Consider the following 55,289-nt stretch of genomic DNA (forward strand, 5'->3'; position numbering starts at 1 on the left):
ATCCTATTCCTCCCCATCGAGAGATGGGGAGGGGGACCGGCCGAAGGCTGGTGGAGGGGAATGGGGCACGACCTCCGAATCTTCCCCTCCACCATCGGCTGCGCCGACGGTCCCCCTCCCCACGCTTCGCGTAGGGAGGAATTGATGTCCGCTATTGGCCATTTCCCGACATTCCGGATTTGTCCACGCGGCCTGGGGAGAAATGGATGCTGAAACAAGTTCGGCATGACGGATGAAGAAGGCGGCGGAAATCCGTTCATATGCTTGACGCCGCCGGGATGAGCGGCGACATCGGGCATCTCTGCACCCTAAGGGATTTCGTCGCCGCCCCATGTCCATCGCCTATCTGAACGGCCGCTTCGTGCCGCTGGAACAAGCTCAGGTCTCCGTGCTGGATCGGGGTTTCCTGTTCGCGGACGGCATCTATGAGGTCGCGGCGGTGATCGACGGCAAGCTGGTCGACAGCGCGTCCCATCTGGCCCGGCTGGAGCGGTCGACCGGGGCCATCGGCATCGCCCTGCCCCTCTCCCTCGCGGAGATTGAGGCGGCGCAGAAGGAATTGGTGGCGCGCAATGGGCTGACCGAGGGGCTGGTCTATCTCCAGATTACGCGGGGGGCCGACGCGACGCGCGATTTCCTGCCCTCTCCCGATATCCAGCCGACCTTGGTGATGTTCGTGCAGGCCAAGCCTTTCCTCGACGTGCCTGCGGTGCGCAACGGCATCGCGGTCGCTACGATGCCCGACCTGCGCTGGGCGCGGCGCGACATCAAGAGCGTCGGACTGCTCGCCCAGGCCATGGCCAAGCGCGCCGCCGCCGATGCGGGCGCGCAGGAGGCGTGGATGGTGGAGGACGGCTTCGTCACCGAGGGGGCGTCGTCCACCGCCTTCATCGTGACGGAAGAGGGCATCGTCACCCGGCCCTACAGCCAGGCGGTGCTGGCGGGCTGCACCGGCGCGGCGCTGAACGCGCTGGCGGAGGAAAGCGGGATTGCGATCATCCGCCGTCCCTTCACCGTCGCGGAAGCGATGTCCGCGAAGGAAGCCTTTATCGCCAGCGCCTCCACCCTCTGCCAGTCGGTGGTGCGGATCGACGGGCAGACCATTGGCGACGGCAAGCCCGGACCGGTCGCGATGCGGCTGCGCGCCCTTTATATCGACTTTGCCCGCCGCACGGCGGTTTGAGCAAAAGAGCGCGCAAAACTTGATCCGTTTCGGACGGATCGAGGGAAGCCGTCATTCGCGCCATTTCGGCGGGGATCGAAGGCTCCATTTTGGCGGTCCGGTACGGCGAGGCCGGAAAAGGGCCGTTTACAGGACGGCCGATGGGGGCGATGGGCGCCCATATATCCATAATGGAGAATGGTCTGGCTGCGTAACGACGGCGTTGCGATTAGCTGGAACAAACAGGACGGGAGATTTCGGCGTGGGTTTGGATCATGATGAGATCGGTTTGGACGCATCCCTGGACCAACCCTTCGGCGCGCGGGACGACCGGCCGGGCCTGCTGATCCTGGCGGACGACGTCTTTCTGGACGACGCCGCGATGCTGAGCCGGGCGGCGGGGCTTCGCCTGTTGGGCACGGTGCCGCTGGACCAGGCGTCGACCCGGCTGGACGTGCAGATCGGCTGCGACATCATCCTGTGCTTCTGCCCGACCCCCGATGCGATGATCGAGCGGTTGCTGGTGCAGATCGAGACGATGGCGTTGCAGAACGACATGCCGGTCATATTGGTCGCCGATCTGGAGACGGTCGACCTTGCCTATGCTTGCCTGCGCAGCGAGCGGACGCAATTGCTTTGCAGGCCGGGGCATACCGATTTGGCCGCCGCCCTTCTGGCCGCCGCGCGCCAGACGACGTCCGGCGCTTTCCATGAGGCCAATCGGGACAATGAGGGGCTGAGGCTCCAGCAACTGAGCGACGAGGTGAGCCGCCTCGCCCGCACGCTGGAGGCGCTGACGCTGCGCCCCCGTCATGCGACGCCGTCCTTCGATCTAGGGCCGCGCATATCGGACGAGCCGAACGACTATATCGGCATGCCCTCGCTGGAGCCGATCGGCAGCGCGGACAAGGCCGCCGACGCCGCAGCCGTGGATGCGGCGCAGGTGCGCGACCTGCTGCGGGCGCGGCGGCTGCGCGACGATTTCCTGCCCGCCGACTTGTTCGCGGACCCGGCATGGGACATGCTGCTGGACTTGCTGGCCGCCCGGCTGGAGCATGAGCGCGTGTCGGTGTCGAGCCTGTGCATCGCGTCGGCGGTGCCGCCGACGACGGCGCTGCGCTGGATACGGACCTTGACGGAAAAGGGCTTTGTCGACCGTCAGGCCGATCCGCATGACGGGCGGCGGGTCTTCATCGCGCTGGCCGATCACACGACGGAGGCGCTGAGCCGCTGGTTCACCGCCAGCCGCCGTTTCCTGTGCGCGTGACGAATATCCCGCCGTCCCGGCTTGACCGGCGGCCGGATTGCCGTAGATAGGCGCGCAACCGGACGCCTGCGGTCATCGCGGGCATCGGGCGATTAGCTCAGTTGGTAGAGCGTCTCGTTTACACCGAGAATGTCGGCGGTTCGAGCCCGTCATCGCCCACCACCCCCTTTCAGAAATCTGTTCCCGCATGCGGCGAAGTGGGTTAGGATCGCCGCGACCCAAAGCTTTGGCGAGGCGCATGGCATCATGTCTCTCACGCTTCTCTTTTCCGGTGCGATCGCGCCCTTCCTGCTGATGCTGTCGCCCATTTCGCTGGCGACGGCCCGCGATTGCCTGGATTGGGACGTACCGGCCAAGGCGGTCGACGTGGCGGTGGAGAAGCCCTGCCCCAAGAAGAAACCGCCGCTGCTGCTGATGTAGGCGCCTGTCGCCACGGATATTGCGGCGCGCCGCCAGCGCTGCTAATCGGTGCCGCCATGATCCAGCCGCCTGAAATCATCCGAGTCACCAAGTCCCGCGTCTCCTGCGACGGTTCGGGGGAGATTCCCGCCGCGCTCGGCCATCCGCGCGTCTTCCTGGAGATTGACGAGCATGGCTATGTCGATTGCGGCTATTGCGACCGCCGCTTCGTGCTGGCCGGGGGCGTCGCCGATACGCCGGAAATCGCCGGGCTGCCGGATATTTCTTCGGGCGCCAGCCTTTAATTCTTGAAGTGATGGGCCTCCTGCTAAGGTAGGAGCCGAGTCCATAGGTCAGAACTGGGTTCCTGCCTTCGCAGGAACATGTGGCGCGAGCGCCAACAAATCGGTTGGGCTTGCGGCCTGCCGATCCTATATCGGACGGCATGACCGATGCTGCTCCCCAGTTCACCGATGCCCGCGGCCTGCTCTATCGGCCCGGCCTGCTCGATCCCGACGGCGCGCGCCGTCTGACCGCCGAGGCGCTGAAAAGCTGCGACGATGGCGAGCTTTATTTGCAATATCGGGCGAGCGAGAGTTTCGGCTTCGACGACGGGCGGCTGAAGACCGCCGATTATTCGACCGATGCGGGCTTCGGCCTGCGTGGCGTGTCGGGCGAGATGACCGGTTTCGCCCATGCCAACGACATTAGCGAAGCCGCGATCCGCCGCGCTGCCGAGACGCTGACCTTGCTCGATCCGGCGAAGGGACAGCCTGCGCCGCCGCCGCAGCATACCAACCGGCATCTCTATACCGACGTCAATCCGCTGGAGATCGTGCCCTTTGCCGAGAAGGTGACGCTCTGCGCCGCCATCGACGCCGCCGCCCGCGCTCGCGATCCGCGTGTGGCGCAGGTGTCGGTGAGCCTGGCGGGAAGCTGGTCGGTGGTGGAGATCGTGCGCGCCGACGGCTTTACCGCGACCGACATCCGGCCGCTGGTGCGGCTCAACGTTTCCGTCATCCTGGAGGAGAATGGCCGCCGCGAGACGGGCGTGTTCGGGATTGGCGGGCGCTATCTCTATGATGAGGTGATGGACCCGGCGATCTGGAACCGGGCCATTGACGAGGCGCTGGCGCAGGCGCGGGTCAATCTGCGCTCGGTGGCCGCGCCTGCGGGCGAGATGACTGTGCTGCTGGGGCCGGGCTGGCCGGGCGTGCTGGTGCATGAAGCCATTGGGCACGGACTGGAGGGCGACTTCAACCGCAAGGGGACCAGCGCTTTTTCCGGGCGCGTGGGGCAGCGGGTGGCTGCTCCGGGCGTGACCGTGGTCGATGACGGGTCGATCATGAGCCGACGCGGTTCGCTCTCCATCGATGATGAGGGCACGCCGACAAAGGAGAATGTGCTGATCGAGGACGGTATCCTCAAGGGCTATATGCAGGACCGGCTGAACGCCCGGCTGATGGGCGTGGAGCCGACCGGCAACGGCCGCCGCGAAAGCTATGCCCATGCGCCGATGCCACGCATGACCAACACTTTCATCAAGGGCGGAAATGACGATCCGGAGGAACTGCTGAGCCGGATGAAGTCGGGCATTTTCGCCAAGAGCTTTGGCGGCGGGCAGGTCGACATCGTGTCGGGCAAGTTCGTCTTTACCTGCACGGAGGCCTATAAGGTCGAGAATGGCAAGCTGGGCGACCCGATCAAGGGCGCGACGTTGATCGGCGACGGGCCGACGGCGCTGACCAAGGTGATCGGCATCGGCAACGACTGGGCGCTGGACGAAGGCATCGGCATGTGCGGCAAGGGCGGACAGAGCGTGCCTGCGGGCGTGGGCCAGCCTACGCTGCTGATGAAGGGCCTTACGGTCGGCGGAACGGCGACCTGAGGCATGGACGCCATGGGCGGAGGAACCGGTGGCAGGGTTCGTCTTTATTCCTTTCATGAACAAGCTGACGGACAGCCATGATGCTGTGACCGCCGACTGGGCGGCTGCTTTGCTGGACTTCTGGTTCAACCAGGTGGGCGAGCGGGGATGGTGGAGTCACGATGCGGCGCTGGACCGGACCTGTCAGGCGCGATTTCGTGGTCTGTGGGAAGAAAAGCGCTCGTTGCCAGCCGAAGATTTTCTGGATCGGGCGGACGACGCGCTGGCGGCGGTGCTGTTGTTCGATCAATTGCCGCGCAACATGTTCCGGGGTTCGGCGGCTGCTTTCTCTACCGATGCCCTGGCCCGCGACGTGGCACGGGGCGCGGTGGCCCATGGATATGACATCCAGATTGGCGGCGCCGGGCGGTTATTCTTCTATATGCCCTTCCAGCATAGCGAAGCGCTGGACGACCAGAAATTGTCGGTCAGCCTGTTCGAAGGTGCGGGTGACGAGAAATCGCTCCGGTTCGCGCGGGAGCATTATGCCGTCATAGAGCGGTTCGGTCGCTTTCCTCATCGCAATACAGTGCTGGGCCGCGTAAACGCGCTAGGCGAGGAAGAGGCGGCGAAGGAAGGTGGGGGTTGGTGAGGCCCGCCTGAACGTTCCTAGGTCATGCTGGGATGGCTTCGTTACTCCTCGGATAGTCTCGGTTGCGGCTGGCGGATGAAGGCAGCATTTCCGTAGCGGCATTGCCTAATTTTTGAGCATCGCCCCGACGCTGCCCATTTTTTCAGCGGCTCGCTTCGGCGCGCCATGGGAAAAGCCCGCATTAACCCGCCTTTTACGAATTGGCACGGCTTTTGCTGAGTATATCCCCGCACACCAGTAACAGGGGGCGACATGAAACTTGTCATGGCTATCATCAAGCCGTTCAAGCTTGACGATGTCCGCGAGGCACTTTCCTCGCTTGGCATCGCCGGGATGACGGTGAGCGAAGTGAAGGGCTTCGGCCGCCAGAAGGGGCAGACCGAAATCTATCGCGGCGCCGAATATTCGACCAACATGGTTCCGAAGATCAAGATCGAAGTGGTCTGCGACGACGACCTCGCGCCGCGCGTCGTGGAAGCCACCCAGGCTGCCGCCAATTCGGGCGCCATCGGTGATGGCAAGATCTTCGTCCTCGATGTCGAGCAGGCGGTGCGCATCCGTACCGGCGAGACCGGCGAAACCGCTCTGTAAGGGGGGAATTAATGACCTTTTCCAAGAAGCTTTGCGGCGTCGCGGGGGCCATGGGCCTGTCGCTGTTCGCCGCGATGCCCGCCTGGGCACAGGATGCCGCGCCAGCGGCCACCGTCGACAAGGGCGATACCGCCTGGATGATGACCTCCACCGTGCTGGTGCTGGCGATGATCCTGCCGGGCCTCGCCCTGTTCTACGGCGGCCTGGTCCGCACCAAGAACATGCTGTCCGTCATGACGCAGATCGGCGCGGTGGCATGCCTCGCCATGCTGATCTGGGTGATGTACGGCTATTCCATGGCTTTCGGCCCGGATTACACCAGCGGCCTCAGCAACTTCATCTCGACCTTCGACAAGGCCTTCCTGAAGGGCATCACGCCCGCATCGCAGGCGGCGACCTTCACGGCTGGCGTCGAAATTCCTGAATATGTGTTCGTCAGCTTCCAGATGACCTTTGCCGCGATCACCGTGGCGCTGGTGCTGGGTTCGGTGGTCGAGCGCATCAAATTCTCGGCTGTGATGGTGTTCGCAGCCGTCTGGCTGACGATCGTCTACTTCCCGATCGCGCACATGGTCTGGGCAGCGAGCGGCCTGTTCTTCAAGGCGGGCGCTCTCGACTTCGCGGGCGGCACCGTGGTCCACATCAACGCGGGCGTTTCCGCGCTGGTCGCCTGCCTCATCCTGGGCAAGCGCATCGGCTTCCCCAAGGAACCGATGCCGCCGCACAGCCTGACGCTGACGGGCGTGGGCACCGGCCTGCTGTGGGTCGGCTGGTTCGGCTTCAACGCCGGTTCGGCGCTGGAAGCCAATGGTTCGGCTGCTCTCGCGATGATCAACACCTTCGTCGCCACCGCTTCGGCCGGCCTGTTCTGGATGCTCGCCGAGCGTATCAACGGGCATAAGGGTTCGGCTCTGGGCTTCTGCTCCGGCATCATCGCCGGTCTGGTCGCGGTCACCCCGGCTGCGGGCAATTCCGGCCCGTTCGGTGCGATCGTCCTGGGCGCCGTCGCTTCGATCATCTGCTTCTACGCCGTCACCGTCCTCAAGCCGAAGCTCGGCTATGACGACTCGCTGGACGCCTTCGGCATCCACGGCATCGGCGGCATGATCGGCGCCATCGGCACCGCCATCGTCTACTCGCCCTCGCTGGGCGGCCCCGGTGCGGAAGATTATGAGATCGGCGCCAAGCTGATCGTCCAGATCGAAGCGGTCCTGACGACCATCGTCTGGGCGTCGATCGGCACCGTCATCGCCATCTTCATCGCCAAGGCTGTCACTGGCCTGCGGGTCAGCAAGGAGGTCGAACTGGAAGGCCTCGACCTCGGCGAACATGGCGAGCGCGCCTACAACGCATAAGCAATTGGCAGGGCGGGCCGACACGCAAAGGCCCGCCCGCCTCACCTTGTTCCTCCTGCGAACATGCCTCGGGACCGGTACGCAAGTATCGGTCCCTTTTTTGTCAGCTTCGGGGGCGGGTCCAGAGCGCGGCCGGGCGCGGCGTTCCGGCGGGCCAGCGGCGAGCGCGGCCGGGGATTTGCAGGCCTGCGCGGAGAATCCAGCCCAGCTTGTCGCCCTTCGGCGTGACGACGCGATGGTCCCAGGCATGGTCGCCCCGGCGGGCGACTTCGCGGGCGATGCCGCCATAGATGCCCGCCGCCGCCAGGACCGCCCATGCGGAGCGTGGCGGCAGGGCGCCGGTGCCGTGGCGGGCGCTTTCCTCATAAGCGGCGGCCATGTCGGCCAGGCGGCGGGCGAGGATGGCAAGGCGCGGGCGGACCCAGGGTTTCATATGCTCGCCGGGGGGCATGTCCATTTCGACCAGCCATTCTTCGGGCAGGTAGCAGCGGTCGGCGGCTTCATCCTCGCTGATGTCGCGGGCGATATTGGCGAGCTGGAACGCAAGGCCGAGGTCGCAGGCGCGGTCGAGCGTGGCTTCGTCATCGGGGTCGACACCCATCAGGATCGCCATCATGCAGCCGACCGTGCCCGCGACATGGTAGCAATAGCGCAGCATGTCGGCTTCGCTGCGGGGGCGCCATTCGCGGGCGTCCAGGGCGAAGCCTTCGATCAGGTCGTGGGCGTAGCGTTCCGGAATCGCGCATTCCCGCATGACGAGGCCGAAGCCATCGAAGGCCGGGTCGCCGGTGGGTTCGCTGCGGAGGGCCGCGCCGGTCAGAGTGCGGATGGTGGAGAGGTGGGCCTGACCGTCAGCCACGCCGCGCATCGTGCCGCCATGGTCCTGCCCGTCCGCTATGTCGTCGCATTTGCGGCACCAGGCGTAGAGCAGCCAGGCCCGTTCACGGGTATGGCGATCGAAGAGTTTGGAAGCGAGGGCGAAAGATTTGGAGCCGCGCGCGATGCTCTCGCGGGCCTGGGCGATGAGGGTTGCGCGGTGAGGAAATTCTGAGGACATGGTCAGGACATGCCGTGTGTGGTGGCGAAAGTCACCTGGCGTGCGTTTGTTTCGGGGGAAGTCGAGGAATGGCGGGTTCGCCGGTCTGAGTGATTTGGGTGGAGAGCGGACCTACCTTATTCCTCCCCATCGAGAGATGGGGAGGGTCGAAGAGAAGGCACGTGACTCTCTTCGACGGCCGAAGGCTGGTGGAGGGGAATAGGGCGCGACCTCCGAATTTCCCCTCCACCACTCGCTTCGCGAGCGGTCCCCCTCCCCACGCTGCGCGTAGGGAGGAATTTAACGTCCGCGCGAATATCCACGCGGCCTAGCCATTGCTCCACTTCGCTCGAAACGAACAGGTCTTGATCAGAGACGATCCGCCTTCATCGCGAAGATGGTTTCGTGGGGTTGATAGGCCGCCATCCTGTCGAGCAGGGCTTCGATGGCGTTGGCGTGGATCAGGATATTGGCGTGCTGGGCGCGGATGAAGCCCGCCTCCACCATATACTGGTTGAAGGCGATGAGTTGGTCGTAAAAGCCCGCGACATTGAGCAGGCCCACCGGCTTGCGGTGATAGCCGAGTTGCGCCCAACTGATTGCTTCCCACAATTCGTCCATCGTGCCGACGCCGCCCGGCAGGGTGACGAAACCGTCGGACAGGTCGGTGAAAAGCTGCTTGCGCTGGTGCATGGTCTGGACGACTTGCAGTTCCGTGCAGCCGCGATGGGCGACTTCGGCGCCGACCAGCGCTTCGGGGATGACGCCGGTCACTTCGCCGCCCGCTTCCAGAGCCGCATCCGCTACCGCGCCCATCAGGCCCAGGCGACCGCCGCCATAAACGACGCCGATGCCACGCTGCGCCAGCACGCGGCCGACATGGCGGGCGGCCTCCACATAGGCGGGGTCGGCTGGGGTGGCCGATCCGCAATAGACTGCCAGTCTCTTCATCCTACACCAGATCTTCCAGCATCAGCGCGGCGGTCGCCTTCGCGCTGCCGACCACGCCGGGGATGCCCGCGCCGGGATGGGTGCCCGCCCCGACCAGATAGAGGTTGGGAATGACATCGTCGCGATTATGGGCACGGAACCACGCGCTTTGGGTGAGCAAAGGTTCCAGGCTGAAGGCGCTGCCCAGATGCGCCGACAGGTCTCGCCCGAAATCGGGCGGCGCATAATGGAACTGCGTGACGATGCGGGAGCGGATGTCGGGGATCAGGCGATGTTGGATTTCGTCCAATATGCGTTCGGCATAGGCGGGCGCGAACCGGTCCCAATCGATGGGCAGCTTGCCCATATGCGGCACCGGGGCGAGCGCATAGAAGGTCGAATGGCCGTCCGGCGCCATCGACGGATCGGTGACGGTCGGATGGTGCAGGTAGAGCGAGAAATCCTGCGGCAGCACGCCATGGTCGTAAATGTCGGTCAGCAGCCCCTGATAGCGCGGACCGAACAGGATCATGTGGTGCGGGATGCCCGGCCAGCTTCCCTTGATGCCGAAATGCAGCACGAACAGGCTGGGCGACCAGCGTTTGCGGGCGAGCTTTTCCGCTTGTTTCTGCCCACGTGGATGATGGCCGATCAGGTCGCGATAGCTGTGCATCAGGTCGGCGTTGGAGGCGACGGCGTCCGCCTCCCCCCGCCAGCCCGAAGCGGTGCGCACGGCGACGGCGCGGTCGCCATAGGTTTCGATTCTGGTCACCGGATCGGCCAGCCGCAACGTGCCGCCCAACCGCTCGAAATGGGTCGCCATCCCCTGGACGAGGCGGTTGGTGCCGCCCTTCGCGAACCAGACGCCGCCGTCCTTCTCCAGCTTGTGGATCAGGGCGTAGATGGAACTGGTCTGCATCGGATTGCCGCCGACCAGCAGCGTGTGGAAGGAGAGCGCCTGCCGCAGCTTCTCATTCTTCACATGGGAGGAGACGACCGAATAGACCGACCGCCACGCCTGATGCTTCATCAGCGCGGGCGCGGCGCGGACCATGGAGGCGAAGTCGAGGAAGGCGACCGAGCCGAGCTTGCGATACCCCTCCTGATAGACGCCGTCGGCATAGTCGAGGAAGCTCTCATAGCCCGCGACATCTTCGGGATTGAGTTTGGCGATCTGGGCGCGGAGGGCGGTTTCGTCGTTGGAATAGTCGAAATTGGTGCCGTCGCGCCAGTTGAGCCGGTAGAAGGGGGAGACGGGGACGAGGCTGACATCCTCCGCCATGTCGTGGCCGGACAGGCGCCATAATTCGCCCAGGCAGTCGGGATCAGTGATGACGGTCGGCCCGGCGTCGAAGACGAAGCCGTCCTTTTCCCACATATAGGCGCGCCCGCCCGGCCGGTCGCGGGCCTCCACCAGCGTGGTTTCCACCCCGGCGGATTGCAGGCGGATGGCGAGCGCAAGGCCGCCAAAGCCCGCGCCGATGACGATCGCTTTCCGGTTCATCGGGGTCGCTTCATCAGGCGGGAGGGCTCATCAATGCGCACATGGCGTCCCTTATGGGCACGGGGGGCCGCCCGCACAAGATGCGGATGCGATCCCGAAGCGTCGAGCGGCCCGCATAGAAGCGGCCGATCAGGGCGGGGCTGAGCCGATAGAAACGTTCGAAGATGCGCCAGCGCTGTGCCGGGCGGGCCGCGCCGAACAACATGCGGCCGAGCAGCCGGTAATAGCGCCCCTGCCGCCAGTGGAGGGCGGCCCATTCCCGCGTCGCATGCGCCAGCAGGCGGCCCTCCATCGGCCACTCATCCGCTAGCCATTGCGCGAAGCGCACGGCGTCGGGCAGGGAATAGCCGGTCATGGGCTGGAACATGGCCGCCCTGACCCCCAACCGCGCCACCGAGTCATGCTGCGGCCAGAAGCGGTCGAAATCGCCGCCATGAACGACCGGCAGAACGCCGCTTTCGCTGTGGACGACCGCCTCGACCCGCCAGCCCTGCGCCTTGGCATAGGCGGCGATGCGGGCTTCCAGTGCGGGGATGTCGAGGTCTGGAGTGTCGCTGTAATAAGTGTCTTCGACGAAGATGGTCCGGTCGTCGCGGGGCAGCAGGTAGACGAAGCGATAGCCGTCGCATTGCTCGACCGTAGCGTCCATGATGACCGGGCTGGTCAGGCCGTGGGGAGCGGTCAGGTTCAGGGTCTGGCCGACGAATTTCTGCCAGCCGCAGCGCAGGGCGGAAAGATCGCCCCCTCCCCTGGCGTCCAGCACCGCACTGGCGCGGATGGTGCGGCCGTCGGACAGGGTGACGGTGGTGGCCGTCAGTTCGGTGGCCGGCGCGCCGGTCAGGACGGCATCGCCAAGCACTTCCCGGACATGAGCGTCGAGGCGCGTCGAGGTGATGCTGTTATAGGGCGCGGCAAGTCGGCGATTGTGGCCGGGGAAGCGGACCTCATAGCCGTCGGGCCAGCGATGGGCGATCAGCGGTTCGACAAGCCAGCGGTCGCCCGCATCCACGTCGCTGTCGAAGAAGGACCAGATATGGTTGCCGCCGAGCGTATCGCCGCTTTCCAGCAGCCGGATGGAGACATGGGGATGGCGCATGGCGAAGGCGAGCGCGGTCAGGCTGCCCGCCAGGCCGCCGCCCACTATCGCCAGGTCGCAATCCGTCATGGGCACCCTTGTTAGGAGCTTTGCGGGGAAATGCACGGATTGATTTCCGGTCCCATATAGTATAGGGGGGTATCCTATGCATATCGTGGCGGATCGGGACAAGCTGTTGGCGCGGGTGCGGCGCATCGCCGGGCAGATCGGCGCGGTCGAGCGGCAATTGGCGGGCGATGCGGGCTGTTCGGAGACGCTGCAACTGGTTGCCTCCGTCCGGGGAGCCGTAGGCAGCCTGATGGAAGAGTTGATCGATCAGCATATGCGCGAACATGTCGCCCGGCCGGGCATCAGCGACGAAGCGCGACAGGCCGCGGCGGAGGAGATGCTGGCGCTGATCCGGCGCTACGGGAAATGAGCATGCACGACGATCACGATCATGGCGGCCATCATACGCATGACCATACCCATGACATGCCTGCGTCCCGCGCGGACGAGGGCGAGGAAAGCCATTATTTCGACCATATCTACCTGAACCGGGGGCATGACGAGAATGCCCGCAAGACGATGTGGGTGGTGTGGCTGACAGCGGCGACCATGGTGGTGGAGATCGTCTTCGGCTGGCTGAGCGGGTCGATGGCGCTGCTGGCCGACGGTTTCCACATGGCGACCCATGCGGGCGCGCTGGCGGTGGCGGCGGCGGCCTATGGCTATGCGCGGCGGCATGCGCGCAATCCGCGCTATACTTTCGGGACCGGCAAGGTGGGGGATTTGTCCGGCTTCACCTCCGCGCTGATCCTGGTCTTCACGGCGCTGTTCATCGCCTTCGAATCGGTGATGCGCCTGTTCGATCCGGTGAAGGTGGCCTTTGGTGAGGCGACGCTGGTCGCGGTGGTGGGACTGGTCATCAACCTGATCAGCGCCCTGCTGCTGGGGCATGACCATAGCCATGATCATGGGCATGATCATGACCATAAGCAGGGCCATGCCGACAATAATCTGCGCGCCGCCTATGTGCATGTGCTGACCGACGCGCTGACGTCGGTGCTGGCGATCGCGGCGTTGCTGGCGGGGCGCTATATGGGCTGGTGGTGGCTGGACCCGGCGGTCGGCCTGCTGGGCGCGGTGGTGATCGCGCGCTGGGCCTGGGGGCTGATGAAGGATACCGCCGCGATCCTGCTCGACACCGCCGAACCGGCGCTGACGGCGCGGATCAAGGCACTGGTGGAGGCGGAGGGGGCGACCATCCGCGACCTGCATGTCTGGCGCATCGGGCCGCATGCCCATGCCGCCATCGTCAGCCTGGCCCCCGGCGCGGACGCCGCCGCCGTGCGCCGCCAGGTCCGCGCCCTGCCGCGCATGGAGCATGTGACGGTGGAGTGCGGATAGAATCGGGCAAGGGCTGGCGCAGCCTGATCTGGATCACTTGACTCGACTCGGCGGGTCATCCAGTTTCCCCCACGGAAATCTAAAAGATACCGTCGGAGAGGAGGCCTTATGCCTGCAGCAAAGCCTTTTGCGGAGAAGATTTTCCACGCCCTTTTGATGGAATGCTTTGCCCAGCAGCGACAGCCCACGGACGATGAGGTGGACTCGGTCGCTTCCCAGATCTGGCAGGACAGCCACGGTTCGATGACGGGGCAGAGTTGGCGAGATGTCGCCAAGGGAAGTGACGCGCACCGGCAGATGATCAATGCGGCGTTGATGGCGTTCGGTTCGGCGCCTTCGGAAATGCATATGGAGCCGTCTTAAGGTCGATATTTAGGCCGACGCCGGATATATTCTCATTCGTCATGCTGAACTTGTTTCAGCATCCATTTCTCCCCACGCGCCGTGGTCTGTGAAGGCATGATGGATGCTGAAACAAGTTCAGCATGACGAAGTTCGGACTCCTGCGTGAACGATGCAGCCTATGGCTAGGCACGTGCGAGAAAATTCTCAGTAGCATCTTGAAACGGAAATCAGCCTTCCTATCTCCGTCTTGTCCCGGCTCTCCCCCCCTCCCGCCGGGACACCCATCATTGTAGCCCCGGCCTTCCCTTGCGCCGGGGCTGCTTTTTTTGGGGGGTCAAAGAAACTGGGCCGCTACCCAGCCGCTCGCCCAGGCCCATTGGAAATTATAGCCGCCCAGCCAGCCGGTGACATCGACCGCTTCGCCTATCGCGTAGAGGCCGGACAGATGGCGCGCTTCCATCGTCTGCGAGGATAGTCCGGCGGTCGAGATGCCGCCGATGGTGACTTCGGCCTTGGCGAAGCCTTCGGTGCCGTTGGGGGTGAAGGACCAGGCCGAAAGGCGGCGTTCGGCATCCTGCAACTTGCGGTCCGGGATATTGCCGAGATCGCCGGGCAATGCGAGCCGCTCCGCCAAGGCGTCGGCCAGGCGGTCGGGCAGATGGCCGCGCAGGCTCTGCGTCAGCGTGGCGCGGGGTTTGCCGCGCTTCGCCTCCGTCAGCCAGCCCGGTGCCTGATCGGGCAGGAAATCGAGTGCGATGGCATCGCCATGCCGCCAATAGGAGGAAATCTGCAAGATCGCCGGGCCGGACAGGCCGCGATGGGTGAGCAATGCGGCTTCGCGGAAAGCGGTCTTGCCATGGCGGGCGACGACTTCGGTCGAGACGCCGGAGAGGGAGCGGAACAGCAGGTCTTCGCCGCCAAGCGTCAGGGGCACCAGCGCAGGGCGGGGTTCGACGACCTTCAGCCCGAACTGGCGGGCGAGCTCGTAGGCGAAGGCGGTCGCGCCGATCTTCGGGATGGACGGGCCGCCGGTGGCGATGACCAGCGCGGGGGCGGTGGCGGTTCTGCCGCCATGGGTGACGCTGTAGCGGCCATCGGCATGGGTGACGGCGGAGATGGCGTGGCCGAGGCGGATCGCGACGCCGCCCGCTTCGCATTCGGCCAGCAGCATGCCGACGATCTGGCGAGCGCTCTGGTCGCAGAAGAGCTGGCCCAGCGTCTTTTCATGCCAGGCTATGCCGTGGCGCTCGACAAGGGCGAGGAAATCCTGCGGCGTGTAGCGGCCCAGCGCCGATTTGGCGAAATGGGGGTTGGCCGACAGATAGCGGTCGGGCGCGGTGTGGATATTGGTGAAATTGCAGCGGCCGCCGCCGGAGATCAGGATTTTCTTCCCGGCCTGATCGGCATGGTCGATGACGAGGACGCGCCTGCCCCGCTGGCCCGCCATGGCCGCGCACATAAGGCCGGCGCCGCCAGCGCCCAGGACGATGGCGTCATAGGTTTCCGGTGCTGCGGACATCAACCGGCGGCGAGCGCGTCCATGATCTGGCGGACGGGCGCGACGTCATAACCGGCCGAGGCGGCCTGTTCGCTCAGCGCGGCCGGGTGGTCGCCTGCACGGGCGCGGGTAAGCGCCCAGAGCAATGTGCTGCGCGTGCCGGAGCGGCAATAGGCGAGGATCTTGCCCTCGCCCGCCTGTTCCAGCGCGGCGGCCATGCCGTCCAGTTGCCAGGGGGAGAAGCCGCCATGGGCGACCGGGACTGCGGCATAGGCGATGCCAGCGGCCTTGGCGGCGGCCTCGATCTCCGCGCCGTTGGTCTGGCCCGGTTCCTCGTCATCGGGGCGGTTGTTGATGATGACGGTGACGCCCAGCGCCTTGGCCTCCGCCACCTGATCGGCGCTGATCTGCGGGGAGACATAGAGGCTTTTGGTAAGCTGGCGGAACATGGGCGGGACTCCTTTGCGGGTCTCCCTTGCGCTTGTGGGCGGCCGGATTCAAGGGGGTTGGCCAAAGAGCAACGTGCTCCTGCGAAGGCAGGAGCCTAGTGCTGGCGTCTGAACTAGGCTCCTGCCTTCGCAGGAGCACGGTGTTTATCGACTAAACATAAGGCCGGATCGCCGCCAGGAAGGCGTCGCCATAGGCATCCAGCTTGCGCTGCCCTACCCCGCTGATGTTGCCGAGTTCGGTGAGGCTGGTCGGGCGTTGCTCCGCCATTTCGCGCAGGGTCGAATCGTGGAAGATGACATAGGGCGGCACGCCCGCCTCCTGCGCCAGTTCGCGGCGGCAGGCGCGCAGCGCGTCGAACAGCGGATCGCCCACCGGATTTTCGGCGCCGCCGTTGCGGGCGCTCTTGCGGCGGCGTTCCTTGCGGGGCGGCAGGACCAGGCTGACCTCTTCCTCCCCGCGCAGGATCGGGCGGGCATTGGGGCCGAATTCCAGTCCGCCATGCTCGTTGGTCTGGAGCGCGTCGCGCACCAGCAAGGCGCGGGATACGGGGCGGAGCAGCGCCGTCTCCTCGCCGTCGACGATGCCATAGACCGATATCTTGTCATGGCCGCGCTCGCGGATCTTGTCGGTGATCGCGCCGGTCAGCACCTGCTCGATATGGCCGACGCCGAAGCTCTGGCCGGTGCGATAGACGGCGGACAGGAATTTGCGGGCGGTCTGGGTCACGTCGACGCTGGGCGGCGGGTTCAGGCAATTGTCGCAATTGCCGCAGCCGGGCGGGGGATTTTCCCCGAAATGGCGCAGCAATATGGCGCGGCGGCAGGTGCCGGTCTCCACCAGTCCGCCCAGCGCGGTGATGCGGGCGCGCTCGCCCTGTTGGCGCAGGGGGTCGAGTTCGCCGATGCGCTGGCGGGCGCGGGCGAAATCGTCCGCGCCCCAGAAGAGATGCGCCTCCGCCGGTTCGCCGTCGCGGCCTGCGCGGCCGGATTCCTGATAATAGCCCTCGATAGACTTGGGCAGCGCCGCATGGGCGACGAAGCGGACATCCGGCTTGTCGATGCCCATGCCGAAGGCGATGGTGGCGACCATCACCATATCCTCGCTGGCGATGAAGGCGGCCTGGTTGGCGGCGCGGATGCGCGGGTCCAGCCCGGCATGATAGGCGCGGGTCGAGCGGCCGGTTTTGCTCAGGGTTTCGGCCAGCTTCTCGGTCGCGGCGCGGGTGGGGGCGTAGACGATGCCGGGGCCGGTCTGGCTGGCGATCAGGTCGGAAAGCTGGCGCGGTAGGCCGTCGCGGGGGTGCACGGCGTAGCGGATGTTCGGGCGGTCGAAGCCCGCGATGATCAGGCCGTCGCGAGGAATGCCGAGCTGGACGAGGATGTCGTCGCGGGTGTGATGATCGGCGGTGGCGGTCAGCGCCAGGCGGGGAACGTCGGGAAATTCGTCCAGCAGCGGGCGCAGCAGGCGATAGTCGGGGCGGAAATCATGGCCCCATTCGGAGACGCAATGCGCCTCGTCTATCGCGAAGAGGGCGATTTTCGTGGCGCGCAGGAGGTTGCGGAACCCCTCTCCACTGGCGCGTTCGGGGGCGACATAGAGCAGGTCGAGGTCGCCGTTGCGCAGCCGGTCCTGCGTCTCGCGCCAGTCGGCATCGACGCTGGTGAGGCTGGCGGCGCGGATGCCGACGGCCTGCGCGGCGCGGAGCTGGTCGTGCATCAGCGCGATCAGCGGGGAGACGACCACGCAGCAGCCGTCCAGCGCCACGGCGGGAAGTTGGTAGCAGAGCGATTTGCCCGCGCCGGTCGGCATGATCGCCAGCGTCGGCTGGCCCGCCATGATGCGGCCGACCACCTGTTCCTGCACGCCGCGAAAGGCGGGAAAGCCGAAAATATCGTGGAGGAGGGTCGGGATGTCGGGACGCATGGGAGGGGCTGTAGCGATTTGAGGGCGGTGGGGCCAGCTTGGGGTGCGGTGCGTTTCCGGTAATCGTCATCCCAGCGAAGGCTGGGATCTCGTGCGGCTAGGCAGTGCCCCATCGCCTGAGATCCCAGCCTTCGCTGGGATGACGGAGGGGAGTCACGGTTCCAGCAGGCAGCCCCAGCCCTTGCGGTAGCGCGCCGTGCGGGAGGCGAGCAGGGGGACCGCCGCATTGACGGATTGGGATTCGGGCATGTCCTTCAGCGACACCGCCCACATGCCGGGTTCCTTGTCGCCCTGGCAGCTTTGCATCGACCGCCCTTCCACATAGCGGCAGGAGCAGGTGACGCGCGCGCCGAAGCCCGCGCCGACCTGCGCATGGGCGCGCAGGGCGCTCCAGCTCCACGCCAGCAGCGCGAGCGGCAACAGGGCCGCTGCCAGCGCTCCATAAATCCATTTCCGGCGGACGGACATGCTCCCCTTTCCCGCGCTCCGTGTTAAGGCGCAGCTTATGAGGGTTGAGCGGAACAGCGTAAAGCGCCTTGGCGCGATGGGCGGCATTTTGGCGGTGCTGGCGGTGGCGGGGCTGTGGACCGTGCGCGCCGCCGGGCCGGAGCCGGTCGTCCATATCGCCGGGGATTCGGATGTGGACGCGGCGGCGCTGAGGGCGGCGATCGATCCTTTGTTCGACGGCGAGGCGGGCGAGACGCGGGCGTTGGTCGTCATGCATGACGGGGAGATCGTGGCGGAGCGCTATGCGCCGGGCTATGGTCCGCAGAGCAGGCTGCCGTCCTGGTCGACGGCCAAGAGCGTCACGGCGGTGCTGATCGGACTGATGGTGTCGGACGGGCGGCTGGCGCTGGATTCGCCGGTGCCGGTCGCGGCCTGGGGCCAGCCGGGCGATCCGCGTGGGCGCATCACGCTGCGGCAGTTGCTGGCCATGACGTCCGGCCTGGACCATATCGAGGATGGGGAGCCGGTGGCCGACGCCGATACGGTGCGAATGCTGTTCACCGACGGGGCGCAGGACATGGGCGCCTTTGCCGAGGCCAAGCCGCTGGCCCATGCGCCGGGGTCGGTCTTTTCCTATTCGACCGGCAGCACGATCATCCTGAGCGACCTGATGGCGCGGATGCTGACGAACAGCGCCGACCCCGACGCGCGGCGGCGGGCGATGCAGATGTTCATCGACGGGCGGTTGAAGGTTCCGGCGCGGCTCGACAGCCTGACGGTGGAATATGATGCGGCGGGCACGATGATCGGGGGCAGCTTCATGCATATGACGGCGCGCGATTATGCGCGCTTCGGGGAGCTGCTGCGCAATCACGGGCGTGGGGTGGCGGGGCACCAGATCGTGCCGGAAAAGTGGATCGACCATATGCGCGCGCCTTCGCCGCGCAATGCGGCCTATGGGGCGCATCTGTGGCTCAACCGGGACAGCGAGGAAAGCGCGCTGATGCCGGGGCGCGCGCCGCGAAGCCTTTTCGGCTGCGTCGGGCATGGCGGGCAATATATATTGGTGTCGCCCTCGCAACGGCTGACCGTGGTGCGGCTGGGCATGTCGCCCGACAAGGAACAGCGGGAGGTTGTGAAGGCGGGGCTGGCGAAGCTGGTGGGGCTTTATGCGCGGTGAGGGTTAGCGGAACGTTTCTAATCCTCCCCATCGGGAGATGGGGAGGTGGCAGCGCGAAGCGCTGAGGGAGGGGAAGGTGGCACGACCTCCGAATTTCCCCTCCACCCCCGCCTCCGGCGGCGGTCCCCCTCCCCACGCTTTGCGTAGGGAGGATTGGGTTATTAAAGCAGGAAATTGCCTTCTATCACCGTGCGGCAGGCGCCGATCAGGATCACGCGGTTGCCGGAAAGGCGGCATAGCAGGCGTCCTCCTCGCGACGATGCCTGATAGGCGGTGAGTTTGGTCTTATCGAGCCGCCCGGCCCAATAGGGGGTCAGCAGGCAATGGGCGGAGCCGGTGACGGGGTCTTCGTCTATCCCCGCGCCGGGGACGAAGACGCGGCTGACGATGTCGCTGTCCTCTCCGGGCGCGGTCGCCATGAGGAGGATGCTGCCGGCCTTTTTCAGCGTCGCGAAATCCGGTTGCAGGGCGCGGATCGCGGCGGCGTCGGGATAGACGAAGATCGCATAGCCGCCCTCGCGCCAACGGGTTTCGAGGACGTCGCCGCCCATGGCTGCGGCCAGGTCCGGCAGTGGCCTTAGTTCGGTCGTCCAGGCGGGGAGCGAGAGGGCATAGCCGTCGCGGTCCCGCGACACGGTGAGTATGCCCGCATGGGCGGTGCGGAAGCGGACGGCAGTGCGGCCGCCCATCAGCACATGGCCGCTCGCCAGCGTGGCGTGGCCGCACAGCTTGACCTCCACGGCGGGGGTGAACCAACGCAACGCATAGTCAGCATCCGGATCGTCAGGCGTGGGCACGGTAAAGGCGGTTTCGGAGAGATTATTCTCCGCCGCGATTGCCTGAAGCGTGGCGTCGTCCAGCCATCGGCCAAGCGGCATGACGGCGGCCGGATTGCCGGTGAAGGGGGCGTCGGCGAAGGCGTCGACCTGGATGAAGGGCAGGCTGGTCATAAGCGATCCTCTTTTCCGTCATGATGACGCCGCGACCGGCGCGGGGACAGGGCCGGTCGGGCGGAACTGGTCATGACGGCGTTCGCTTTCCGGCGGGCGGAAAACGAAATGGGCCAGCCATGCAAGCATGACTGGCCCGTGTTCGCGGCTGAAGGGGACGTTTTGACCGTCAATCCATGGAAACCATGGTGACGCTCCCCAGGCTTACGCACTGCCGCTCGCCCTCCCGCGGGCGATCTATGACAGCGATGGTATCGCAGAACGGGTGAGTCGTCTCGCCAAAATCACGTCTTTGCCGGAATTATGGCTCGATTCGGCGCGTTCAGCCCTCGCCGCATTGGGCGCGGTGGAGCAATTTCTGGTCCGCCAGCACCAGCGCCATCATCGCCTCCACCACCGGCACGCCGCGAATGCCGACGCAGGGGTCGTGGCGGCCCTTGGTGACGATGTCCGACGCCGTGCCTTCGCGGGTGACGGTTTCGACCGGGATCAGGATGGAACTGGTCGGCTTGAAGGCGATGCGGACCTTGACCGGCTGGCCGGTGGAGATGCCGCCCGCGATGCCGCCCGCATGGTTGGCGAGGAAGACGGGGTTGCCGTCATTTCCGGGACGCATCGGATCGGCATTTTGTTCGCCGCGCAGGCGGGCGGCGGCGAAACCGTCGCCAATCTCCACGCCCTTGACCGCGTTGATGCTCATCATCGCGGCGGCCAGTTCGCTGTCCAGCTTGGCATAGAGTGGCGCGCCCCAGCCCGCCGGAACGCCGCTGGCGATGCATTCCACCACCGCGCCGAGCGACGAGCCGTCCTTGCGGGCGTCGTCCACCAGTTTTTCCCAGCGTTTCGCCGCTTCGGGGTCGGGGCAGAAGAAGGGGTTGTTGTCGATCTCGCTCGCGTCGAAACGGGCTGGGTCGATGGCGTCGCCGCCGATCTCGCTGACATAGGCGAAGATGTCGACATCGGGGATGACGAGACGAGCGACCGCGCCCGCCGCCACGCGGCTGGCGGTTTCGCGGGCCGAGGAACGGCCGCCGCCGCGATAGTCGCGGAAGCCATATTTGGCGTCATAGGCATAGTCGGCATGGCCGGGGCGATAGGCTTTGGCGACTTCGCTATAATCCTTCGACCGCTGGTCAGTATTCTCGATCATCAGGCTGATTGGGGTGCCGGTGGTGCGGCCCTCGAACACGCCGGACAGGATGCGGACCTCATCGGCTTCGCGGCGCTGGGTGGTGAATTTCGAGGTGCCGGGTTTGCGCTTGTCCAGGAAAGGCTGGATGTCGGCTTCGGTCAGGGGCAGGCCCGGAGGGCAGCCGTCGACCATCGCGCCGATGGCGGGACCATGGGACTCGCCCCAGGTCGAGAAGCGGAAGACGCGGCCGAAGGTGTTGAAGCTCATATCTGCCTTTCGTGGGTGAGGTGGTTCGCCCTCACCCTCCCACCGCTTTGCGGTGGGCCCCTCCCTCTCCCGGTGGGAGAGGGGTTTTGTTACTTGTCTAGCGCAATGTCCGGCGCGTCTTCGGCCTTCATGCCGATGACGTTGTAGCCCGCATCGACATGATGGATTTCGCCGGTCACGCCCGACGCGAGATCGGACAGGAGGTAGAGGGCAGCACCGCCGACATCCTCGATCGTCACATTGCGGCGGAGCGGGCTGTTCAGCTCGTTCCACTTCATGATGTAGCGGAAATCGCCGATGCCGCTGGCCGCCAGCGTCTTGATCGGACCGGCGGAGATGGCGTTGACGCGGATATTTTCCGGACCCAGATCCATCGCCAGATATTTGACGCTGGTTTCCAGCGCCGCCTTGGCCACGCCCATGACGTTATAATGGGGGATCACCTTTTCCGCGCCATAATAGCTGAGCGTCAGCAGGCTGCCGCCGTCCGGCATCAGGGCGCGGGCGCGCTTGGCGACGGCGACGAAGCTGTAGGCGGAGATGTTCATCGTCAGCAGGAAATTTTCCAGGCTGGTGTCGACATACAGGCCGCGCAGCTCATTCTTGTCGGAAAAGCCGATGGCGTGGACCACGAAGTCCAGTCCGCCCCACTTCGCCTTGATCTCGTCAAAGGCGGCGTCGAGCTTTTCCATGTCCGACACGTCGCAGTCGATCAGGAAATCGGAACCCAGTTCCTCCGCCAGCGGCTTCACCCGCTTGGCCAGCGCCTCGCCCTGATAGGCGAAGGCCAGTTCCGCGCCATGCGCATGCAGCGCCTTCGATATGCCCCAGGCCAGCGACTTGTCGTTCGCCAGCCCCATGATCAGACCGCGTTTTCCCGCCATCAAGCCTGTCATACCGTCGTCCCATTCCCTTTATCGTCCTGCGCGGCGGCGGCTTCCTCTTCCGGGAACTCCGCCAATGCCGCATTCAATTCCGCGCCAATTACCACGCCAAGCCCGACAAGGAAGAAGAAAATGAGCGTGATCATCACGCCCGCCAAGCTGCCATAGGTCAGGTCATAGCCGCCCAGCAGCGAAAGCGTGACCGGCAGCAGCAGGGTGACGCCGTACCACCACAGCGCCGTGGCGATGGCGCCGGGCCATTTGGGAAAGCGCGGATCCTTGTACAGGCTAGGGGTCAGGGAGACGTAGAGATAATGGAGGGCGACGCACAATATCGCCATCGGCGCCAGCTTGGTGAGCGCCACGATCTGGATCGCTTCGTCCGCGAAGGGCAATATCTGGTGCAGGAACTGGTCGATGCCGGTGATGATGACCTGCATGGAAAAGGCGAACATCACCGCGAAAACGCTGACCAGCGTGATGCCGATGGCGGTCAGGCGATAATGCCAGAAGGGGCGCGTACTCTTCGTGCCATAGGCGCGGCGCAGGATATCGCGGATCGTCTCGATCAGGCTGCCGACGGTCCACAGCCCGACCAGCCCGCCCAGCCAGAGCAGCGGCCCGGTGCGGGCGTTCAGCACGTCGATGATCGGTTGCCGCACGACATCGGCCACGCCGGGGGGCACGGTTTCCAGAAAGGCCCTGACCGCCGCCAGCCCGTCCTGCGAATGGCCGAAGATGCTGGCCACCGCCGCCGCCACGATGAAGAAGGGGAACAGCGTCATCAGCGAGAGATAGGCAAGGTTCCCCGCATGGATGAATCCGTCGCTATAGGTGCCGACGGCCACGCGCTTCGCGATTTCAAAGGCATGGCTGCCCGGCCGCACCCGGTCCATATGGCGGTTGAAATGGGCGCGGGCTTCTTGCGCGATGTGCCTGCGGCGGGATTCGGGAGATAAGGGGGACGGTTGCGGCATTCTCCCCCTAACCCCTCAGACGCCCAGATGGGTCCGGACGGCGCGGCTGTCCTGCCAGCTTTCGACCAGCGCCTTGATCGCCGGATCGTCGGCGGGCACGTCGATCATCAGCGTGACGAGCTGGTCGCCCCGCTGGCCGTCCTTGCCGGTGAAACCCTTGCCCCGCAGGCGCAGCGTCTTGCCGGAGGATGTGCCCGCGGGCACGCCCAGCATGACGGGACCGTCGACGGTGGGCACCTTGACCTTCGCCCCTTTCACCGCCTCGTCCAGGGTGATCGGCAGTTCCAGCAGCACATTGTCGCCGTCGCGGGTGAAGAAGGCGTGCGGCCTGACCTCTATCGTGACGATGGCGTCGCCCGCGCCGCCCGGCCCCTGCTGTCCCTTGCCGGAAAGCCGCATCTGCGTGCCGGTTTCCACTCCTGCGGGAAGTTTAAGGTCGATGGTCTTGCCGTCCTGGAGCGTGATCCGCTGCGGCGCCAGGGTGGCGGCGTCGATGAACTGGACGGCCAGGCGATAGGTGACGTTCGCGCCCTTTTGCGGCGGCGCGCCGCGGCCGAAGCCGCCGCCGCCCCGGCGCCCCGCTCCGCCGAACAGCCCTTCGAAAATGTCGCCGAAGTCCCCGCCGCCGCCGTTAAATTCGAAACCGCCGCCCTGGCCGCCGGGATGGCCGCGAAAGCCGCCGCCACCACCGCCGCCGAAGCCGAAGGGAGAGGTCGGATTGCCCTCTGCGTCGATTTCGCCCCGGTCGAAGCGGGCGCGCTTGTCCTTGTCGGACAGCAGGTCATAGGCGCCGGTGACGGCGGAGAATTTCTCCGCCGCCTTCGGATTGTCCCGGTTCCGGTCGGGATGCAGTTCCTTGGCCAGCTTGCGATAGGCCGATTTGATCTCTGCCTCGCTCGCGCCGCGCGCGACGCCCAGGGTGGAGTAGGGATCAGCCATTGCCGCTAACATATCCTTTCGCAGAAAAATCCGGTCGCGCCCTATGTGGCGAAAGGCGCGGGATCGTTCAAGCGTGGTAAAGCCCTTATCGACATGGCTTTATGAGGGGGGTACATCACCGCGCATGACCGATCCCTTCGTCCTGTTCGATGCCTGGTATGTCGAGGCCCGTGAAACCGAGATCAACGACAGCAACGCCATGGCGCTCGCCACCGCCGACGCGCGCGGGCGGCCATCGCTGCGGATGGTGCTGCTGAAGGGGCATGGGCCGGACGGCTTTATCTTCTACACCAATTTCGAGGGTCGCAAGGCGGAGGAACTGCACGCCAATCCGCATGCCGCGCTGCTGTTCCACTGGAAGTCGCTGCGGCGGCAGATCCGGATCGAGGGGCCGGTGGGGCCGGTGGACGACGCCACCGCCGACGCCTATTTCGCGACGCGCAGCCGTGACAGCCAGTTGGGCGCCTGGGCGTCCGACCAGTCCCGCCCGCTGGAATCGCGCGACCTGTTCATGGCCCGCTACGACGAAGCCAGCCTGCGGTTCGAGGGCGGACCGGTGCCGCGCCCGCCGCACTGGTCGGGATTCCGCCTCACCCCCGAACGCATCGAATTCTGGCAGGATCGCGAACATCGCCTGCATGAACGCCGCCTGTTCGAACGCAGCGGCGACGGCTGGCGCGAGGGGTTGCTGTATCCATGATGCGGCGCGTTCCCGCACCGTGAAATAAACGCTCGCGGAATATGCCGCTTCGTTCGTTCAGCGAGATAAGGGGTCCGACCCATTCCGTTGCGAGGGCGCCGGGCGCCTGTTAGGTGTCCGGTTGGGCACGATTAGAGGAACTGCATGCGAAATCGACTGACGGCGTTCATCCTGACGGGCATGATATTAGGGGTGATCGCGGGCTTCGCCACCAATATCTGGGCGGGCGGCGACAAGGCCCTGGCGAAGGATGTGGCGGGTTATTACCACCTGCTGGCCGACATCTTCCTCCACCTCATCAAGATGATCATCGCGCCGCTGGTCTTTTCCACGCTGGTCGCGGGCATCGCGCATATGGGCGACAGCGCGGCGCTGGGGCGGATCGGCGGGCGCGCGATCGCCTGGTTCATCATCGCCAGCCTGATCTCGCTGACGCTGGGCCTCGTCTTCGTCAATTTCTTCGCGCCCGGCGAGGGGCTGAACCTGGTCCGCTCCGGCGCGGACGCGGGGGTGAATACCGAAGCGCTCAATTTTCGCGACTTCATCCTGCATGTGTTCCCGACATCCATGGTCGGGGCGATGGCGGAAAATTCGATCCTGCAGATCGTCGTCTTCTCCCTGTTCGTGGGCGTCGCGCTGACCGCCATCGGCGAGAAGGGGAAGCCCATCGTCACCGTGATCGAGTCGATGGTCGAACTGATGCTGCAGGTGACCGGCTATGTCATGCGCATGGCGCCGCTGGCGGTGTTCGGCGCGCTGGCGTCGGCGATCTCGACCGAGGGGCTGGGCGTGCTCAAGACCTTCGGCGAACTGGTGGGTGAATTCTACCTGGCGCTGATCGCGCTCTGGCTGCTGCTGTTCGCGGCGGGATCGGCCTTCCTGGGCAAGCGGATGGTGACGCTGATCCGTTATGTGCGCGAACCGGTGCTGATCGCTTTCTCCACCGCATCGTCCGAAGCGGCCTATCCCAAGATGCTGGAGCAGCTCGACCGGTTCGGCGTGCCGCGCCGCATCTACAGCTTCGTGTTGCCGCTGGGCTATTCGTTCAACCTCGACGGGTCGATGATGTATTCGACCTTCGCCACCATCTTCATCGCCCAGGCCTATGGCATCGACCTGCCGATCGCGACGCAGATCACCATATTGCTGGTGCTGATGGTGACCAGCAAGGGCATCGCCGCCGTTCCCCGCGCATCCTTGGTGGTGGTGGCGGCAACGCTGGGGCAGTTCGACCTGCCGGTGGAGGGCGTGGCCTTCATCCTGGCGGTCGATCACTTCATGGACATGGGCCGCACCGCCACCAACGTGCTGGGCAACGCCATTGCCACATCCGTCATCACCAAATGGGAAGGCATGCTGGAGGTGGAGGAGCCGGACTATGTGCCCCACCCCAAGGCGCCCGCGCATACCCCCTCCCACGGTCGCGCCGGGCTGGAACTGGCGTCGGATATGGTGGAGGAGGAGAAGCGGGGCTGAGGCGGATGGCGCTTCGTGGCGTCGGTATGGTGAGTTCGGACATTAGCTGCCGTTAAATCCTCCCTGCGCGAAGCGTGGGGAGGGGGACCGTAGGCGCAGCCGATGGTGGAAGGGAAATACGCAGATCGTGCCCCATTCCCCTCCACCAGCCTGCGGCTGGTCCCCCTCCCCATCTATCGATGGGGAGGAATAGGGCAGGTCCGCTCTCCGTCCCTCCTAAACCTTCCTCACCGCCTCGCCCCAATAGACCAAACTCCGCGCGAAGCTGGCGAAGCCGCGTTCCAGCGCCGCGCCGCTTTCGCCGTGAGGACGGGCTTCGACATCCAGCGTGTCGCCGATCTGGCCAACGCTCAGGCGCTCCGGGATGACGGTCATGCCCATGGCGTTCAGCGTCACCGTCCAGGCGGCATGGCTGTTCACCCCGGCATAGCGGCCCATGGAATAGCTGGCGATGCCCGCCGGGCGGCGGTCGAATTCCTTGAAATAATGATCGACGAGGTTCTTGAGGCCCGGCTGCATGCCCCGATTATATTCCCCCGCGACGAAGACGAAGGCGTCGGCGGCCGCGAGGCGTTCGGAGAGGGCCGTCATGGCGGCGGGGGCTTCGCCCGCGGGATAGTCGCTGTAGCGCAGATCCAGCATGGGAAGCCCTATGGCCTGGGCGTCTATGAGTTCCGCCTGGTGGCCGAGGGTCTGGAAACCCTTGATCAGATAATCGGCCAGGCGGATGCCGAGGCGGCCCCGGCGATAGGAACCGTAAAGGATGAGGATGTCGAGCGCCATGGGAGACTCCCTTCATGGGTTGGGGGAGTGTCGCACCGGGGTTCGATGACGTCCAGCTTCTTGCAGGAGGTTAGTTTGTCGGACTTGGCGGCGTGGACAAATGCAAGGCCCGCCGGAATGGGTGATTTGCGTGGCAAGCGGACCCATCCTATTCCTCCCCATCGACAGATGGGGAGGGGGACCGGCCGAAGGCTGGTGGAGGGGAAAGGGACACGACCTCCGAATTTCCCCTCCACCGTTCGCTTTGCGAACGGTCCCCCTCCCTACGCTTCGCGTAGGGAGGATTAAGAGCGACCGCTAATGGCCATTTCCCGACATCCGAACCGTCCACGCTGCCTAAAGTCAGCGCAATTTCGCGATGTTCAGCCCGTCCTGCTTGGCGCGGGCCTTCACTGATTCCTCGCTGCGGGTCAGGGCCTTGGCGATCGCTTTCAAGGCCATGCCCTTCTTCGCCAGCGTGTGGAGCTTCTGCAACTCGTCCGCCGTCCAGGGTTGCTTGTGCCGTTCAAAACGATCGCCCGCCATGTCGATCAATCCGCGAAGGGGTCGCGCACGAGGATGGTGTCCTCGCGCTCAGGGCTGGTGGAGACGAGCGTGACCGGGCAGCCGATCAGTTCCTCGATCCGGCGGATATATTTGATCGCCTGCGCGGGCAGATCCGCCCAACTGCGGGCGCCCGCCGTGGTGTCCTGCCAGCCTTCGATGCTTTCATAGACCGGCTCGGCCTTGGCCTGATCCTGCGCATGGGCAGGGAGATAGTCGAAGTTCCGGTCGCCGATCTTGTAGCCGACGCAGATTTTCAGTTCGTCGAAGCCGTCCAGCACGTCCAGCTTGGTGAGCGCGATGCCGGTGACGCCCGACACCGCGACCGACTGGCGCACCAGCACGGCGTCAAACCAGCCGCAGCGGCGCTTGCGGCCGGTGACGGTGCCGAATTCATGGCCGCGTTCGCCCAGACGCTGGCCGATGTCGTTTTCCTGCTCGGTCGGGAAGGGACCGGAACCGACGCGGGTGGTGTAGGCCTTGACGATGCCCAGCACGAAGCCCGCGCCATTGGGGCCAAGGCCGGTGCCGCTCGCCGCCGTGCCCGCCACCGTGTTGGAGGAGGTGACGAACGGATAGGTGCCGTGGTCGATGTCGAGCAAAGTGCCCTGCGCGCCTTCGAACAGGATGCGCTTGCCTTCCCCCTTCGCCTTGTTGAGCGTCAGCCAGACGGGCTTGACGAAAGGCAGGATGAAAGCGGCGATTTCGCGCAGTTCGGCCATCAGCGCTTCGCGGTCGATGGGCGCTTCGTTGAACCCGGCGCGCAGCGCGTCGTGGTGCGCGGTCAGGCGGTCGAGCTGCGGGCCGAGGTCGTCCAGATGGGAAAGGTCGCAGACGCGGATGGCGCGGCGGCCGACCTTGTCCTCATAGGCCGGGCCGATGCCGCGGCGGGTGGTGCCGATCTTGCCCGCGCCCGAAGCGTCCTCGCGCAGGCCGTCGAGATCGCGGTGGAAGGGCAGGATCAGCGGGCAGGTTTCCGCGATCTGGAGGTTGTCGGGCGTGATCTCCACCCCCTGCCCTTTCAGCTTCGCCACCTCGTCGCGGAAGTGCCAGGGGTCCAGTACCACGCCATTGCCGATCACCGACAGCGTGCCGCGCACGATGCCCGACGGGAGCAGCGAGAGCTTGTACACCTTCTCACCCACGACCAGCGTGTGACCGGCATTGTGGCCGCCCTGGAAGCGGGCAACGACGTCGGCGCGTTCCGACAGCCAGTCGACGATCTTGCCCTTGCCTTCGTCGCCCCACTGGGCGCCGATCACGGTCACATTTGCCACAGATACAGTCCTCCGCCCGCCGCGCGGACCGGCCATGCCCTTCGACGGGACTCGGCATGCCGGTGGGATAGGGTGGATGCCGGAGCACCCTGCGGGGGCGCGGTTAGCCGGGCATGGCGGGCGCGTCAAGGCGGATGCGGCGGTTGCGGCCTTTCCCGCCACCCGTTCGCAGGCTACAGCAAATCCATGGCAAAGGCGGATCAGATCGAAATCGGATTGCGGATCATCATCGAGCAGCCGGTCGTCGGCGTGCTGCATAGCCTTCAGGCCAAGGACGATGGGCCGCTCGATGCGAAAACCTCCGGCACCGGCGAAGCATTGTCGTTCGATCTACCGATCCGCGTCGCGCCCGGCCCCCGATTCTTCGGCGATCAGGTGCGCCGCGAAGGGCCGGTGCGGCGCTTCATCTATATTCGGATCGGCCAATTGGCCGGCGATCCGGCATCGCCATGGTCGCGCCGGATGAAGATCGACATTCACGATCTGGACGAAGACCTGCTGACGCGGGCCATTGAAGGACGGGGCGTCATCGAAATCGTCGTGAACGGCACGGGCAAGGACGAAACGCCCGCCTGCGCCACGGTGCCGCCGGTCCGCCGCCGCCTCAGCGAGGGCTGACGGTCAGTAAGGGCGCGGCTCGGCGCCCTCCAGCCAGTGCGAACAGCGCAGCGCTTCGCCATTTTCTTGCGGGGTCAGCGCGGCGACCGTCTGCCAGCCTTCCGCCCGCAACTGGGCGGCGCGGGCGGCGTCATGGTGCAGGGGCAGGAACAGGCGTTTGGGCGCCTCGCCGCCGAAGCCCGCGTCGATCAGCGGATCGGGATAGAGGGAAAAGCCCATGGCCGGTTCCTCCGACCCGTCGGCGCGGATGATCGCATAGCTGCCGCCCCGGCCGATCTCGCCGGTGAAGCCTTCCGCGAAGATCGAGAAGCCGAACCAGTTCTGATATTCGAAGCCGTGGCGCTCGGTCGGGTCGAGCGTCAGGCTGATGTCCCAGCCGATGGGCTTGGCGATGGCGCGCAGGCCCGCGATGCGGCTGTCGATGGCGCCGCCCAGATCGGCGTTCAGCGCCTCCAGCCGTTCCATTGCGGCGTGGAAGGGGCCGGTGCCCTCGATCAGCGGCAGATAGGCGGCGGCGGCCGGGCTGATCGCGGCGAGCGCGCCCGCATCCTTGGCGTCCAGTTCGGTGCGGACGGCCTCTATCTCTTCCGGCGCGAGCGGCAGCGGCCCGGCGGCGAGCGCGTCGATCAGGTCCGGCAGGGTGAAGTCGATGGTGATGCCGGTGACGCCTGCGGCTTGCAGCGCTTCGATGGCGACGTTCACAATCTCCACGGCGGCGGCGACGCTGTCGCTGCCGATGAGTTCGGCGCCGACCTGAAACCGCTCCCGTTCGGGACGAAGCTGATTCGCGCGCAGGCGGATGACGGGACCGGCATAGGACAGACGCAGCGGGCGCGGCGCGGCGGCCAGTCGGGTGGCGGCGATGCGGCCGACCTGCGCGGTCATGTCCGGGCGCAGGGCCAGGCTGCGCTGCGACACAGGGTCGATGGCGCGGACGAGATCCTGCGCCTTCATCGATTTCAGGCGGCCGACCAGCGTGTCCTCGAACTCCGCGATGGGGGGCATGACGCGTTCGTAGCCGTGGCTCGCCACTGTATCGAGCACGCGGCGCGCAAGCCGGGCGGAAGCCTCCGCCAGCGGCGGCAGGCGGTCGGAAAGTCCTTCAGGCAGGAGGCCGGATGGAATCGTGGTCATGGCTCCCTCCCCCCCTGGGGGGAGGGTTGGGGAGAGGGGGATTCGCGCAACGCCTGCCCAATCACGCTCAACACGCCCTCGATATTCCCCATTACATCCGGATTGCCGAAACGAAGCACACGATATCCTAGCGATTCCAGAAACTCTGTTCGTCGTGCGTCATAGCGATCTTTGGCGGAATGTGTATCCCCGTCGATCTCGACGATGAGCTTTGCCGCTTTGGAGGCGAAATCGGCGATGTAGGGCGCGATGATCGACTGGCGGGTGAATTGCCGGTTTTCGAAGCGGTTGGCTCTTAGGGCGAGCCAGAGCCTTTGTTCCGCGGGGGTGGGGTTTGCGCGCATGTGTCTGGCGCGTTGTTTCAGCGTCGCGTCCAGTTGCATCGTTGCTTCCCCCTCTCCCAAACCCTCCCCCCAAGGGGGGAGGGCTTTTTAGCTTAGGCGAAGCGGAGGAGTTTCACCGTCTTGACGCCTGCCAGCTTGCAGATGTCGCTGAGGACCGCCTCGCTCACCGCGCCGTCCAGCGAGAGCAGCAGCACCGCTTCCCCGCCCTGGTTGCGGCGGCCGAGGTGGAAGGTGCCGATATTGACGTTCGCCTCGCCCAGCGTGGAACCCAGGCGACCGATGAAGCCCGGCGCGTCCTGGTTGACGATGTAGAGCATGTCACCGGCCAGATCGGCTTCGACCTTGATGCCGAACAGTTCGACCAGACGCGGCTGCGCATTGCCGAACAGCGTGCCCGCGACCGACTTGTCGCCGCTTTCCGTCTTCACCGTTACGCGGACGAGGGTCTGGTAATCGCCCTCGCGATCATGGCGGACCTCGCGCACGTCGAGGCCGCGTTCCTTCGCCAGGAAGGGCGCGTTGACCATGTTCACCGTGTCCGAATAGACGCGCATCAGGCCAGCCAGCACCGCCGCCGTGATCGGCTTCTGGTTGAGTTCGGCGGCATGGCCTTCCACCTCTACGGCGACGCTCTGGATGCGGTCGCCCTCAAGCTGGCCGACCAGGCTGCCCAGTTCCTCCGCCAGCGCCATATAGGGCTTGAGCTTCGGGGCTTCCTCCGCCGACAGCGACGGCACGTTCAGCGCGTTGGTGATGCCGCCGTCGAGCAGATAGTCGCTGAGTTGTTCAGCCACCTGCAACGCGACATTGACCTGCGCTTCATCGGTCGATGCGCCGAGGTGCGGGGTGCAGATGAAGTTGGGGGTGCCGAACAGCGGCGATTCCTTCGCCGGTTCCTGCACGAACACGTCGAGCGCGGCGCCCGCCACATGGCCCGAATCCATCGCTTCCTTGAGCGCGGCTTCGTCGATCAGGCCACCGCGGGCGCAGTTGATGATGCGTACGCCCTTCTTCGTTTTGGCGAGGTTTTCCTTGCTCAGGATGTTGCGGGTCTGGTCGGTCAGCGGCGTGTGAAGCGTGATGAAGTCCGCCTTCGCCAGCAGCGTATCGAGATCAGCCTTTTCCACGCCCATTTCGACGGCGCGTTCCGGGGTCAGGAAGGGATCGAACGCCACGACCTTCATCTTGAGGCCCAGGGCGCGGCTGGCGACGATGGAGCCGATATTGCCAGCGCCGATCAGGCCCAGCGTCTTGCCGGTGACTTCCACGCCCATGAAGCCGTTCTTCGGCCACAGGCCCTGCTGCGTCTGCGCATTGGCTTCGGGCAACTGGCGGGCCAGCGCGAACATCAGCGCAATGGCATGTTCGGCGGTGGTGATGGAGTTGCCGAACGGGGTGTTCATGACGATCACGCCCTTGGACGAGGCGGCCGGGATGTCGACATTGTCGACGCCGATGCCTGCACGGCCGATGACCTTCAGGTTGGTGGCGTGGTCGAGAATGTCCTTCGTGACCTTGGTGGAGCTGCGGATGGCGAGGCCGTCATATTGGCCGATGATCGCCTTCAGTTCGTCCGGGGTCTTGCCGGTGATTTCGTCGACTTCGACGCCGCGCTCACGGAAGATCGCGGCGGCGCGGGGGTCCATTTTGTCGGAGATAAGGACTTTGGGCATGACGAATTGCCTTTCTTGCAATTCGTCATCCTGACGAAAGTCGGGATCTCAGGCGGCTAGGTTCGACCTAGAGGCCCGAGATCCCAGCCTTCGCTGGGATGACGGGGAATAGGATAAGTTGGATTAAGCAGCCTTGACGGTGGCGTAGGCCCAGTCGAGCCATGGACCGAGCGCTTCGATATCGGCGGTCTCGACCGTCGCGCCGCACCAGATGCGCAGGCCTGCCGGGGCGTCGCGATAGCCCGCGACGTCATAGGCGGCGCCTTCCTTCTCCAGTAGGGCGGCGAAGCTCTTGATGAAGGCTTCGTCCGCGCCCTCGACCGTCAGGCAGACGCTGGTGGTGGAGCGGGTCGCCGGATCGGCGGCGAGATGGCCCAGCCAGTCCCGTTCCTCGACGATCTTGTTCAGTGCCGCCGCATTGGCGTTGCTGCGGGCGATCAGGCCAGCGGAACCGCCGATCGACTTGCCCCATTCCAGCGCGAAGATCGCGTCTTCCACCGCCAGCATGGAGGGGGTGTTGATCGTCTCGCCCTTGAACACGCCTTCGGCCAGCTTGCCCTTCGACACGAGGCGGAAGACCTTGGGCAGCGGCCATGCGGGGGTGTAGCTTTCCAGACGCTCGACGGCGCGGGGGCCGAGGATCAGCACGCCATGGCCGCCCTCCCCGCCCAGCACCTTCTGCCAGGAGAAGGTGGCGACGTCGATCTTGCTCCAGTCGATGTCGTAGGCGAACACCGCGCTGGTGGCATCGGCGAAGGTCAGGCCTTCGCGGTCGGCGGGGATCCAGTCGGCGTTCGGCACGCGCACGCCGGAGGTGGTGCCGTTCCAGGTGAACAGCACGTCATGGGCGAAGTTCACACCGTTCAGGTCGGGCAACTGACCATAGTCGGCGCGGATGACCGTGGGATCGAGCTTCAACTGCTTGGCGGCGTCCGTCACCCAGCCTTCGCCGAAGCTTTCCCAGGCCAGCGTCGTCACCGGGCGGGCGCCCAGCATGGTCCACATCGCCATTTCGAAGGCGCCAGTGTCGGAACCCGGCACGATGCCGATGCGGTGGGTTTCGGGCAGGTTCAGCAGTTCGCGCATCAGGTCGATGCAATAAGCGAGGCGAGTCTTGCCGATCTTGGCGCGGTGCGAGCGGCCGAGGGATTCGGCGCTCAGCTTGTCGGCGCTCCAGCCCGGAGGCTTGGCGCAGGGACCGGAAGAGAAATAGGGGCGTGCCGGCTTGGTTGCGGGCTTCGCAGGCGCAATGGTGGCGTCTGCGGCGATCGTATCAGTCATGTAATGCTTCTCCTTACAGAGAGCACGCGCGGCGTTGGGACCGCGTGGCCCGCTGGCCGCCCTAAAGATCGCGGAAGAAGAGTCAAGCTGAATGTCTGGATGCGATAAAACGAGTCGGCCGTTAACCCTTGGGCCAGCCGGACGTGATAAATCATGCCGTCATGATCGAGCGGGTTTGGGGGAAGGCGATCCTTCGCGGCACGGGGCTTGCGGCCCTGACGGCGGCCGTGCTGACGCTGGCGGGTTGCGGCGGCGAACTGGTGCCGCGTGGGCGCGTGGAGCGGCCCTCCAAGCCGGTCCGGACGGCGCGACCCACCGCGCCGCCGCCGATGGAATTGCGCCAGTGCATGGCGAAGCTGACGTCCCAATCGGTTCTCTTCACCCCCCTGCCCGACCAAAATTTCGGCGGCGGGTGCAGCGCGACGGGCAGCGTCAAGCTGATCGACATCGGCGTGCCCGCGACCAATCTGGGCGCGATGACGTGCGGGCTGGCCGCCAATTTCGCGGCCTGGGCGCGCTATGGCGTGCAACCGGCGGCCCGGCTGATCCTGGGGGCGGAGATCGAGCGGATCGAGACGTTCGGCACCTATAATTGCCGGCCCATCGCGGGCAGCGGCAAGCTGTCCGAACATGCGCACAGCAATGCGGTCGACGTGTCCGCCTTCGTCCTGAGCGACGGGCGGCGCATTTCCATCGAAAGGGACTGGAACGGCGACAAGCGGACGCGCCAGTTTCTGGAAATCGTCCGCGCCAGCGCCTGCAAGCGGTTCCGCACCGTGCTCAGCCCCGATTACAACGCCGCGCATCACGATCATTTTCATTTCGATATGGGGGGGAAAGGGGGATTTTGCCGCTAGACGCCTTGGCTTTGTCACGCGGGCGTCCTACCTTTCCGGAAATGACTAAAAAAGAAATCGAAGAACGCAAATTCCGCCCCGCCAGCCAGGAAGCAGCCGACGCCCGGCTGAGGGTGGAAACCCCCCAGACCAACAGCGCCGCCTACCGCCTGGCATTCCAGGACACCGAATTCCTGCTGCGGGAGGATTTGCGGCCGGTGCGGTTTCAGTTGGAACTGCTGAAACCCCAATTGCTGATGGACGAGGCGAAGATCGAATCGACCTTCGTCTTCTACGGTTCGGCGCGTATTCCGGAGCCGGAGCAGGCGCAGGCCCGGATCGACGCCGCGACCACGCCGGAGCAGAAGCGCATCGCCGAAAATCTGGCAAAGAAGGCGCGCTATTATGACGAGGCGCGCAAGCTGGCGCGGATCGCGGCGCAATATCCGGTGAACGCGGCGGGATGCCGCCATTTCGTCGTCTGTTCGGGCGGCGGTCCCTCCATCATGGAGGCGGCCAATCGCGGCGCGGCGGATGCGGGCGCACAGACCATCGGCATGAACATCGTCCTGCCGCATGAACAGTCGCCCAACCGCTTCGTCACGCCGGAATTGAGCTTCCAGTTCCACTATTTTGCGCTGCGCAAGATGCATTTCCTGTTGCGGGCGCGGGCGCTGGCGGTTTTTCCGGGCGGTTTCGGCACGTTCGACGAGATGTTCGAACTGCTGACGCTGATCCAGACCGGCAAGATGAAGCCGATCCCGGTGCTGCTGTTCGGCCGGGAATTCTGGACGCGGGTGGTGGATTTCGAGGCGCTGGCCGATGAAGGCGTGATCTCTCCGTCGGACCTCAACCTGCTGACCTGGGTGGAAACGGCCGAGGATGCGTGGGAGGCGGTGCAGACCTTCTATCAGGATTCGGAAGCGCCGGGCTGCGGGTAATTCATCCTCGCCCCTTTAGCGCCAAGCTTGCCCCCTCTTTCGCCTGACTGATCGATTTGGGTGGACGGCGGACCTATCCTATTCCTCCCCATCGATAGATGGGGAGGGGGACCGGCCGAAGGCTGGTGGAGGGGAAGATACGTAGGTCACGCCATTTCCCCTCCACCACCGCTTTCAGCGGCGGTCCCCCTCCCCACGCTTCGCGTAGGGAGGAATTGATGTCAGCTATTGGCCAATTGCCGACATTTTCGAATTTGTCCACGCGGCCTGGTTCCGCCGTCTGATAAATGCACGACCGTCTGGACCGTGCTCCTGCCTTTGCAGGAGCACGGCTTGGGATGGGGCTATTGTCCTTGCCCTCCCCGTCACAGCGGACTAGGGCGCGGCCATGCGTCGCGACCTTGCTCATGTCGACACCTGGATCTTCGATCTGGACAATACGCTCTACCCGGCGAAGGCGGACCTGTTCGCGCTGATCGACGTCAAGATGGGCGAGTTCATCCAGGGCCTGCTCGGCTGCGATCCGGAGATCGCGAAACAGACGCAGAAGCGCTATTTCCTGGAACATGGCACGACCCTGTCCGGCCTGATGCACCATCATGGCATCGAGCCGCGCGAATTTCTGGACTATGTCCACGACATCTCCATGGACCGGCTGGAGGTGGACGAGGCGCTGAATGCCCATATCGCCGCGCTGCCGGGACGGCGGTTGATCTTCACCAATGGCGACGCGGCCTATGCGGGGCGGGTGCTGGACAGGTTGGGCCTCACCGGCGCGTTCGAGCTGATCCACGACATCCATGCCTGCCAATATATTCCGAAGCCCGATCCGTCGGGCTATGCGGAACTGTGCCGGGTGCACGCCGTCGATCCGGTTCGCGCCGCCTTTTTCGAGGATATGGCGCGCAACCTCAAGCCCGCCAAGGCGATCGGCATGACCACCGTCTGGGTCAATAACGGCTCCGAAGCGGGCGATCGCGACCATCATCCCGACTTCATCGATTTCGAAACCGACCATCTGACGCCGTTCCTGGCGGATATTTTTGGGGAAAAGCCATGAGCAACGAACTGATCGCGACCATCGACGCCGCCTGGGAGGACCGGGCCAATGTGAACCTGTCAACGCAGGGAGCCGTGCGTCAGGCGGTGGACAAGGCGCTGGCGATGCTGGACAGCGGCGAACTGCGCGTGGCCGAACCGACGGCTGACGGCTGGCAGGTCAATCAGTGGGCGAAGAAGGCGGTGCTGCTGTCCTTCCGCCTGAACGACAATGTCATGATCGACAATGGGCCGGGCGCTGGCCACTGGTGGGACAAGGTGCCGAGCAAGTTCGCCGGTTGGGACGAGGCCGCCTTCCGCGCCGCCGGTTTCCGCGCCGTGCCGGGGTCGTTCGCCCGCGCCGGTTCGCACATCGCAAAGAATGTCATTTTGATGCCCAGCTTCGTCAATATCGGCGCTTTCGTGGATGAGGGCACGATGGTCGACACCTGGGTGACGGTGGGAAGCTGCGCGCAGATCGGCAAGAATGTCCATCTGTCGGGCGGCGTGGGCATCGGCGGCGTGCTGGAGCCGTTGCAGGCCGATCCGGTGATCATCGAGGATGACTGCTTCATCGGCGCCCGGTCTGAAGTGGTGGAAGGGGTGCGCGTCGGCAAGGGATCGGTGCTGTCGATGGGCGTGTTCATCGGCCAGTCGACCAAGATCGTCGACCGCGCCACGGGCGAAGTGTTCATGGGCGAAGTGCCGCCCTATTCGGTGGTGGTGCCCGGATCGCTGCCGGGCAAGCCGCTGCCCGACGGCACGCCGGGGCCGAGCCTCTATTGCGCGGTGATCGTGAAGCGCGTCGACGCGCAGACGCGGTCGAAGACCGGGATCAATGAATTGTTGCGGGATTAATTGCTCCCCTCCCGCAGGCGGGAGGGGCTGGGGGTGGGTCGCGAGCGGAGCGAGCATTGCGCTGACCGAGAGGTTTCAAGCGACCGCTGCGCGGCCGCCCCCACCCCAACCCCTCCCCTGAAGGGGAGGGGCTTATAAGTGGCATTTGGCGCAAGCTCGCCCTACATAATCCCCATGCCGCCATCCACGCCCGACAATTCGCCGCTGCCGCCCGTCTGGGCGACGATGCGGCGGTTTCTTCCCTATCTCTGGCCGGCCGACGCCCCTGCGCTGCGGCGGCGGGTCGCCGTCGCCATGGCGCTGGTGCTGGTGGCGAAGGTCGTCAGCCTCGCCATGCCCTTCGCCTATAAGGGCGCGATTGACCGCATGGCGCCGGGCATGGAATCCGGCGCGGGCCTCGCCATCGCGCTGGTCGTCGCCTATGCGGGGGCGCGCTTCGGCGGCGTGCTGTTCGACAATCTGCGCAACGCCATATTCGAGCGGGTCGGGCAGGAAGCCGGGCGGCGGCTGGCCGACGACGTGTTCATCCACCTGCACCGGTTGTCGCTGCGCTTCCATCTCGACCGGCGCACCGGGGCCGTCACCAAGATCGTGGAGCGCGGCACGAAGAGCATCGACACCATGCTCTATTTCCTGCTGTTCAACATCGCGCCGACGGTGCTGGAACTGGCGGCGGTCTGCGTCATCTTCTTCGTGAAATTCGGCCCCGGACTGGTAGCGGCGACGCTGGTCATGGTGGGCCTCTATATCTGGTTCACCCGGATGATCACCGAGTGGCGCAACCAGTTGCGGCGCGACATGGTGGACATGGACACCAACGCGGTCGCCCATGCCGTCGACAGCCTGCTGAATTTCGAGACGGTCAAATATTTCGGCGCGGAGGAGCGCGAAGCCGCCCGCTACGCCAAGGCGATGCGCCGCTATGCCAATGCGGCGGTGAAGTCGGAAAATTCGCTGGCATGGCTGAATATCGGGCAGTCGCTGATCACCAACCTGATGATGGCGGGGGCGATGGGCTATACCGTCTGGGGATGGAGCCGGGGGCAGTTTTCGACCGGCGACGTGGTGCTGGTGAACACGCTGCTGAGCCAGCTTTTCCGGCCGTTGGACTTGCTGGGGATGGTCTATCGCACGATCCGGCAGGGGCTGATCGATATGGAGGCGATGTACAGGCTGATCGATACGGAGGCGGAGATTGCCGACGCGCCGGACGCGCCGATGCTGCATGTGGAGGCGGGCGAGGTGCGCTTCGACCATGTACATTTCGGGTACGATCCGGAGCGGGAGATATTGCACGGGGTGAGCTTCACCGTTCCGGCGGGAAGGACGCTGGCAATTGTCGGGCCTTCGGGCGCGGGCAAGTCGACCATCGCGCGGCTGCTGTTCCGCTTCTACGACATTCAGGGCGGGCGGATCAGCATCGACGGGCAGGATATTGCCGCGGTGACGCAGCAATCCCTGCGCTCCACCATCGGCATCGTGCCGCAGGACATGGTGCTGTTCAACGATACGGTCGGCTATAATATCGGCTATGGGCGCGAAGGCGCGACGCAGGAAGAGATTGAAGCGGCGGCCAGGGCGGCGTCCATCCACGAATTCATCATGGGCCTGCCGCAGGGCTATGACACGCGGGTGGGCGAGCGGGGGCTGAAGCTGTCCGGCGGCGAGAAGCAGCGGGTGGCAATTGCCCGGACTTTGCTGAAAGACCCGCCGGTGCTGGTGCTGGACGAAGCGACCAGCGCGCTCGACAGCCGGACGGAGACGGAAATCCAGGACGTGCTGCGCACCATATCGCGCAGGCGCACGACGCTGGTGGTCGCGCATCGGCTGTCGACCGTGGTCGATGCGGACGAGATCATCGTTATGGAAAAAGGGCGCATCGTCGAACGCGGGCGGCATGGCGATCTGGTGCGGGCGGATGGGCTATACGCCGCCATGTGGGCGCGGCAGGCGACCGAGCGGGACGATATGCCGGTCGAGCCGGGGATCGAGGATATGTTCGAGGTGGTGGACGTGCCGGGCGACAGGGGGTGACTTCTCCTATTCCTCCCCATCGGGAGATGGGGAGGGTCGAAGAGAGGCACGTGACTCTCTTCGACGGCCGAAGCGTGGTGGAGGGGAAATGGCGCGACCTACGCATTTCCCCTCCACCACTCGCTTCGCGAGCGGTCCCCCTCCCCACGCTGCGCGTAGGGAGGATTTAGACGTCCGTTGATTTTGGACGCTTTTGCGTCTATTCTCCCCTCGCGGACCGGGCCCCTCTGGCGCGCTTTTCCCAGCGCGTGATGTCGGACCGCATCGGACTATCCGATGCGACTGGCGGCTTGGCTCATCCCGTCCCTACCATCGCAGCGGATTCTCCGATCGACCTTTGTCGTTGATCAAGAGGAGCATATCCCATGGAATTTCTGTTCGTGGACTGGCTGGGGACGCCCGCCTGGTTCTGGCTCGCCTTTTTCGCCATCGTCGTGGCGCTGACCGCATTCGACCTCGGTTTCCTGCACAAGGAGAATAAGGAAATCGGCATCAGGGAGAGTCTGAAGCTCTCCATTTTCTATATCGCCATCGCCTGCGCTTTCGGCGCCTGGGTCTGGTTCGTGCGCGGGCCGGAGCCGGGGATGCAATATTTCACCGGCTTCTTCATCGAAAAGGCGCTGTCGATCGACAATGTCTTCGTCATCAGCCTGATCTTCACTTATTTCGCGATTCCGGCGAAATATCAGTATCGGGCGCTGCTGTGGGGCATTATCGGCGTGATCGTGCTGCGCGGATTGATGATCGCGGGCGGGGCGATGCTGCTGCATCAGGCCTATTGGGTGATGTACCTGTTCGCCGCCTTCCTGATCTTCACCGGCGTCAAGATGATGTTCGCGGATGACGAGCCGATGGATGTCGGCAAAAATCCGCTGATCCGCTTCATTTCCACGCATATGCGGGTGACGCCGGAGCAGCATGGCGAACATTTCCTGGCGCGCATGACCGACCCGAAGACGGGCAAGGCGGTCATGGCGGCGACGCCCCTGCTGCTGGCGCTGGTGGTGATCAACTTCGCGGACCTGGTGTTCGCGGTGGACAGCGTGCCCGCCATCTTCGCGATCACGACCGACATGTTCATCGTCTATACGTCGAACGTGATGGCGATATTGGGCCTGCGCGCGCTTTATTTCGCGCTGGCGGCGATGGTGCATCGCTTCCACTATCTGAAATATGCGCTGGCCGCGATCCTGGTGTTCATCGGCACGAAGATCTTCGTGGCGGACTTCCTGCTGGACGGGGGGAAGTTCCCGCCCGCGCTCAGCCTGGGCGTGACCTTCGCGCTGATCGGTGCTGGCGTGGGCTGGTCGCTGTGGAAGACGAAGGCGGAAGAGCGCACGGCATGAAGAGAGGGCAGGGCGTCGGACGCCCTGCCCTCCCCTGAAATCAGCGGTTCGACACGGTGGTGGTCGTCTTTTCCACCACCGAGGTCCGCGCCGGGCTGGTGGTCGTGCGCACCACCTTGCGCTTGGCCGGAGCGGCCTTGCGCACGGTCGTCGCCGGGACCGTCTTCACCGTTTCGGTGGTCACGGTGGTCGTGGCCGGGGCGGGCGCGGCGGCGGCGGCGCGGGCAGCCTGCGCATCGGCGGCGGCGGAAGCCGCGGCGCGTTCCGCGGCATCAGCCCGCGCATGGGCCGCAGCGGCCTCCTGCTGCGCCGAAGCGGCGGTGGACGCCTGAATCTGGGCATCGGTTTCGGCCCGGTCCTGGCTCTGTCCGATGGCCGTGTCGGCAAATTGCTGCGCCTCTATCGCTGCCCTGATGGCGGCCTGTTCCTTGCCGCTCTTGAGCTGTTCCTGGGCAAGCCGCAGCGATGCCTGCGCCCGGGCGAGAACTTCCGGATCGGCTTGGCCTGCCTTCAGCTTTCCGGCGGCGTCGATCTTGCCCTGCGCCTGGGCGATGGCGGCCAGCGCCCGTTCCTCGTCCCCCGCCAGTGCGGGGCCGCTGACGAGAAACAGAGCCGATGCAGCAGCAAAGAAACGCATAGATGTGCCAATCTTACGCATAAATTCTCCTGTCATCATTATGAGTGGAGCGGAGAACGTGCGTTGATATGGCTAAGTTCCGGATGAACCGTTGTTCATGAAAAGGGCGGCGACATCTGGCGGAACGCGCAGGATTCTTCCCGTTTTCAGGTTGATGATCGCCCAGGTGGATTTGGCCGACACCTTGACCTTTCCATCGGGTCCGGTGAATTCCATATGCCGGTCGAAGCGGGCGCCGCGAGGTCCTTCCGGAATCCAGGTGCGTGCGGAGACGGTTTCGCCCAGCGTCACATTGCCGCGATAGTCGATCTCATGCCGGGTCACGACCCAGGCATAGGCGTCCAGATGTTCCGGCGCGGCGTCGCGGGCCCAATGTTCGGTCGCGACCTGCTCCATCCACTGGACCCAGACGGCGTTGTTCACATGGCCGAGTATGTCGATATGTTCGGGTCCAGCGGTGAATTGGGTAGCGTAGGTGGAGGACATTATTCTTCGCTTTCCTTTGCGCTCGCTTCGCTCGCACCCACCCCCCGGCCCCTCCCTGAAAGGGAGGGGAGTTATTGCGCGATGTTCAGTTGCCAGAGGATGAAGGCGAATTCCTCCGCCGTTTCCTGGAGGCTTTCGAAGCGGCCCGACTTACCACCATGGCCCGCGCCCATATTGGTCTTGAGCAGCAGGATATTGTCGTCCGTCTTCGTGGCGCGCAGCTTCGCCACCCATTTGGCCGGTTCCCAATAGGTGACGCGGGGGTCGTTGAGGCCCGCCGTCACCATCAGCGGCGGATAATCCTGCGCGCTCACATTGCTGTAGGGGTCGTAGGACAGGATCGTCTCGAACGCCGTCTTGTCCTCGATGGGATTGCCCCATTCGGGCCATTCGCCGGGCGTCAGCGGCAGCGTTTCGTCCAGCATGGTGTTGAGCACGTCCACGAAGGGCACATGCGCCACCACCGCGCCCCACAGGTCGGGATCGCTGTTGATGACCGCGCCCATCAGTTCGCCGCCCGCCGATCCGCCGGAGATGCTGATGCGGCCCTTGGAGGTATAGCCGCGTTCGACCAGCCCCTTGGCCACATCCACGAAATCGGTGAACGTGTTGGTGCGCTTTTCGAGTTTTCCGTCCAGATACCATTGCTGGCCCAGATCGTCGCCGCCCCGGATATGGGCGAGCGCGAAGGCGAAACCCCGGTCCAGAAGGGACAGGCGGCTGGTCGAGAAGCCCGGCTCCATCGCGATGCCGTAAGCGCCATAGCCGTAGAGGTGGAGCGGCGCGCTTCCGTCGCGGGGCAGGTCTTTGGGATAGACGATGGACACCGGGATCGGCGTGCCATCGCGGGCGGGGATCGTCAGCCTTTCCGTGGCGTAGCGGTTCGCGTCGTAGCCGGAGGGAATTTCCTGCACCTTCAGCACTTCGAGCGCGCCGCTATCCAGATGATAGTCGTAGATGGTGTCGGGCGTGACCATCGATTCATAGCCGATGCGCAGCTTCGTCACGTCATATTCGGGATTGTCGTCCAGCGAGGCCGAATAGCTGGCTTCCGGAAAAGGAATGCGCTTGGGCGCGTGGGTGGCGTAATCGCGCAGTTCGATCTGGTCGAGGCCGTCCTGCCGCCCCTCCGTGACGTAGAAGCCTTTGAACAGCGTGAAATCAGTCAGGTAGAAATGCGCGTCCGGGGCGATCACTTCCTGCCAATTGCCGGGATTTTCCAACGACGCCTTCACCAGCCGGAAATTGGGATGGGTGTCGTTGGTGCGGATGTAGAGCGTGCCCTCATGCTCATCGACGTCATATTCGCGGCCGGGCTTGCGCGGGGCGACGAGCAGCGGCGGGGCTGTGGGATTGTCGGCGGGGAGCAGCCAGACTTCGCTGGTCACATGATCGCCGGTCGCGATCACGATCCATTTTTCCGACGAGGTGAGGCCGACCGAGACGCGGAAGCCCTCATCATCCTCATGGAAGAGTTCGGTGTCGCTTTCCACCGGCTGGCCCAGCCAGTGGAGGCGGGCATTGTCGGTGCGCCATTGGTCGTTGGCGATGCCGTAGAGCAGGCCCCTGCTGTCGCTGGTCCATACCAGCGACGACAATGTGTCGGGGATGATTTCGGGCAATATCTCTCCGGTGAAGAGATCCCTGATCCGCGCCTCGAACCGTTCGGAGCCGTTATTGTCGATGGCATAGGCGAGGTAGCGGCCGTCCGGGCTGACCGACAGCGCGCCCAGGCGGAAATAATCATGCCCCTCCGCCAGCGCGGGTTCGTCCAGGATCAACTGATCCTCGCCGCCCGTAACGGGTTTGCGATACCATTTGCGATATTGCGCGCCGACCTCGAACGCGCGCCAGTAGATATAATCGCCGTCCTTCTGCGGGACGGAGCTGTCATCCTCCTTGATGCGGCCCTTCATCTCCGCGAAGAGCGTATCGGTCAGCGCCTTGCGCGGCTGCATCGCCGCTTCGAAAAACGCATTTTCCTGCTCCAGATAGGACAGCACCTCCTTGTCCTTCACCTCCGGATAACCGGGATCGCGCAGCCAGGCATAGGGGTCCTCCACCCTGATCCCATGATGTGAGAAGCTGTGCGGACGGCGGGCGGCGATAGGTGCGGTCATTCAATGTCCTGATCTGGCGAAACTGTGCTGGTCTGCTTATGTTGGCGGCCATAGGCCCTGTGCAAGAGGGCCGACAAGTCCAAGGGAAATTTGATGTCCACTTATGAAGATCGCCTGAAAGCGCTGCGCGCCCAACTGGTGCGCGTGGCGCTGGACGGCTTTGTCGTGCCGCTGACCGACGAGCATATGAGCGAATATGTCGGCGCCTATGCGCAGCGGCTGGCCTGGCTGACCGGCTTTCAGGGATCGGCGGGCAGCGCGGTGGTGTTGCCGGAGGAAGCGGCGATCTTCGTGGACGGCCGCTACACGCTCCAGGTGCGGGAGCAGGTGGACGGGGTGCACTGGCAATATGAGAGCGTGCCGCAAACCTCCGTCGCGGCCTGGCTGGGCGAGCATGTCCCGGCGGGCGGGCGGATCGGCTACGATCCGTGGCTGCATACGCGCGCCTGGGTGAAGGCGGCGAGCGAGGCGCTGGCCGAGCGGGGCGCGGAACTGGTGGCGGTGGACACCAACCCGGTGGACGCCGTGTGGCCGGATCGCCCCGCGCCCAGCGACGCCAAGCTGGTGGTGCATGATGACCGTTATGCCGGGCAGCCGGCTGCGGAGAAGCGAGCGGCGATGGCCGATTGGCTGGTAGCGAAGCATGCCGATGCGGCGGTGCTGTCGGCGCTGGATTCGCTGGCCTGGACCTTCAACATCCGGGGCAAGGATGTGGAGCGCACGCCGGTGGCGCTGGCCTATGCCATCGTCCATGCCGACGCGACGGCGGACCTTTATGTCGCGCCGGAAAAGATGGACGAAGCGGTGGCGCAGCATCTGGGCAATGCCGTCCGGGTGCATGACCGGGCGGATTTCGCCGGGGCGCTGGCGGGGTTCGCAGGCAAGACGGTAGTGGCCGATCCGGAGCGGGCGGTGGCCGCGATCTTCGAAGCGCTGGAGGCGGGCGGGGCTAATGTGCTGGCGCTACGCGACCCGGCGGTGCTGCCCAAGGCGGTGAAGAATTCGGTGGAGATTGCCGGGCACAAGGCGGCGCAGGCCCGCGACGGCGCGGCGCTCAGCCAGTTCCTGCACTGGATATCGGTCGCGGCGCCCAAGGGCGGCGTGGACGAACTGGGCGCGGCGGCGAAGCTGGAGACGTTCCGCAAGGAGACCGGGCTGCTGGAGGACCTGTCCTTCGACACGATTTCCGGCGCGGGGCCGAACGGCGCGGTGGTGCATTACCGGGTCGAGGAAAAGACGAACCGTCCAATCGAGACGGGCAGCTTCTATCTGGTCGATTCGGGCGGGCAATATCGCGACGGCACCACCGACGTGACGCGCACCATCGCCATCGGTACGCCGAGCGCGGAGATGAAGCGGCGTTTCACGCTGGTGTTGAAGGGGCATATCGCGCTGGGCCGCGCCCTGTTTCCGAAGGGGACGCGGGGGGGGCAGCTTGACGTGCTGGCGCGGCAGTATCTGTGGGCTGAGGGGCTGGATTATGCCCATGGCACTGGACATGGCGTCGGCAGTTTCCTGTCGGTGCATGAGGGGCCGCAGCGGATCGCGACCTTTGGCGGCGGGGATGAACCGTTGCAGGAAGGGATGATCCTCTCCAACGAGCCGGGTTATTACAAGACCGGGGAATATGGCATCCGCATCGAAAATCTGGTGCTGGTCGAGCGGCGTGAAGTGCCCGGCGCGGAGCGGGAGATGCTGGGCTTCGAAACGCTGACCTTCGCGCCGATTGATCGCCATGCCATCGCGGTGGAATTGCTGACGGGAGAGGAGCGGGCTTGGCTCGATGCCTATCATGCCAGGGTGGTGGAGGTCGTGGGGCCGCAGTTGGAGGGCGAGGCGCTGGAGTGGTTGAAGGCGGCCTGCGCGCCTTTGTGAGGTAAAGGCGGACCTCTATCCTATTCCTCCCCATCGGAGATGGGGAGGGGGACCGGCCGAAGGCTGGTGGAGGGGAAAGGGGCACGACCTCCGAATTTCCCCTCCACCACCGCCTTCGGCGGCGGTCCCCCTCCCCACGCTGCGCGTAGGGAGGATTTTTCGTCGCCTCGCGCTGGCATAAAAACGGCCCCCGCGGCGAAGCGGGAGCCGTTTCTTTTTTCCAAACGCCCGAAGGCGGGATTAGGCGGCGAGCGCCTTCACCTTGTCGGTCACCACGGTCACGCGGGCGGTCAGCGGCGAGGCGACGTCGCCGGCCAGCTTGATCAGCGCTTCGCTGCTCTTGGCCGCTTCCTTGGTGAATTCGTCGAAGCTGCTGGAGAACAACTGGCTCTGAAGCTGAAAGAATTCGGTCGGGGTCTTCACGGTCGAGAAGCTCTTGAACGAGGCGGTCGCCTTTTCGAAGCTCTTCTTGCTGTAATCCACCGCTTCCTGACCCAAGGTTTCGAAGCCCTTGGCCGCGATCTTGCCGGATTCGACCAGCGCTTCGACGTTGCCCTTGGCGATGTCGCTGAATTCCTCGATCGCCTTGGTCGACTTCTCGACGCTCACCTTGGCCTTCTCGTTCAGGTCGGCATAGACCGTTTCCAGCTTGGCCTTGGTTTCTTCAGCGAATTTCTTTCCGGTCTCGATCACGTCGTTCATCATCTTCGTTCCTTCTGTGGCGGGCAGCAATATGGGCTCTTGCGGCCCGGCCTTGGACGATAGGCTCTTCGATTCCTTCGGTTCCGGCGGCGCACCCTTTGCCGCCGGTTCGATCCTGGGCGTTTCCGCCTTTGGCGCCGTGGGGACGGGGGCCGGTTCCGGCGCCGCGTCGACGGCGGTCGTTGCCGCGATCACCGCCACCGGATCGGCCGGGGCCGCCTTGACAGGCGCGGCGGGCTTTGGCGGCGCGGGCTTTTTCACGGCCGGTTTCGCTTTCGCGATCGGCTTTTCCGGCGTCTTTATCGCGGCCTCGGCGGCTTTCAGCGCCTCGGCAGCGGACAAAGTCGAAGAAGGCTTCTTCGCGACAGGCTTCTTGCGCACGGGCTTTGGGGTAACGGCCACGGACCATCCTCCATTTGTTGCAGTGCACAATATAGCGTCCGCAAGCGGGTTGCAAGCGTTTTTGTGCAGTGCAACAAAACTGCCTATGCGCTTTGCCGCAGGGCAGAGGCGGATTATCGCAAATTTCGGGCAAGCCGGTGATTCAGCGCGTTTTTACGTAACGGCCGGGGGCGTCCTCAATCGTCTTGAGTCGGCCCTTGCCAGGCTGGCGCGCACCCTTTGCAGGCACGGTCGCGGGATTGCGGGCGCGAATCCATTCGATCCAGTCGGGCCACCAACTGCCCTTCGTCTCCTTCGCTTGCGCGAGAAAAGCGTCCAGCGTCGGCTGCGATTCGTCGCAGGCCCAATATTGATATTTGCCGGCGGCGGGCGGATTGACCACGCCGGCGATATGCCCCGATCCGGCGAGCAGGAAGCGGGTCGGCCCCGAAAAATGCTCGGTCAGTTTCCACACGCTTTCCAGCGGGGCGATATGATCCTCCCGTCCCGCCTGCACATAGGCGGGCGTCTCTATCCGGCGCAGGTCGATGGGCGTGCCCGCGACGCTGATCGCGCCCGGCTGCACCAGCAGATTGTCGCGATAAAGCTGGGTCAAATAATCCCTGTGCCAGCGCGCAGGCAGGTTGGTGGTGTCGCCGTTCCAATAGAGCAGGTCGAAGGGCGGATAATCCTGCCCCAGCAGATAATTATTGACCACATAGTTCCAGATCAGGTCGCGCCCGCGCAGCATGTTGAAGGTCGCGGCCATGTAGCGCCCGTCCAGAAAGCCGCCGGAGGAAAGCTGCTCCACCATCTTCATCTGTTCATCGTCGACGAACAGGGTCAGGTCGCCCGCCTTGCTGAAATCCACCTGGGCGGTGAAGAAGGTGGCGCTGGCGACCTTTTCCGCCTCTCCCCGCGCCGCCAGCAGCGCCAGCGTGGCGGCCAATGTCGTCCCCGCGACGCAATAGCCGATGGTGTGGACGCCCGGCACGCCCAGCAGGTCGCGCACCGTGTCGATCGCGTCGATCTGGCCGTCCAATATATAATCGTCCCAGATCAGATCCTTCATCGACGCGTCGGCCGACTTCCACGACACCAGGAAGACGCTGAGCCCCTGGTCCACCGCCCATTTGACGAAGCTTTTTTCCGGCGACAGGTCGAGAATATAGAAGCGGTTGATCCAGGGCGGGAAGATGATCAGCGGCGTTTCCAGCACCTTCTCCGTCGACGGAGCATAGTGGATCAACTGGTAGAGCGGCGTTTCCTTGATCACCTTGCCGGGGGTGGAGGCGATGTTGCGGCCAAGCTCGAACGCCGTGCCGTCCGTATGGGTGAGCTGGCCCTTTTCCAGATCGGCCAGCATATGTTGCAGCCCCTTGACCAGATTCTCGCCGCCGCTCTGGATCGTCTTCTGCATGACCATGGGGTTGGTCAGCGGGAAATTGCTGGGGGCGATGGCGTCCAGCAGGCCGCTGGTGGCGAAACGCAGCTTGGCCTTTTGCTTCGGATCGACGCCGTCCACCGCGTCGGCCAGCTTCGTCAGATAATCCGAGAGCAACAGGTAACTCTGCCGGATCAGGTCGTAAAAGGGATGCTCGGTCCAGGCCGGGTCGGCGAAGCGCCGGTCCTTGGCGGCGGCGGGGCTGCCGGACGGGGCGGGTTCGGGACGGTCACGCAGCAGGCCGCCGGAATCCAGGAAACGCTGCCACAGGGCGAGGCCTTCATCGGCGAAGCTGGTCTGGATGCGCGACACCGCTTCGGGATCGAAGGGCAATGTCCGGCCGGTCGCGCCCGCCGCCTGTTCCAGCAGCAATTGCTGCGCGCGGCCCAGAATCTGCGTCCATTGCTGCATGTCCGCCAGCGTGGGGAGATGGGGTTCCATGACGTCCTGTGCTTTCATGGCCACCTTCGTCCTCCTGGCATGGTCGGGTTCGCCGCTTTCTCTGGCGTGTCGCGGACTGGCGGGTTATAGCCAGATTGTGACAAGCCGAATGCGCGTCACTTACTATTCCTTACAGCGAGCTTTCAGGAAAGCCCCAATGTCCGAAGAATTCTACCGCATGAAGCGTCTGCCGCCCTATGTCATCGCCGAAGTGAACGCGATGCGGGCCGCCGCGCGAGCCGCGGGGGAGGACATTATCGACCTGGGGATGGGCAATCCCGACCTGCCGCCGCCCGACCATGTCATCGCCAAGCTGTGCGAAGTGGCGCAGAAGCCGAGCGCCCACGGCTATTCCCAGTCGATGGGGATTCCAGGGCTGCGGAAGGCGCAGGCCAACTATTATGGCCGCCGCTTCGGCGTCGATCTGGACCCGGAAACCGAAGTCGTCGTGACCATGGGGTCGAAGGAAGGGCTTGCCAGCCTGGCCACCGCGATCACCGCGCCGGGCGACGTCGTGCTGGCGCCCAATCCCAGCTATCCGATCCATATGTTCGGCTTCATCATCGCGGGGGCGACCATCCGGTCCGTGCCGACGACCCCGGACGAGCATTATTGGCAGTCGCTGGAGCGGGCGATGGCCTTCACCGTGCCGCGCCCCTCCATTCTGGTCGTGGGCTATCCCAGCAATCCGACGGCGGAGACGGTCGACCTCGCCTTCTATGAGCGGCTGGTCGCCTGGGCGAAGGAGAATAATGTGTGGGTCTTGTCCGACCTCGCTTATTCCGAGCTTTATTATGACGGCAATCCGACGCCCTCCATCCTGCAAGTGCCGGGGGCGAAGGATGTGGCGGTGGAATTCACCTCCTTGTCGAAGACCTATTCGATGGCGGGCTGGCGTATCGGCTTCGCGGTCGGCAACCGGAAGTTGATCGCGGCGTTGAAGCGGGTGAAATCCTATCTGGACTATGGCGCGTTCACGCCGATCCAGGCGGCGGCCTGCGCGGCATTGAACGGCCCGCAGGACATCGTGCAGAAGAATCGCGAGCTTTATCACAAGCGCCGCGACGTGATGGTGGAGGCTTTTGGCCGCGCCGGGTGGGACATTCCCGCGCCCAGGGCGTCGATGTTCGCCTGGGCGCCGCTGCCCCCTGCATTGAAGGATATGGGCAGCCTGGAATTTTCCAAGCAGTTGCTTACCCACGCCAAGGTCGCGGTCGCGCCGGGGGTCGGCTATGGCGAGGACGGCGAGGGCTATGTCCGCATCGCCATGGTGGAAAATGAGCAGCGGCTGCGGCAAGCGGCGCGCAACATCAAGCAGTATCTGAAGTCCATGGGCGTCAACACGCCCGCCAAGGGCGCTGCCTGAGGGAATGGGCCTTAGATAAGATAAGGGACGTGCTCCTGCGCAGGCAGGAGCCCAGTTCTGCCGTCCGAGTGTCATTCTGCCGTTGGAACTGGGCTCCTGCCTGCGCAGGAGCACGATTCCGCAGAGACATGAGGGCTTGAAACCCATGCCATCATTTCGGCCCTTGCCATTTTCCTCGCTCTGCGCTGCTTTGGAACCATGATCGTACTTCCCCAGGTTTCCCAGGTCGCGCAGACCATCCAGCTTGCCCTGGCCCCCGTCTTCCTGCTCGCGGGCATCGGCGCCTTCCTGAACGTCTGCGTCGGGCGGCTGGCCCGCATCATCGACCGGGCGCGCAAGGTGGAGGAGAAGATCCTCGCCTCCCGCGGCAAGGAACATGACCGCATGGTCAGCGAGATCCGCATGCTGGACCGGCGGATGAGCGTGGTGAACGGCGCCATCTTCCTGACGGTGGCGTCGGCCTGCGCCATCTGCCTGGTGGTCATCCTGCTGTTCGCCGCGAACCTGCTGGGGTCGCATCTGGGCACCCCCATCGCCATCCTGTTCAGCCTGGCTATGACGTTGCAGGCGGCGGGCTTCGCCACCTTCATCCAGGAAATCCGGCTGGCGTCGCGCACCATCCACATCCGCAACGAAGTCCTCTATCACAAGGTCGAGGAAGAGAGCGCGGAATGACGAAATTCACGGTCAACGACCGGCCCGTCCAATATCGCATGGACCCGGCGACGCCGCTGCTCTGGGCCTTGCGCGACGCATCCAACCTGACAGGGACGAAATATGGCTGCGGGACGGGGGATTGCGGCGCCTGCACGGTCGATATCGATGGGGAGGCGGTGCGATCCTGCCAGGTGACCATCGCCGCCACCGAGGGGAAGTTCGTCACCACCATAGAGGGGCTTTCGCCCGATCGGGGCCATCCGCTGCAACAGGTGTTCGCGGCGGACAATGTCTCGCAATGCGGCTATTGCATCCCCGGCGTCATCATGACGGCCGCCGCGCTGCTGCGGCGGACCAGCGATCCGAGCGATGAGGAGATCGACGCCGCGCTCACCAATATCTGCCGTTGCGGCATCTATCCCCGACTGCGGGGGGCGATCCAGCGCGCCGGGCGGGTGATGCGGGGGGAGGAAGTGGTGGACGCCGTGCCGCCTTCCGGGATCACGCCCGATGAAGCGGCGAAGGCGGTTCCGGCGCTGCGGCGGCCCTAAGGTCAGCCGAAGCGATAGCCGGACACGGTCCAGCCCAGCACGGTGCTGCCATGATCGCGCACCGCCTTGTCCTCGCCTGCCGCGCCCAGTGCGACCATCAGGGGCAGCAGATGCTCCTCGCGCGGATGGGCGAAACGGGCGTGGGGCAGGTCGGCCCAGGCCGCTACGCGCCGGGCGCGGCTGGCCGGGTCGGGATCGGTCACGGCGGCGGTCAGGGCGTCGTCCCACAGCTTCGACGGCGCGGTGGCCTGAGAGCCGCGAACGCGCAAATTGTGGAAGCTCATGCCCGAACCGACGATCAGTACGCCTTCGTCGCGCAACGGCGCAAGGGCGCGTCCGGCGGCGATGTGCGCCTCCGGATCGAGATCGTTGCGGAGCGAAAGTTGGGCGAGCGGAATGTCGGCTTGCGGCAGCGCGACCTTCATCGGAATGAAGACGCCATGGTCCCAGCCGCGCTCCTGCTCCGTTCCGGCGGGAAAGCCCGCCTGTTCCAGCAGGGCGGCGGCGCGGCGGGCAAGCGTGGGCGCGCCGGGCGCATCCCAGCGGATCGCGTAGGTGTGCGGCGGGAAGCCGTAATAGTCGAAAAGCAGACCCGGCTTTTCCCCGACATGAACCGTGAAGCGGCTTTCTTCCCAATGGCCGGAGACCAGCAGGATCGCGCTCGGCCGCTCGGGCAGGGTGGCGATGAGGTTCGCCAGATAGGCCTGCATCGGATGCCATATCGGATCGCTATGCGGGCGGTCCGGGTCATTGTGGTCCATGAAGAAGCATGGACCGCCGCCATGGGGGACGAAGAAGGTCGGTTGTCTCATGCACGGATAGATCGGTGGCATGGAAACCGGAAACAAGCGGGCCGGAGGAAACGGATTGTTTCGGATGGGAACGGCCTGTCGTCAGCCGATGGAAGACGCGTCCTATCCCTTCGAACCTTCCGGTTGCCGGGGCGTCTCGCCATCTCGCGATTCGCGCGACTGCGCCTTCCGTCGGCGCAGATTGTCCCGCAGCGCCTGCGCCAAACGCTCTTTCCGTTCGTCCTGACCATTTGTCATGACTGCCCCATAAGCAATTTGCATCTTCTGCCGCAAGCCGCCTTGACATGGAGCGAGCAGGCGGCCATAGGCCCGGCTCCGCTGGCGCGAGACGCCGGATGGAGCCGAAAATAGTGCTGCCGTAGCTCAGTGGTAGAGCGCATCCTTGGTAAGGCTGAGGTCGTGAGTTCAATCCTCACCGGCAGCACCATTTTCCTCCAGCGACCCAAGAGGCGGTCGATTTTCCCCATAGCTTGCCTCTTTGCCGGACGGCCCCCTCATGGCACATCGCTGGCGGGCGATGCGGAATCGAAAATGGCGTTCAGATAGGCGGCGATGCGCACGCCGCCGCGCCGCAGCCGGTCGTCCAGTTCGGCGCGATGCTGATAAACATAATCCCAGGACAGGTTGGGATCAGCCGGATAGATGGTCTTGCGCAAGGCGACGCTTTCGCGAAGCCAGGTCGCCGGGCCGCTGGCGCTCCAGTCGATCGTCTCCTTCGGCGTGATCGAGCGCGACAGCCAGTCCGCATATTCGGAATAAGACAAGGCGCGCTGATCGATCAGGCCGGAATCCCAGATGGAATGCAGGTTGGTCGCCTGGCCGAAGAAGGTCACTTTCACATCGTTGCCGCCCCGGTCGTCGCCGCCGCCCGCGTGCAGCGGCTGGTGCAGGTCGCCCAATATGTGGACGACGAAGCGCAGCGCCAGGCGGCGATCCTCCAGCGGCGCTTTGGCGTCGCGCAGGATGGCGGTGAAGCGCTTGAGCGCGGTGATCGCATCGCCCTCCTTCGGGGCGTCGGAGGGGCCGTAATGGTCCCCTTCCCTGACCGTGACATAATGCCAGGGGCTGGCGGTCTTGCGCCAGAACTCGGCGGGGTCGGATTTCATGTCGTCGGGCCAGGTCGCCGCCTCCGCCAGATCCTCGGCGCCCAGCAGCATCTGGACCTGAGCGCGCGCGGCGCCGCTCAGATTGCGGTCAGCTATGGCGCCGGTGATCCTGTGGCCGACCGGCCCCCAAGCCTGGACGGGAGTTGCAGCAAGGAGCGGCAGGGCGAACAGCCATGAGAAACGCATGGCGTCCTTCATACAGTTTTGCCCGGCCTCAACCAGCGTGCTTTTGCCGAAGCCGAATCTCAGCCCGCGAAACGAAGGCCGATCCACAGCGTCCGGGGCGTGCCGAGGTCGATCGAGCCTCCGGCGTTGCGGGTGATCACCTCTTCATCGAAGAGATTTTCTCCGCGCGCGACCAGGGTCACGCCATGGCCCAGCGGCAGGCGCGCCACCGCGTCGACCGTCAACGCATGGGGCAGCACGTCGACCTGCTGGTCGTCCTCATATTGCTTGCTGACATAGCGCAACGTGGCGGAGAGTGCGGGGCCTTGCTTCGGTTCCCAGGCCAGGGTGGCGCTGGCGGAATGGGCAGGCGTCTGCGCTGGACGCAGCCCGTCAAAGTCCCGGCCCGGCGCATGGACCCGGCTGCGGCTATAGGCATAGGAGGCCGAGAGCAGCACATCCCCGGCGCGGCCATTGGCGGTCAGTTCGACGCCCTTGGCGGTGATGCGGTCGACATTCTGCCGCTCGCGATAGATGCCCGCCACCGCGCCCACCAGCGGGAACGTTCCGCCGGTCCGGGAAATGGTGACGTTGGCGATGGCATTGTCCAGCATGTTGCGGAACAGCGTCACCCCCAGACGGACCGGCCCCAGCGACAGATCAGCCCCGGCTTCATAGCCCTGGAGCTTTTCCGGGCGCAGCGCCGCATTGGGACCGGTGGCGTCCGCGCCTACCCGGAACGGACGATAAAGTTCGTTGAGCGTCGGCAGGCGGAAACCGCTATAGGCCGCGCCCCGCAGAGCAAGGCTGTCGCCGATCCGATACAGCGCCCCGGCCCGGCCAGAAAATTGCCAGTCGAAACGGTCCGTGAAGGCGGCGTTCAGTGTCGCCGCACCCGCGCCATTGGCCTGCCGGAAGAAACCGTCGCTGATCGTCCAGCGATCCACGCGCACGCCGCCGGTCAGCACCAGAGATCCCATGGTCCAGTCATCCTCGGCAAAAAAGCCGGTCGTCATCTGCTCGCCGCCTGCATGGCGGCGAGCGGTCACGGCGCCCGCCGCGCTATAGGCGTCCTCAAACATGTCGCCGGTGGCGAAACGGGTGTCGGTGCCGATGCGCAGCACATGATCCGGGCCGACCGGCGGGCGCAGTTCGATCTTGCCGCCGATGCCGGTCGAGGGCGTGTTGCGCTGATCGAGCGTCTTGCGGAAGGTCGCGGACGAGATCACGATGTTGGAGAAGTTGCGCGTCTGGATATAGGCCAGCGCGTCGACCTGCCATGCGCCCCGCGCAATGAAGCGGATGCTGGCGTCCTGCCCTTGGCTCATGCTGTCCGCGCCCTTGAAGCGCAGCGTCCGCTCGTCGCGGAAGACGGTACCGCGAAACTGGATTTCGGATGTGGCGGACAGGGGCGCGACGGCGCG

53 protein-coding genes and 2 tRNA genes (1 of these 55 running past the window's edge) are annotated in these 55,289 nt (G+C 65.1%); 27 read left to right on the forward strand and 28 right to left on the reverse strand.

The genetic code is table 11. The features are described from left to right. The first annotated feature begins 331 nt into the window (after positions 1-331). The 9 genes from BV95_RS05185 (at position 332) to BV95_RS05220 (ending at position 7,293) form a co-directional block, all read left to right on the forward strand. The gene (locus BV95_RS05185; RefSeq protein ID WP_037448326.1) at positions 332-1,183 is read left to right on the forward strand and encodes a D-amino-acid transaminase; all 852 of its coding nucleotides are present in this window, start codon (positions 332-334) and stop codon (positions 1,181-1,183) included. Between the two features lie 241 nt (positions 1,184-1,424). Further along, entirely contained in the window at positions 1,425-2,429 is a 1,005-nt protein-coding gene (locus BV95_RS05190) for a MarR family transcriptional regulator (protein ID WP_081873284.1), read from the forward strand. A gap of 86 nt (positions 2,430-2,515) precedes the next feature. Further along, positions 2,516-2,591, forward strand: a tRNA-Val gene (locus BV95_RS05195). Positions 2,592-2,675: 84 nt separating this feature from the next. After that, positions 2,676-2,849: a hypothetical protein gene (locus BV95_RS24255; protein WP_169804651.1), complete on the forward strand. Its 174-nt coding sequence runs from the start codon at positions 2,676-2,678 to the stop codon at positions 2,847-2,849. A 56-nt stretch (positions 2,850-2,905) separates the two neighbouring features. Then, positions 2,906-3,133, forward strand: a complete 228-nt coding sequence (locus BV95_RS05200; protein ID WP_013847861.1) for a zinc-finger domain-containing protein — start codon at positions 2,906-2,908, stop codon at positions 3,131-3,133. Positions 3,134-3,273: 140 nt separating this feature from the next. Next, complete coding sequence (gene tldD, locus BV95_RS05205; RefSeq protein WP_037448644.1) at positions 3,274-4,716, forward strand: metalloprotease TldD; 1,443 nt, start codon at positions 3,274-3,276, stop codon at positions 4,714-4,716. A 55-nt stretch (positions 4,717-4,771) separates the two neighbouring features. Then, positions 4,772-5,347 carry a DUF924 family protein gene (locus BV95_RS05210; protein ID WP_037448332.1) on the forward strand — a complete coding sequence of 192 codons (576 nt, stop codon included), beginning with the start codon at positions 4,772-4,774 and terminating at the stop codon, positions 5,345-5,347. Positions 5,348-5,599: 252 nt separating this feature from the next. Further along, a complete protein-coding gene (locus tag BV95_RS05215) occupies positions 5,600-5,938 on the forward strand; it encodes a P-II family nitrogen regulator (RefSeq protein WP_013847864.1) in 339 nt (112 codons plus the stop codon). Positions 5,939-5,949: 11 nt separating this feature from the next. Continuing rightward, positions 5,950-7,293: an ammonium transporter gene (locus BV95_RS05220; RefSeq protein WP_037448335.1), complete on the forward strand. Its 1,344-nt coding sequence runs from the start codon at positions 5,950-5,952 to the stop codon at positions 7,291-7,293. A 103-nt stretch (positions 7,294-7,396) separates the two neighbouring features. Here BV95_RS05220 and BV95_RS05225 read toward each other — a convergent pair whose 3' ends face one another. The 4 genes from BV95_RS05225 to crtY form a co-directional block, all read right to left on the reverse strand. Next, a complete protein-coding gene (locus BV95_RS05225) occupies positions 7,397-8,350 on the reverse strand; it encodes a phytoene/squalene synthase family protein (protein ID WP_037448337.1) in 954 nt (317 codons plus the stop codon). 348 nt (positions 8,351-8,698) lie between these two features. After that, positions 8,699-9,280, reverse strand: a complete 582-nt coding sequence (locus BV95_RS05230; protein WP_037448340.1) for an LOG family protein — start codon at positions 9,278-9,280, stop codon at positions 8,699-8,701. 1 nt (position 9,281) lies between these two features. Then, complete coding sequence (locus BV95_RS05235; RefSeq protein WP_037448343.1) at positions 9,282-10,763, reverse strand: phytoene desaturase; 1,482 nt, start codon at positions 10,761-10,763, stop codon at positions 9,282-9,284. Between the two features lie 13 nt (positions 10,764-10,776). Then, on the reverse strand, positions 10,777-11,928 hold the full coding sequence (gene crtY, locus BV95_RS05240; protein WP_037448344.1) for a lycopene beta-cyclase CrtY: 1,152 nt from the start codon (positions 11,926-11,928) through the stop codon (positions 10,777-10,779). 76 nt (positions 11,929-12,004) lie between these two features. On the opposite strand from crtY, the gene BV95_RS05245 reads away from it, so the two are divergent. From BV95_RS05245 to BV95_RS05255, 3 genes are all read left to right on the forward strand, one after another. Beyond that, the gene (locus tag BV95_RS05245; RefSeq protein WP_037448347.1) at positions 12,005-12,277 is read left to right on the forward strand and encodes a metal/formaldehyde-sensitive transcriptional repressor; all 273 of its coding nucleotides are present in this window, start codon (positions 12,005-12,007) and stop codon (positions 12,275-12,277) included. Then, positions 12,274-13,248, forward strand: a complete 975-nt coding sequence (gene dmeF / locus BV95_RS05250; protein ID WP_037448350.1) for a CDF family Co(II)/Ni(II) efflux transporter DmeF — start codon at positions 12,274-12,276, stop codon at positions 13,246-13,248. The genes BV95_RS05245 and dmeF overlap by 4 nt, the downstream gene beginning before the upstream one ends. 108 nt (positions 13,249-13,356) lie before the next feature. Next, positions 13,357-13,611, forward strand: coding sequence for a hypothetical protein (locus BV95_RS05255; RefSeq protein ID WP_013847871.1), 255 nt, complete (start codon positions 13,357-13,359; stop codon positions 13,609-13,611). Between the two features lie 316 nt (positions 13,612-13,927). Here BV95_RS05255 and BV95_RS05260 read toward each other — a convergent pair whose 3' ends face one another. From BV95_RS05260 to BV95_RS05275, 4 genes are all read right to left on the reverse strand, one after another. Beyond that, positions 13,928-15,112, reverse strand: a complete 1,185-nt coding sequence (locus BV95_RS05260) for a BaiN/RdsA family NAD(P)/FAD-dependent oxidoreductase (protein WP_037448353.1) — start codon at positions 15,110-15,112, stop codon at positions 13,928-13,930. After that, positions 15,112-15,540, reverse strand: coding sequence for a protein tyrosine phosphatase family protein (locus BV95_RS05265; RefSeq protein WP_037448356.1), 429 nt, complete (start codon positions 15,538-15,540; stop codon positions 15,112-15,114). The genes BV95_RS05260 and BV95_RS05265 overlap by 1 nt, the downstream gene beginning before the upstream one ends. 151 nt (positions 15,541-15,691) lie before the next feature. Continuing rightward, positions 15,692-17,464, reverse strand: coding sequence for a DNA helicase RecQ (gene recQ / locus BV95_RS05270; protein WP_037448359.1), 1,773 nt, complete (start codon positions 17,462-17,464; stop codon positions 15,692-15,694). A 153-nt stretch (positions 17,465-17,617) separates the two neighbouring features. Further along, positions 17,618-17,932: a hypothetical protein gene (locus BV95_RS05275; RefSeq protein WP_037448362.1), complete on the reverse strand. Its 315-nt coding sequence runs from the start codon at positions 17,930-17,932 to the stop codon at positions 17,618-17,620. Between the two features lie 37 nt (positions 17,933-17,969). Here BV95_RS05275 and BV95_RS05280 point away from each other — a divergent pair, with 37 nt between their 5' ends. Then, positions 17,970-19,091, forward strand: coding sequence for a serine hydrolase domain-containing protein (locus BV95_RS05280; RefSeq protein ID WP_037448364.1), 1,122 nt, complete (start codon positions 17,970-17,972; stop codon positions 19,089-19,091). Between the two features lie 161 nt (positions 19,092-19,252). On the opposite strand, the gene BV95_RS05285 is transcribed toward BV95_RS05280, so the two are convergent. The 5 genes from BV95_RS05285 to BV95_RS05305 all read right to left on the reverse strand — a co-directional run bounded on the left by BV95_RS05285 (position 19,253) and on the right by BV95_RS05305 (position 24,240). After that, on the reverse strand, positions 19,253-20,041 hold the full coding sequence (locus BV95_RS05285) for a PhzF family phenazine biosynthesis protein (RefSeq protein ID WP_037448367.1): 789 nt from the start codon (positions 20,039-20,041) through the stop codon (positions 19,253-19,255). 322 nt (positions 20,042-20,363) lie between these two features. Next, positions 20,364-21,440, reverse strand: a complete 1,077-nt coding sequence (gene aroC, locus BV95_RS05290) for a chorismate synthase (RefSeq protein ID WP_037448369.1) — start codon at positions 21,438-21,440, stop codon at positions 20,364-20,366. Between the two features lie 89 nt (positions 21,441-21,529). Then, complete coding sequence (gene fabI, locus BV95_RS05295) at positions 21,530-22,336, reverse strand: enoyl-ACP reductase FabI (RefSeq protein WP_037448371.1); 807 nt, start codon at positions 22,334-22,336, stop codon at positions 21,530-21,532. Next, positions 22,333-23,301 carry a YihY/virulence factor BrkB family protein gene (locus tag BV95_RS05300; RefSeq protein WP_051749624.1) on the reverse strand — a complete coding sequence of 323 codons (969 nt, stop codon included), beginning with the start codon at positions 23,299-23,301 and terminating at the stop codon, positions 22,333-22,335. Before BV95_RS05300 ends, fabI begins: the two co-directional genes overlap by 4 nt. A 15-nt stretch (positions 23,302-23,316) precedes the next feature. After that, positions 23,317-24,240 carry a DnaJ C-terminal domain-containing protein gene (locus BV95_RS05305; RefSeq protein ID WP_037448373.1) on the reverse strand — a complete coding sequence of 308 codons (924 nt, stop codon included), beginning with the start codon at positions 24,238-24,240 and terminating at the stop codon, positions 23,317-23,319. Between the two features lie 124 nt (positions 24,241-24,364). On the opposite strand from BV95_RS05305, the gene pdxH reads away from it, so the two are divergent. After that, a complete protein-coding gene (gene pdxH / locus BV95_RS05310) occupies positions 24,365-24,940 on the forward strand; it encodes a pyridoxamine 5'-phosphate oxidase (RefSeq protein ID WP_037448375.1) in 576 nt (191 codons plus the stop codon). A 144-nt stretch (positions 24,941-25,084) separates the two neighbouring features. Then, complete coding sequence (locus tag BV95_RS05315; protein WP_037448378.1) at positions 25,085-26,416, forward strand: dicarboxylate/amino acid:cation symporter; 1,332 nt, start codon at positions 25,085-25,087, stop codon at positions 26,414-26,416. Between the two features lie 216 nt (positions 26,417-26,632). Here the strand turns inward: BV95_RS05315 and BV95_RS05320 are convergent, their stop codons facing one another. The 3 genes from BV95_RS05320 to BV95_RS05330 all read right to left on the reverse strand — a co-directional run bounded on the left by BV95_RS05320 (position 26,633) and on the right by BV95_RS05330 (position 29,019). Next, entirely contained in the window at positions 26,633-27,199 is a 567-nt protein-coding gene (locus BV95_RS05320; RefSeq protein WP_037448380.1) for an NADPH-dependent FMN reductase, read from the reverse strand. A 342-nt stretch (positions 27,200-27,541) separates the two neighbouring features. Next, positions 27,542-27,724 carry a hypothetical protein gene (locus BV95_RS05325; RefSeq protein ID WP_007685461.1) on the reverse strand — a complete coding sequence of 61 codons (183 nt, stop codon included), beginning with the start codon at positions 27,722-27,724 and terminating at the stop codon, positions 27,542-27,544. Positions 27,725-27,729: 5 nt separating this feature from the next. Further along, complete coding sequence (locus tag BV95_RS05330; RefSeq protein ID WP_037448382.1) at positions 27,730-29,019, reverse strand: adenylosuccinate synthase; 1,290 nt, start codon at positions 29,017-29,019, stop codon at positions 27,730-27,732. 186 nt (positions 29,020-29,205) lie between these two features. Here BV95_RS05330 and BV95_RS05335 point away from each other — a divergent pair, with 186 nt between their 5' ends. Next, positions 29,206-29,637 carry a DUF5990 family protein gene (locus BV95_RS05335; protein ID WP_037448386.1) on the forward strand — a complete coding sequence of 144 codons (432 nt, stop codon included), beginning with the start codon at positions 29,206-29,208 and terminating at the stop codon, positions 29,635-29,637. A 3-nt stretch (positions 29,638-29,640) separates the two neighbouring features. Here the strand turns inward: BV95_RS05335 and BV95_RS05340 are convergent, their stop codons facing one another. From BV95_RS05340 to BV95_RS05355, 4 genes are all read right to left on the reverse strand, one after another. Further along, positions 29,641-30,771: an ATP phosphoribosyltransferase regulatory subunit gene (locus BV95_RS05340; RefSeq protein WP_037448389.1), complete on the reverse strand. Its 1,131-nt coding sequence runs from the start codon at positions 30,769-30,771 to the stop codon at positions 29,641-29,643. Next, on the reverse strand, positions 30,768-31,154 hold the full coding sequence (locus BV95_RS05345) for an endonuclease domain-containing protein (RefSeq protein ID WP_081873285.1): 387 nt from the start codon (positions 31,152-31,154) through the stop codon (positions 30,768-30,770). The genes BV95_RS05340 and BV95_RS05345 overlap by 4 nt, the downstream gene beginning before the upstream one ends. A 53-nt stretch (positions 31,155-31,207) precedes the next feature. Continuing rightward, positions 31,208-32,788, reverse strand: a complete 1,581-nt coding sequence (serA, locus tag BV95_RS05350; protein ID WP_037448392.1) for a phosphoglycerate dehydrogenase — start codon at positions 32,786-32,788, stop codon at positions 31,208-31,210. A gap of 123 nt (positions 32,789-32,911) precedes the next feature. Next, a complete protein-coding gene (locus BV95_RS05355; RefSeq protein ID WP_037448395.1) occupies positions 32,912-34,069 on the reverse strand; it encodes a phosphoserine transaminase in 1,158 nt (385 codons plus the stop codon). Between the two features lie 161 nt (positions 34,070-34,230). Between BV95_RS05355 and BV95_RS05360 the strand changes: the two genes are divergently transcribed. The 6 genes from BV95_RS05360 to BV95_RS05385 all read left to right on the forward strand — a co-directional run bounded on the left by BV95_RS05360 (position 34,231) and on the right by BV95_RS05385 (position 41,122). Further along, entirely contained in the window at positions 34,231-34,926 is a 696-nt protein-coding gene (locus BV95_RS05360) for an extensin family protein (protein WP_037448650.1), read from the forward strand. 41 nt (positions 34,927-34,967) lie between these two features. Next, positions 34,968-35,846, forward strand: a complete 879-nt coding sequence (locus BV95_RS05365) for an LOG family protein (protein ID WP_037448398.1) — start codon at positions 34,968-34,970, stop codon at positions 35,844-35,846. 388 nt (positions 35,847-36,234) lie between these two features. Continuing rightward, positions 36,235-36,906: a pyrimidine 5'-nucleotidase gene (locus BV95_RS05370; protein WP_037448401.1), complete on the forward strand. Its 672-nt coding sequence runs from the start codon at positions 36,235-36,237 to the stop codon at positions 36,904-36,906. Beyond that, complete coding sequence (gene dapD / locus BV95_RS05375) at positions 36,903-37,742, forward strand: 2,3,4,5-tetrahydropyridine-2,6-dicarboxylate N-succinyltransferase (protein ID WP_037448403.1); 840 nt, start codon at positions 36,903-36,905, stop codon at positions 37,740-37,742. Before BV95_RS05370 ends, dapD begins: the two co-directional genes overlap by 4 nt. 174 nt (positions 37,743-37,916) lie before the next feature. Beyond that, positions 37,917-39,776, forward strand: a complete 1,860-nt coding sequence (locus BV95_RS05380) for an ABCB family ABC transporter ATP-binding protein/permease (protein ID WP_037448406.1) — start codon at positions 37,917-37,919, stop codon at positions 39,774-39,776. A 365-nt stretch (positions 39,777-40,141) separates the two neighbouring features. Next, a complete protein-coding gene (locus tag BV95_RS05385; RefSeq protein WP_037448409.1) occupies positions 40,142-41,122 on the forward strand; it encodes a TerC family protein in 981 nt (326 codons plus the stop codon). Between the two features lie 40 nt (positions 41,123-41,162). Here BV95_RS05385 and BV95_RS05390 read toward each other — a convergent pair whose 3' ends face one another. From BV95_RS05390 to BV95_RS05400, 3 genes are all read right to left on the reverse strand, one after another. Beyond that, on the reverse strand, positions 41,163-41,780 hold the full coding sequence (locus BV95_RS05390) for a hypothetical protein (protein WP_037448412.1): 618 nt from the start codon (positions 41,778-41,780) through the stop codon (positions 41,163-41,165). A 51-nt stretch (positions 41,781-41,831) separates the two neighbouring features. Beyond that, a complete protein-coding gene (locus BV95_RS05395) occupies positions 41,832-42,245 on the reverse strand; it encodes an acyl-CoA thioesterase (protein WP_037448415.1) in 414 nt (137 codons plus the stop codon). A 71-nt stretch (positions 42,246-42,316) separates the two neighbouring features. Next, positions 42,317-44,365 (reverse strand): S9 family peptidase, encoded by a 2,049-nt coding sequence (locus BV95_RS05400; RefSeq protein WP_037448418.1) that lies wholly within the window; start codon positions 44,363-44,365, stop codon positions 42,317-42,319. A gap of 93 nt (positions 44,366-44,458) precedes the next feature. On the opposite strand from BV95_RS05400, the gene BV95_RS05405 reads away from it, so the two are divergent. Then, complete coding sequence (locus BV95_RS05405) at positions 44,459-46,240, forward strand: aminopeptidase P family protein (RefSeq protein ID WP_037448422.1); 1,782 nt, start codon at positions 44,459-44,461, stop codon at positions 46,238-46,240. 240 nt (positions 46,241-46,480) lie between these two features. Here the strand turns inward: BV95_RS05405 and BV95_RS05410 are convergent, their stop codons facing one another. Then, positions 46,481-47,344, reverse strand: coding sequence for a phasin family protein (locus BV95_RS05410; RefSeq protein WP_037448425.1), 864 nt, complete (start codon positions 47,342-47,344; stop codon positions 46,481-46,483). 142 nt (positions 47,345-47,486) lie between these two features. After that, complete coding sequence (locus BV95_RS05415) at positions 47,487-49,226, reverse strand: PHA/PHB synthase family protein (protein ID WP_037448428.1); 1,740 nt, start codon at positions 49,224-49,226, stop codon at positions 47,487-47,489. Between the two features lie 139 nt (positions 49,227-49,365). Between BV95_RS05415 and BV95_RS05420 the strand changes: the two genes are divergently transcribed. The 3 genes from BV95_RS05420 to BV95_RS05430 all read left to right on the forward strand — a co-directional run bounded on the left by BV95_RS05420 (position 49,366) and on the right by BV95_RS05430 (position 51,782). Next, positions 49,366-50,574, forward strand: coding sequence for an LL-diaminopimelate aminotransferase (locus BV95_RS05420; protein ID WP_037448433.1), 1,209 nt, complete (start codon positions 49,366-49,368; stop codon positions 50,572-50,574). Positions 50,575-50,772: 198 nt separating this feature from the next. Next, complete coding sequence (locus BV95_RS05425; protein WP_037448436.1) at positions 50,773-51,249, forward strand: DUF2721 domain-containing protein; 477 nt, start codon at positions 50,773-50,775, stop codon at positions 51,247-51,249. Next, positions 51,246-51,782 (forward strand): (2Fe-2S)-binding protein, encoded by a 537-nt coding sequence (locus BV95_RS05430; protein ID WP_037448439.1) that lies wholly within the window; start codon positions 51,246-51,248, stop codon positions 51,780-51,782. The genes BV95_RS05425 and BV95_RS05430 overlap by 4 nt, the downstream gene beginning before the upstream one ends. 2 nt (positions 51,783-51,784) lie before the next feature. Here BV95_RS05430 and BV95_RS05435 read toward each other — a convergent pair whose 3' ends face one another. Continuing rightward, positions 51,785-52,594 carry a DODA-type extradiol aromatic ring-opening family dioxygenase gene (locus BV95_RS05435; RefSeq protein WP_037448442.1) on the reverse strand — a complete coding sequence of 270 codons (810 nt, stop codon included), beginning with the start codon at positions 52,592-52,594 and terminating at the stop codon, positions 51,785-51,787. Between the two features lie 352 nt (positions 52,595-52,946). On the opposite strand from BV95_RS05435, the gene BV95_RS05440 reads away from it, so the two are divergent. Further along, positions 52,947-53,021 (forward strand) — tRNA-Thr (locus BV95_RS05440). Between the two features lie 67 nt (positions 53,022-53,088). Here the strand turns inward: BV95_RS05440 and BV95_RS05445 are convergent. Together BV95_RS05445 and BV95_RS05450 are read right to left on the reverse strand one after the other, a co-directional pair. Further along, a complete protein-coding gene (locus BV95_RS05445) occupies positions 53,089-53,886 on the reverse strand; it encodes a S1/P1 nuclease (RefSeq protein ID WP_037448653.1) in 798 nt (265 codons plus the stop codon). 59 nt (positions 53,887-53,945) lie between these two features. Next, positions 53,946-55,289 carry the 3' portion of a TonB-dependent receptor plug domain-containing protein gene (locus BV95_RS05450; RefSeq protein ID WP_037448445.1) on the reverse strand. The gene runs 690 nt beyond the window's last position, so 1,344 of the gene's 2,034 nt are visible here — the last part of the coding sequence; its start codon lies beyond the right edge, outside the window; the stop codon is at positions 53,946-53,948.

It is taken from the genome of Sphingobium chlorophenolicum (assembly GCF_000722875.1).
GTDB lineage: Bacteria > Pseudomonadota > Alphaproteobacteria > Sphingomonadales > Sphingomonadaceae > Sphingobium > Sphingobium chlorophenolicum.

Excerpts from the sequence above, each read along its gene's own strand:
- BV95_RS05185 (WP_037448326.1), top strand. The coding sequence starts at position 332 with ATGTCCATCGCCTATCTGAACGGCCGCTTCGTGCCGCTGGAACAAGCT.
- BV95_RS24255 (WP_169804651.1), top strand. The coding sequence starts at position 2,676 with ATGTCTCTCACGCTTCTCTTTTCCGGTGCGATCGCGCCCTTCCTGCTG.
- BV95_RS05200 (WP_013847861.1), top strand. The coding sequence starts at position 2,906 with ATGATCCAGCCGCCTGAAATCATCCGAGTCACCAAGTCCCGCGTCTCC.
- tldD (WP_037448644.1), top strand. The coding sequence starts at position 3,274 with ATGACCGATGCTGCTCCCCAGTTCACCGATGCCCGCGGCCTGCTCTAT.
- BV95_RS05210 (WP_037448332.1), top strand. The coding sequence starts at position 4,772 with ATGAACAAGCTGACGGACAGCCATGATGCTGTGACCGCCGACTGGGCG.
- BV95_RS05215 (WP_013847864.1), top strand. The coding sequence starts at position 5,600 with ATGAAACTTGTCATGGCTATCATCAAGCCGTTCAAGCTTGACGATGTC.
- BV95_RS05220 (WP_037448335.1), top strand. The coding sequence starts at position 5,950 with ATGACCTTTTCCAAGAAGCTTTGCGGCGTCGCGGGGGCCATGGGCCTG.
- BV95_RS05225 (WP_037448337.1), bottom strand. The coding sequence starts at position 8,350 with ATGTCCTCAGAATTTCCTCACCGCGCAACCCTCATCGCCCAGGCCCGC.
- BV95_RS05230 (WP_037448340.1), bottom strand. The coding sequence starts at position 9,280 with ATGAAGAGACTGGCAGTCTATTGCGGATCGGCCACCCCAGCCGACCCC.
- BV95_RS05235 (WP_037448343.1), bottom strand. The coding sequence starts at position 10,763 with ATGAACCGGAAAGCGATCGTCATCGGCGCGGGCTTTGGCGGCCTTGCG.
- crtY (WP_037448344.1), bottom strand. The coding sequence starts at position 11,928 with ATGACGGATTGCGACCTGGCGATAGTGGGCGGCGGCCTGGCGGGCAGC.
- BV95_RS05245 (WP_037448347.1), top strand. The coding sequence starts at position 12,005 with ATGCATATCGTGGCGGATCGGGACAAGCTGTTGGCGCGGGTGCGGCGC.
- dmeF (WP_037448350.1), top strand. The coding sequence starts at position 12,274 with ATGAGCATGCACGACGATCACGATCATGGCGGCCATCATACGCATGAC.
- BV95_RS05255 (WP_013847871.1), top strand. The coding sequence starts at position 13,357 with ATGCCTGCAGCAAAGCCTTTTGCGGAGAAGATTTTCCACGCCCTTTTG.
- BV95_RS05260 (WP_037448353.1), bottom strand. The coding sequence starts at position 15,112 with ATGTCCGCAGCACCGGAAACCTATGACGCCATCGTCCTGGGCGCTGGC.
- BV95_RS05265 (WP_037448356.1), bottom strand. The coding sequence starts at position 15,540 with ATGTTCCGCCAGCTTACCAAAAGCCTCTATGTCTCCCCGCAGATCAGC.
- recQ (WP_037448359.1), bottom strand. The coding sequence starts at position 17,464 with ATGCGTCCCGACATCCCGACCCTCCTCCACGATATTTTCGGCTTTCCC.
- BV95_RS05275 (WP_037448362.1), bottom strand. The coding sequence starts at position 17,932 with ATGTCCGTCCGCCGGAAATGGATTTATGGAGCGCTGGCAGCGGCCCTG.
- BV95_RS05280 (WP_037448364.1), top strand. The coding sequence starts at position 17,970 with ATGAGGGTTGAGCGGAACAGCGTAAAGCGCCTTGGCGCGATGGGCGGC.
- BV95_RS05285 (WP_037448367.1), bottom strand. The coding sequence starts at position 20,041 with ATGACCAGCCTGCCCTTCATCCAGGTCGACGCCTTCGCCGACGCCCCC.
- aroC (WP_037448369.1), bottom strand. The coding sequence starts at position 21,440 with ATGAGCTTCAACACCTTCGGCCGCGTCTTCCGCTTCTCGACCTGGGGC.
- fabI (WP_037448371.1), bottom strand. The coding sequence starts at position 22,336 with ATGACAGGCTTGATGGCGGGAAAACGCGGTCTGATCATGGGGCTGGCG.
- BV95_RS05300 (WP_051749624.1), bottom strand. The coding sequence starts at position 23,301 with ATGCCGCAACCGTCCCCCTTATCTCCCGAATCCCGCCGCAGGCACATC.
- BV95_RS05305 (WP_037448373.1), bottom strand. The coding sequence starts at position 24,240 with ATGGCTGATCCCTACTCCACCCTGGGCGTCGCGCGCGGCGCGAGCGAG.
- pdxH (WP_037448375.1), top strand. The coding sequence starts at position 24,365 with ATGACCGATCCCTTCGTCCTGTTCGATGCCTGGTATGTCGAGGCCCGT.
- BV95_RS05315 (WP_037448378.1), top strand. The coding sequence starts at position 25,085 with ATGCGAAATCGACTGACGGCGTTCATCCTGACGGGCATGATATTAGGG.
- BV95_RS05320 (WP_037448380.1), bottom strand. The coding sequence starts at position 27,199 with ATGGCGCTCGACATCCTCATCCTTTACGGTTCCTATCGCCGGGGCCGC.
- BV95_RS05325 (WP_007685461.1), bottom strand. The coding sequence starts at position 27,724 with ATGGCGGGCGATCGTTTTGAACGGCACAAGCAACCCTGGACGGCGGAC.
- BV95_RS05335 (WP_037448386.1), top strand. The coding sequence starts at position 29,206 with ATGGCAAAGGCGGATCAGATCGAAATCGGATTGCGGATCATCATCGAG.
- BV95_RS05340 (WP_037448389.1), bottom strand. The coding sequence starts at position 30,771 with ATGACCACGATTCCATCCGGCCTCCTGCCTGAAGGACTTTCCGACCGC.
- BV95_RS05345 (WP_081873285.1), bottom strand. The coding sequence starts at position 31,154 with ATGCAACTGGACGCGACGCTGAAACAACGCGCCAGACACATGCGCGCA.
- serA (WP_037448392.1), bottom strand. The coding sequence starts at position 32,788 with ATGCCCAAAGTCCTTATCTCCGACAAAATGGACCCCCGCGCCGCCGCG.
- BV95_RS05355 (WP_037448395.1), bottom strand. The coding sequence starts at position 34,069 with ATGACTGATACGATCGCCGCAGACGCCACCATTGCGCCTGCGAAGCCC.
- BV95_RS05360 (WP_037448650.1), top strand. The coding sequence starts at position 34,231 with ATGATCGAGCGGGTTTGGGGGAAGGCGATCCTTCGCGGCACGGGGCTT.
- BV95_RS05365 (WP_037448398.1), top strand. The coding sequence starts at position 34,968 with ATGACTAAAAAAGAAATCGAAGAACGCAAATTCCGCCCCGCCAGCCAG.
- BV95_RS05370 (WP_037448401.1), top strand. The coding sequence starts at position 36,235 with ATGCGTCGCGACCTTGCTCATGTCGACACCTGGATCTTCGATCTGGAC.
- dapD (WP_037448403.1), top strand. The coding sequence starts at position 36,903 with ATGAGCAACGAACTGATCGCGACCATCGACGCCGCCTGGGAGGACCGG.
- BV95_RS05380 (WP_037448406.1), top strand. The coding sequence starts at position 37,917 with ATGCCGCCATCCACGCCCGACAATTCGCCGCTGCCGCCCGTCTGGGCG.
- BV95_RS05385 (WP_037448409.1), top strand. The coding sequence starts at position 40,142 with ATGGAATTTCTGTTCGTGGACTGGCTGGGGACGCCCGCCTGGTTCTGG.
- BV95_RS05390 (WP_037448412.1), bottom strand. The coding sequence starts at position 41,780 with ATGCGTAAGATTGGCACATCTATGCGTTTCTTTGCTGCTGCATCGGCT.
- BV95_RS05395 (WP_037448415.1), bottom strand. The coding sequence starts at position 42,245 with ATGTCCTCCACCTACGCTACCCAATTCACCGCTGGACCCGAACATATC.
- BV95_RS05400 (WP_037448418.1), bottom strand. The coding sequence starts at position 44,365 with ATGACCGCACCTATCGCCGCCCGCCGTCCGCACAGCTTCTCACATCAT.
- BV95_RS05405 (WP_037448422.1), top strand. The coding sequence starts at position 44,459 with ATGTCCACTTATGAAGATCGCCTGAAAGCGCTGCGCGCCCAACTGGTG.
- BV95_RS05415 (WP_037448428.1), bottom strand. The coding sequence starts at position 49,226 with ATGAAAGCACAGGACGTCATGGAACCCCATCTCCCCACGCTGGCGGAC.
- BV95_RS05420 (WP_037448433.1), top strand. The coding sequence starts at position 49,366 with ATGTCCGAAGAATTCTACCGCATGAAGCGTCTGCCGCCCTATGTCATC.
- BV95_RS05425 (WP_037448436.1), top strand. The coding sequence starts at position 50,773 with ATGATCGTACTTCCCCAGGTTTCCCAGGTCGCGCAGACCATCCAGCTT.
- BV95_RS05430 (WP_037448439.1), top strand. The coding sequence starts at position 51,246 with ATGACGAAATTCACGGTCAACGACCGGCCCGTCCAATATCGCATGGAC.
- BV95_RS05435 (WP_037448442.1), bottom strand. The coding sequence starts at position 52,594 with ATGAGACAACCGACCTTCTTCGTCCCCCATGGCGGCGGTCCATGCTTC.
- BV95_RS05445 (WP_037448653.1), bottom strand. The coding sequence starts at position 53,886 with ATGCGTTTCTCATGGCTGTTCGCCCTGCCGCTCCTTGCTGCAACTCCC.